This window comes from Acidimicrobiales bacterium (assembly GCA_035533595.1).
GTDB lineage: Bacteria > Actinomycetota > Acidimicrobiia > Acidimicrobiales > Bog-793 > DATLTN01.
On the sequence record DATLTN010000031.1, the window covers coordinates 56,951 to 112,883 of the forward strand.

Genomic DNA, 55,933 nt, shown 5'->3' on the forward strand with positions numbered 1-55,933 from the left:
AGCGGCTCATCGGGTGCACGAGGAGGGCGACGAGGGCGACGTCGAAGATGAGGGTGAGGTTGAGGGCGAGGCCGCCGCCGGTGAAGAGGCTCCGGAAGAGGATCACGAAGGGGAAGAGCGCCGCGGCGACCGCGACGTAGTAGCCCCAGCGCTTGGCGTTCGCGACGCCGAAGCCGCCCGCCACGTCGGCGAGGAGGGTGATCAGCGCGGCCGGCCCGAAGTGCAGGAAGAGGCCGCCGACGACGAGCAGGAAGGCGTTCCAGTACAAGAGAGCGACCGCGATCTGCAGGGTCTGCGGCTGGTGCGTCGGGAACCAGTGCCGGGAGACGATGCGCGAGGCCACCGCGACAGTCTGACAGCTGACCGCACCGTTGATGCGCGGCGGCGCGCCGCCCTACGGCGTGAGCAGCCGGCCGAGGCGGCGCGCCGCGATCGCGAGCCCCGCCAGCGAGAGCGCCACCAGCAGCGCGGCGTGCCACAGCAGGCCGGGGTCGACGATGCCGTTCGTCAGTCCCCGGCAGAGGACCACCCCCTGGTAGAGGGGGGTCAACCCGATGACCAGCGCGACCGGGTGGGGGTAGACCGAGAGCGGGTAGAAGGTCCCCGAGAACAAGAAGAAGGGCAGCACCGCGAGCGACACCGCCGAGAGGTCCTGCCAGGTGCGCATGTAGCTCGAGGCGGCGATCCCGAGCGAGGCGAAGCAGAGCGCGACGAGCATCGTCGCCGGCAGGTCGAGCACAGCCCAGGGCGAGGTGACGAGGCCGAAGGCGGCCATCACCACGAGGAAGCCCACCGAGTAGATCGAGCCGCGCACGACCGCCCACCCGACCTCACCGAAGGTGATGTCGGCGACGCCGAGCGGCGTGGCGATGACCGACTGGAAGGTCTTCGCGATCTTCAGCTTGAAGAAGAAGTTGTAGGTCGTGTCGAGGATCGAGCCGTTCATCGCCGAGGTGGCGAGCAGCCCCGGGGCGACGAAGCGGGCGTAGGAGACCGGGTGGCCGCCGAGCTCGACGCTCCCGACGAGGTGCGAGAGGCCGACGTTGATCGACAGCAGGTAGAAGAGCGGCTCGAAGAAGCCCGAGACGATGTAGATCCACTTCGTCTTGTAGACGCGCACGCTGCGCTCGACGAGCGTGAGGGCGCGCCGCGGCCGCGCGAGCAAGAGCGGCGTGAGGCGCGCCCCTGCCGGCAGCGCACGCGCGGGGGCGCCCACGGTCGCCCTCACCGCACGAGGCGGCGCTCGAAGGTGCGCCGCGCCACCAGCGCGCCGAAGAGGGCGAGGGCGAGGAGGTAGCCGGCGTGGCCAACGCTCGCCGAGGTCGCGAGGTGCCCGAGGGTCGCCGCCCTCGCCAGCGCGACCCCGTGGTAGAGCGGCGTCGCCATCGCGAGCAGCTGCAATGGGCGCGGCAGCTGGGTGATCGGGAAGAACGAGCCCGAGAACAGGAAGAGCGGGATCACGATCAGGCGGTGGATCGTGGGGAAGCCGGCGTCGGTCTCCTGGGTCGCGGTGAACGCGATGCACGGCGTCGCGAAGGCGAGGCCGACGAGCACGCCGACGGGGAGGGCGACCAGCGCCTCGGGGGAGGTGAGCGCCCCGAAGGCCCACATCATGACGACGAAGACGGCGCTCGTCATCAGCTGGCGGAGGGCGACGAAGGCGAGCTGGCCGGTGAGGATGTCCTTGGCCCTGAGCGGCGTCTGCGCCATCGCGAGGTAGGTGCGCTCCCACTTGAAGCGGCCGAGGATCGGCCAGGTCCCCTCCTGGGTCGAGATCTGCATCGCCGAGGATGCGAGGATCCCCGGGGCGATGAAGGCGAGGTAGGAGACGCCCCCGAGCGCGGCGGCGTGGCTGGCCGCGAGGTGGCGGTTGACGAGGCCGCCGAGGCCGATGCCCATCGCCGAGAGGTAGAGCACGGGGTAGATGAAGTTCATCTCCACCGAGCTCCGCCAGGTCCTCCGGTACTGGACGAGCAGCCCGAACAGGGCGCGGCTCCACAGCGGCGTGGCGCGGTCGCGGCGGGGGAGGCTGAGCGCGCTCAATCGACGAGGGTGCGCCCGGTGAGGGCGAGGAAGACGTCCTCGAGCGAGGCGCGTCGCACGAGCGGGTGCAGGTCGCGGGGATCGATCTTCGAGAGGGCGGCGACGAGCGCGTCGCCGTCGGCGACGTAGCAGCAGAGGCGGTCGGCGAGCTGCTCGGTGCGCTCGGCGAGCGGCGCGAGCTCCTCGATGAGCGAGCGGTAGTCGCCGTCCTCGACGCGGATCTCGACCACCTCGCGGCTGACGTGCGCGCGGATCAGCTCGCGCGGGCTCCCCGAGGCGACGATGCGGCCGTGGTCCATGACGACGAGGCGGTCGCAGAGCTGCTCCGCCTCGTCCATGTAGTGGGTGGTGACGATCTGGGTGACGCCCTCACGCTTCAGGCGGTGGAGGCGCTCCCAGACGAGGTGACGGGCCTGTGGGTCGAGGCCCGTCGAGGGCTCGTCCATGATCACGAGCTCCGGGCGGGAAATGAGCGCGCGGGCGATCGTCAGCCGCCGCCGCATGCCCCCCGAGAGCTGGTCGACGCGGTCGTCCCCGCGCCCCTCGAGCTGCGCGAAGGAGAGCAGCTCGGCGGCGCGGGCGCGCGCCTCGCGGCGGGGGATGTCGAAGTAGCGGGCGTAGACGCGCAGGTTGTCGAACACCGTGAGCTGGTCGTCGAGGGCGTCGTCCTGGGGGACGACGCCGAGGTGGGCGCGGATCTCGGGACCGTCGGTCGCGGGGTCGAGGCCGCGCACACGCAGCTCTCCGCTCGTCGGCGGCGACATGCAGCCGATCATCCTCATCGTCGAGCTCTTGCCGGCGCCGTTCGGGCCGAGGAAGCCGAAGACCTCGCCCGGCCAGATGTCGAAATCGATGGCGTCGACCGCGACGAAGTCGCCGAAGCGCTTGCTGAGCGCGCGGGCGCTGACGACGGGGGAGCGCGCCATGCCGAGACGGTACTGCCGGGCTGCGCGACCATTGACCTCGTCAGCAGGGTGCGGGAGAATAGAAACCGTCCGTACACTGATCGTTCTGGACCGCTGGACCGCAAGGAGAGAGCCAATGGCAGAGATCGTTCTCGGGATCGGCACCTCGCACACCCCCCTGCTCGCCCTTCCGGGCAGCCTCTGGGAGGAGTACGCGACGGTCGACCGCCGCAACCCCGAGCTCGTCTTCCCACCCGACGGGTGGTCGATGAGCTTCGACGAGGCCGTGGCGAACTACGTCCCCAAGGAGATCCAGGACAAGCCCCGCAGCGTCGACGTCTTCAACGAGCAGGCCGACCGCTGCCAGCGGGCCATCGCGGTCCTCGCGAAGACCGTCGAAGAGGTGAACCCGGACATCACGATCATCGTCTCGGACGACCAGGACGAGTGGTTCTACGAGTCGAACATGCCGATGTTCTCGATCTTCTGGGGTGACAGCGTGCCGATCCGCCCCCGCAAGGGCGGGGGCCCCTGGCCGAACGCGGAGATCTCGCGGCGCATCGCCGAGGGCTACGGCGACGTCGCGATGGACGTGCCGGTCGCCTCGGACCTCGGCCGCTACCTCATCGAGTACCTGCGCGACCACGACTTCGACATCAGCCACTTCAACTACGTCGAGGACACCTACAAGGGCAGGGTCGCCCGTCGCTACCCGACCAAGGACGGCGAGATCGACTCGGTCCGCGAGACCGCCGAGAAGGACCAGGGGCTGCCGCACGGCTACTCCTACGTGGTGAAGCGCGTCTTCAACAACCAGCCGCGGACGATCCTCCCGGTGGTGCAGAACACCTGCTACCCGCCGAACCAGGTGACCCCGCGTCGCTGCTACCAGATCGGCAAGGCGATCGGCGCGGCGGTGGCGGCCTGGCCGAGCGACCTGCGGGTGGCGGTTGTCGCCTCGGGCGGCCTCAGCCACTTCGTCACCGACGAGGAGCTCGACCGCTCGCTGATCGCGGCGCTCGAGCAGAAGGACGGCTCGGCGCTGCAGGGCCTGCCGCGGCACCGCCTCTACTCGGCCACCTCGGAGTCGATGAACTGGGTGACCGCGGGTGGCGCCCTCGAGGCGACCTCCCTCAACTTCGAGCTCGTCGACTACGTCCCCGTCTACCGCACCGAGGCGGGGACGGGCGGCGGGTGGTGCTTCGGCCGCTGGCTGTAGGTCTGTCGGAGGGGAGTGGGCGACAGCCCCGGGCTCCGGCCCGGGGCTGTGGCGTGCCGGCGGGCGATGCGCGGTCGCGAGAGCGTCTCCTCAGCGCCGGGTCGCGGTGAGCGTTTCGGCTCCGCTGCCGCGGATCGAGGCGTCGAGGACCTCGATCGTGTGTGCGCTCGCCATCTCGCTCCCCGCCCTACGCAGCGCCGCCGCGATCTGCATCGTGCAGCCCGGGTTGGCGGCGACGAGCAGCTCGGCCTCGGCGCGGGCGACGTTGGCTGCCTTGCGGTCCCCGAGCGCGCTCGCCGCCGCGGGCTGCAGCAGGTTGTAGACGCCGGCCGAGCCGCAGCAGAGCTCCGGCTCGGCGAGCTCGACCCGCCGCAGGCCGGGGATCGCGTCGAGCAGCAGACGCGGCTCGGCGACGATCTGCTGGGCGTGCGCGAGGTGACAGGCGTCGTGGTAGGCGACGGTGATCGGGAGCGGGTGGCGGGGGGCCACGGGCTCGATCCCGGCGAGGAACTCCGCGACGTCGCGCACCTTGCTCGACAGCGCCGCGGCTCGCGCCGCCCAGGGCGGTTCGTCGGCGAGCAGCTCGGCGTACTCCTTCATCGCCGAGCCGCAGCCTGCGGCGTTGACGACGATCGCGTCGAGCTCTGCTGCCTCGAAGGCGGCGATCAGCGCGCGGGCGAAGCGCTGCGCCTCGGCCTTGCGGCCGCTGTGCGAGGAGAGGGCGCCGCAGCAGCCGGCGGCGGCGGGCGCGACGACGTCGAAGCCCTCGGCGGCGAGCACCCGCACGGTGGCCGCGTTCACCGCGGGGAAGAAGGCGCCCTGCACGCAGCCGACGAGGAGCCCGACGCGGCCGCGGCGCGGCCCGCTCGCGGGGGTGAAGGCCGCGACCGGGGCCTCCCTCCGCACCACGGGCGCGACCTCGAGCATCGCCGGGAGGGGGGCGGGGAGGCGGCGGCCGACGGCGCTGATGCGCAGCGCCTCCAAGAGACGCGTCCGCCAACCCGGCGCGAGCAGCACGGCGAGCGGGGCGAGGCGGCGGCGGTAGGGGAAGAGGGAGAAGATCAGCCGCCGCTGGAGGCGCTCGCGTCGGCTCGGCCGCCCCGGCTCGATGACGGCCCGCGCCTCTTCGATCAGGCGGTCGTAGCGGACCCCGGAGGGGCACGCCGTGAGGCAGGCCATGCAGCCGAGGCAGGCGTCGAGGTGCTGGTAGAGGGCGGGGGAGGGGGGGGCACCCTCGATCCCTTCGCGCATCAGGTAGATGCGCCCCCGCGGCGAGTCGGCCTCGTCGCCCCACAGCACGTAGGTCGGACAGGTCGGCAGGCAGAAGCCGCAGTGGACGCAGTCCCCGACGAGGGCGGGGTCCGGGCCGTGCTCGGCGAAGACGCCGCCCGCCACCGGGTGCGGGCCGATGCCGTGCGGCCGCTCGGCACGCCCGGCCATCAGGCGGCCACGAAGCGGCCAGGGGCGAGGCGATCGCCTGGGTCGAACGAGGCCTTCACCGCCCGCTGCAGCGCGGGCGCGGGGAGCGGGCCGTAAAGGTCGAGACCGGCGCGTCGCCCGGCGGGCGCGCGCAGCACGATCGCCCCGCCCCCCGCCGCGGTCGCCGCCTCGCGCGCGGCGCGCAGCACGGGCGCGAGGTCGACCTCCGGCCCGGCACCGAGGAACAGGACGCCGACGCCCGCCGCGCCGCGGAGCACGAGCCCCTCGCCCGGCCCTCCGAGGCCAGCGAGGCTGCTGTCGAGGTGGTCGAGGAGCGGGCCGAGCGTGCCGGGGGCGAAGGTGAGCTTCAGCGTCGAGTCGCCCGGGAGCGAGCCGAAGCCCTCGGGAGGCACGGCGCCGGCGGCGAAGCGGGCGCCGGTCAGCGCCTCGAGCTGGTCGGCACGGGCGGCCACGCTCGCCTCGGAGCCCTCGAGGAGGACCGTGACGGCGTAGGGGCCGCGGCCGTCCCGCCCGAGCTCGACCGCCGCGGGGGCGGCCGTCGAGGTCGCCACCCGCCGCACCGTCGCCGCGGCGGACTCGGCCTCGGACCAGCTCGCGCTGAGGTAGCGGCGCGCCGCCGGGAGGGGGTGGAGGCGGAACCACGCCTCGGTGATCGCTCCGAGGGTGCCGAAGGAGCCGGTGAAGAGCTTCCCGAGGTCGTAGCCGGCGACGTTCTTCACGACGCGGCCGCCGCTCCTCGCGACCCTGCCGTCGGCGCGCACCACGGTGATCCCGAGGAGCAGGTCGCGCACCGAGCCGAAGGCGTGGCGGAGCGGGCCGGAGAGGCCGGTGGCGATCAGCCCGCCGATGCTCGTGCCGGGGACGACCTCGTCGATCGCCAGGCGCTGGCCAGCGCGGGCGAGCTCGGCGTTCAGCTCGGCGAGGCGGACCGAGGCCGAGGTGCGCACGACGAGGTCGCCGGCTGCGTGCTCGATGACCCGCTCCATCGCGGAGAGGTCGACGACGGCGTCGAGTTGGCGCGGCGGCCGCCCCCAGTCGAGCTTGCTGCGACCGGTGACGAAGACGACGGCCTCGCCCGCCGCCGCCCCCTCGGTGAGCAGGGCGGCGAGCGCCTCGGTGCTCTCGGGGCGCACGGTGCGCCGCGCGGGGACGCCGTCGACGCTGTCGTTCGCGGCCGGAGCCTCCTCGTCCATCAGAAGACCTCGACGGCGCCCGGCACCGTGAGCGGGTGCGCGCCGCGCCGCCCCGGCACCTCACCGCACAGGCGCGGGGTGGGGAAGATCTTCCCCGGGTTGGAGAGGCCCGCGGGGTCGAAGGCGCAGCGCAGCAGCTGCATCGTGTCGAGGTCGTCCTCGCCGAACATCCGCCCCATGAACTGCACCTTGTCGGCGCCGACGCCGTGCTCGCCGGTGATCGAGCCGCCGTGCGCGATGCAGAGGTCGACGATCGCCGAGGAGACCGCCTCGGCGCGCTCGGCGTCGCCCTCCACCGACTCGTCGAACAGGACGAGCGGGTGGAGGTTGCCGTCGCCGGCGTGGAACACGTTCGCCACCCGGATGCCCGCCGCGAGGGCGAGGGCGTCGATCGCCCGCAGCACCTCGGGGAGCTTGGTGCGGGGGATCACGCCGTCCTGGACGATGAAGTCCGGCGACAGCTGGCCGACCGCGGCGAAGGCGGACTTGCGCCCCTTCCACAACAGCGCCCGCTCGGCCTCCGAGGTCGCCGTGCGCAGCTCGGAGGCCCCGTTCGCGAGGCACAGCGCCTCGACGGTGGCGAGTCCCTCGGCGACGTCGATGCCCGGGCCGTCGAGCTCGACGAGCAGGACCGCGCCGCAGCCCTCGGGGTAGCCAGGGTGGACCGCCGTCTCGGCGGCGAGGATGGCGAGGGCGTCCATCATCTCGATCGCCGCGGGGAGGACCCCCGAGGCGATGATCGCCGAGACCGCGGCGCCCGCCTCGTCGGTGGTCGCGAAGCCGGCGAGCAGGGTGACGACCGCCTCGGGGCGGGGGAGGAGGCGCAGCGTCGCCTGCGTGAGGATGCCGATCGTCCCCTCGGAGCCGACGAAGGCGCCGAGCAGGTCGTAGCCGGGGGCGTCGGGGGCCTTCCCGTTGCCGAGGGTGACCTGCTCGCCCGAGGGGGTGACGAGCTCGATCCCGGTGACGTGGTGCGTGGTGAAGCCGTGCTTCAAGCAGTGCGCGCCGCCCGAGTTCTCGGCGACGTTGCCGCCGATCGAGCAGATCTGCTGGCTCGAGGGGTCGGGCGCGTAGAACAGTCCGTAGGGGGCGGCGGCGCGGCTGACGTCGAGGTTGATGAAGCCAGGCTCGACGACGGCGCGCTGGCCCTCGGCGTCGAGCTCGACGAGGCCGCGCATCTTCGCGAGCACGATCAGCACCCCCTCGGTCGAGGGGAGGGCGCCCGCCGAGAGGCCGGTCCCCGAGCCGCGCGCGACGAAGGGGACCGCCGCCTGCGCGCAGGCGGTGACGATCGTCGCCACCGCGTCGGCCGAGGTGGCGAAGGCCACGAGGCCGGGGACGGCGCGGTAGTGCGAGAGGCCGTCGCACTCGTAGGTGCGCAGTTCGGCGGGATCGTCGAGGACCGCCCCGTCGCCGAGGGCGGCCCGAAGGCGGGCCGCGAGCTCCCCGAGGGTGCTCACGCCGCCGACGTCGGTCTCAGGCGCTTTCCGTTGTCCGGCATGGCCCGAGAGCTTAGGAGCGCCCGCCGTGCCCGGCGCTCAGCCCCGCAGCCCGGCCCGTTGCCGTTCCGGGGCGATGACGAGGATCACCCGCTTGCTGCGGACCGCCCGCTCGTGGGACTTGCCCGTGTAGCGCTCCGAGAGGCCGTCGAGGTGGCGCCGCGCCTCGTCGCCGCCGCGGATCTCGGTCACCTGCCCGCGGGGCCTCGACGTAGCGGTGCAGCCGCGCGGCGTCGATGATCGCCACGGCGGCGCGCGGGTCGCGCTCCACGTTGCGGCACTTCTGGTGCGCCCGCTCGGTGTTCACGTAGAGATGCCGTTCGTCGGCGTCGATCCAGACGAGCTGGGACTGCGGGCGGCCGTCGGGGAAGAGCGTGGTGAGCACGGCGTAGTTCTGGCCGGTGGCGAGGTCGCGGATCTCCTCGTCGAGCACCGCGGCGCGCTACCGACGGCCCGGCGTGCCTGCGCCGACGACGCGGGGCGCTCGCGCTGCGCCGCTCGGCGAGGACCGCGCCGCCGAAGAGGTGCGGGCGGCTGACGTCGGCACGACACGCATTCGCCACCTCGACGCGGCGGCACCTCGGTGCCGGCCGGCCCATCAGAGCCGGTAGCCGCGTTGCCGAGAGGCTCAGGGGCGCAACGCGTAGTGGAGATGGACGACACCGCTCTCAAAGCGGTGCTCGTCGAGGAGTGCGAGCTCGACGCGCACGTCCTCGGGCAGCGCTCGCTTCCCGCCACCGAGGACGATCGGACAGAGGAACAGGTGGCACTCGTCCACTACGCCGGCCGCGATGGCGGTGCCTGCGAGCTCGGCGCCTCCGATGCTCAAGTCGTGAGGCGACGTCTCCTTGAGCCTCCTCAGCACGTGAGGCTCGAACTCGCGCTCGATGCGGGTGCGCGCGCTCGACGGCGCGTGCAGCGTCCGGGAGTAGACGACCTTCTCGGCGGCCCGCCAGATCTCCGCGAACTCCCTGTTCACCAGCGGTTCATCGCCGCCCGTCCCGATCGTTTCCCAGGCGCGCATCGTCTCGTACATCCGCCGCCCGTAGAGGTGGGTGCCGATCGGGCGCTCGAGGGCGTTGATGAAGGAGAAGAGCTCCTCGTCCGGGACGCCCCAGTCAAAGGAGCCCTCGGCGTCCTCGACGTACTCGTCGAGCGAGGTGATCGCCGAGTACGTGCACCAGGCGAGCACGCGCTGCGGCTCGGCTACCTCGCGCCCGGCGATCAGCTGCCGACGGTCCGGGACGTGGTCGCCTCGCTGGCGATCAACCCGAACACCGTGCTGAAGGCCTACCGGGAGCTGGAGAACAAGGGCCTCGCGGTCGGACGCCCCGGCCAGGGGACGTTCATCGTCGCGACGCTCGGCCAGGTGGCGTTGCCCGAGCTCACCGAGCTCCGACGCTCGCTCGCCTCCTGGGTGGCGACCGCTGACGCGGCGGGCCTCGACGAGGACGGGATCGCAGCGCTCGTCGCGAACGTGATGCGGGATTTTCGTGAGCGCCGCGGGGGTACCGCCGCGCGGCGCGGCGCTGCGCGGCACGAGGCGGAGGGCGTGGCGTGAACGTCATTGAGACGCACGCCCTCGGCAAGTCCTATGGCGCGACGAGAGCGCTGCAGGACTGCACGCTCGCGATCCCCGACGGGCACGTCGCCGCGCTCGTCGGCCCGAACGGCGCCGGCAAGTCGACCCTGCTGAACCTCGCGGTCGGGCTGGCCAGCCCGACCACCGGTGAGGTGACCGTCCTCGGCGGCCGCCCCGCCGGCTCGCCGTCCGCACTCGACGGGATCGCCTTCGTCGCCCAGGACACGCCGCTCTACCAGAACCTCTCGGCGGCCGACCTGTTGCACGTGACCCGCAACCTCAACCGCCGCTTCGACGAGCGCTACGCCGAGGAGCGCCTCGGCGAGCTCGGCATCCCGCTGCGACAGAAGGCGGGGAAGCTGTCCGGGGGCCAGCTGGCCCAGCTCGCGCTGACGCTCGCGCTCGCGCGCCGGCCAAGACTGCTCGTGCTCGACGAGCCGATGGCGATGCTCGACCCGCTCGCCCGCCACGACTTCATGGCGACGGTGATGACCGCGGTCGCCGACGACGGGGTCTCGGTCGTGCTCTCCTCGCACGTGCTCGCGGAGCTCGAGCGGGTCGCCGACTACCTCGTGCTCGTCTCGCACGGGAGCGTCCAGGTGGCAGGGGAGGTCGACGATCTCCTCGCCAGCCACCGCGTGCTCATCGGCCCCTCCTCGGAGGCCGGGCGGCGTGCCGAGGACTGGAACGTCGGGCACGCCAGCCAGGCGACTGCACAGGCCCACCTCCTTGTCCGGACGCCTGCGGACGATCCGGTCCCGCCGGGATGGGAGGCGCATCCGGTCGGCCTCGAAGAGCTCGCCCTCGCCTATCTGCGCGTGCCCTCCGCCACGGCCCTGCCGGGCCCCTCACGTACCCGCGCCGCCGAGCAGGCGGAGGCGGCGAAATGACCACGCTGAGCATGCTCGCCGCGCCGGCGAGCGACGAGGAGCAAGCGAGCGTCGCGCCACTGCCCTGGCGGCAGATGGTGTGGGTCACCTGGCGGCAGCACCGCTTGGCGTTGAGCGGCGTGGCCACGCTGCTGGGTGTGCTCGCGCTGGGCTTCTCGCTCGCCGGCGTGCACCTGCACCACGTCTATTCCGCGGCGATCGCCTGTCGACCGGCGAGCTCGTTCGCCTGCGGTGAACGGGTCAGCAGCTTCAACAACACCTTCAGCTTCCTCGCGAACGGCGTCATCCCGCAGGCGGTGCCAGTGCTGATCGGGGCCTTCCTCGGGGCGCCGGTGATCGCCCGCGAGTTCGAGACCGGCACCTACCGCTTCGCCTGGACGCAGGGCTTCGGGCGGCGGCGGTGGACGCTCGCCAAGTTGGTCCTGCTCGCCGCCACGGTGACCGCCGCCACCGCAGCGATCAGCGTGCTCGTCTCCTGGTACTACGGGCCGTACTTCGCGACGGGCAACCAGTCCCTCTCCCTCTCGGAGATGTCCCCGTTCAACCCGGGCCTGTTCGACCTGCGCGGGGTCTCCTTGGCCGCCTGGACGCTCACCGCCTTCGCGGTCGGCGCCCTGGCCGGCACGCTCGTCCGCCGGGTCGTGCCCGCGATCGCCGCCAGCCTGGCCCTCTACGCCGGGCTCGCCTTCGGCACCGGCACGTTCCTGCGCGAGCACTACCTGACGCCGCTCGTCACGAGCCGCCTGGACCTGCCCGGCTCCGCGTGGGTCATCAACCAGCAGTGGCTCACCAGGGCGGGCCGCCCGATCAGCGAGACGGCGCTCGGCCAGATCCTCCAGCAGGGGGCACCGGCGCAGTTCGCCGGAAAGGGCGGCGTCCCGAAATCCCTCGACGCGTGGCAGTACCTCGTGCGGCACGGCTACACGCAGTTGACCACCTACCAGCCGGCGAGCCGCTTCTGGCCATTCCAGTGGATCGAGGGCGGCTGGCTGCTTGCGCTGTCGGTGCTGCTGATCGCGACGACCGCGTGGCTGGTGCGCCGGCGGGCGGCCTGATGGGCGGCGGCCGCGGAGTCGATCTCTCTGCTCAGTTGAAAGGCACTGAATGACCAGGATCCACCACCGCCGGTCCCGCACCCTCGCCGTGACTGTCGCGATCGCCGCCCTCTCGCTGCTCGCCGCCGGCTGTGGCGGGGGTGGCGCTCCCGGCGTCGCGAACGTCCCCTCCACGACGGCCCCGGGCGCGGCGGGGTCGGCCACCGCCCATCCCAGCGCGATGCTGCTCGCCGGGCGGTGCCTCCGCCGGAACGGCCTCCCCAACCTCCCGGACCCGACCATCGCCACCGAAGGCCCCGCGAAGGGCCAGCCGGTCCTCGACAAGGCGGCCCTCCACGCCTTCCCGGACTCGGTGGTGAGCCACGCCACGCTCGTCTGCCACGCCGTCCTTGCGCAGGCCGGGATCGGCAACGGTGAGGACGTGAGGACCCCCCAGCAGATCCAGGACGGGCTCGCCTTCGCCCGCTGCGTGCGCAGCCACGGCATCTCGAACTTCCCCGACCCGAACGGTCAGGGCCAGTTCAACCTCGCCGGCACCGGGATCAACGAGCACGCGCTCACGCCGGCCCAGCTCGCCGCGGCGCGGGCCTGCCTCTCGGCCGGCCACGGCGCCGTGCACATCCCCACGCAGGGCGGTGCCACGGCGAGCAACGGCGGATGACCGCGGCGCGAGGCGGCCTCGGACGGCCGGGGAGCGGGCGGCGGCCCGCCGATCAGACGGCGCCCGGGCGCGCGCCCGTCCTCATCCGGCGGGGGATGCTCTGATGCGCGTGCTCGTCGTCGAGGACTCGGTCGCGCTCGCGGACGTCGTCGCCGAGGGGCTGCGCGCGCACGGCATCGCGGTCGACGTCGCCTACGACGGCGTCGGCGCGGCCTGCAAGCTCGCGCTCACGAACTACCACGTCGTCGTGCTCGACCGCACCCTCCCGGGCCTCGACGGTGACGAGCTCTGCCAGCAGATCGCGAGGAACGAGAGCCGCGCGATGGTGCTCATGCTGAGCGGCGCGGTGACGCCGGACGACCGCGTCGCGGGGCTCGAGCTCGGCGCCGACGACTACCTCGGGAAGCCCTTCCACTTCCGCGAGCTGCTCCTGCGGGTGCGGGCGCTCGCGCGCCGCCAGCCCGAGGCGCGCGGCCACGTGCTGCGCTGGAACGACGTCGAGCTCGACCCGCTGCGCCACCGCGCCGTCCGCGCCGGCCGCCCGCTCGAGCTCTCGGCGAAGGAGTTCGCGGTGCTCGAGGCGCTGCTGCGCAGCAGCGCGGTGCTGAGCGCCGAGGAGCTCCTCGCGCAGGCCTGGGACGAGCACGCCGACCCCTTCACCAACACCGTCGCCGTGACGATCGGAAGGCTCCGCCAAAAGCTCGGCGCGCCACCGGTGATCGAGACCGTGCCGCGGGTCGGCTACCGGCTGTGCGGGGCGACGCACCCCGCCACGGCCCCCCCAGCGGCCACCCCTCCCCGCAGCTCGCTCCTCCCCGGGAGGCTGGGTGCGGCCCCCGCCCCCGTGGTGCCTGCCCGCGCCGGGGCGGGAGCGAATCCTGCTGGACTCGCGCGGTGACCTCGTTCGACGGCCCCGCCTACCAGCAGCGGATCGACGCGCTCGCCGCTCAGGGCTCCGACGTCCACGGCGAAGCCGCCCTCGTGCGCTCGCTCTCTCCGCGCACGGTGCTCGACGCAGGCTGCGGCACCGGTCGCGTCGCGATCGAGCTCGCACGCCACGGGATCGGGGTCGTCGGCGTCGACATCGACGCCTCGATGCTCGGCGAGGCCCGCCGGAGGGCGCCCGCGCTCGAGTGGCTGCAGGGCGACCTCTGCACGCTCGCGCTCGGCCGCACCTTCGACGTCGTCGTGCTCGCGGGCAACGTCCCGCTGTTCTGCGAGGTGAGCGCCCGCCCGCAGCTCGTCACCGCCTGTGCCGCGCACGTGGCGAGCGGCGGCGCCCTCGTCGCCGGCTTGCAGCTCGACCGCGGCTACGACCTCGAGGAGTTCGACGGGGCGTGCCGCGCGAGCGGCCTCTTCCTCGCGGCGCGGTGGGCCACCTGGTCCGGCGAGCCCTTCGCCGTCGGCGGCGACTATGCCGTCTCGCTCTTCGGGCGCCCGGGGGCTCGCGTCTGACGGGCCCCGCGCCCCCGCCGAGGGCGCGGGGCCCGTCTTGTCAGCTGGCGGGCAGCTCGCCCGTCATGTGGGCGATGAGCTCGGCGATGAGCGGGGCCACCTCCTCGGCGCTCGCCGCGCCGAGCAGCGAGAGCGCCTGTGAGGTGCGGCTGACGACGATGCCGGCGAGGGCCGCGGTCACGAGCTCGGCGCGCAGCGCGGGCTCGGTCAGTCCGGCGCGGCGGGCGCGCTGCTCCGCCGGCTCGGTCACCCGCTGGCGGAGCACCTCGGTCGCGGCCTCCTGCAGCTCGGGGTCCTCGTGCGGGCGGAGCGCGGCGTAGAGGGTGGGCGTGAGCCCGTTGCGACGGACCCGCTCGAGGATCTCGGCCACCGCCCCGGCGTCGGTGAGGTCCGAGGGGGGGCGGTCCCCCGCGGTGCTGCCGAGGCGCAGGGACTCGAGGTAGAGCGCGGCCTTGCTCCCGAAGTAGCGGGCGATCAGCGTCGGGTCGAGTCCCGCCCGGCGGCCGATCTCGCGCACGGTCGTCTGCTCGTAGCCGTGCTCGGAGAAGAGCTCCGCCGCGGCGGCGACGAGGCGGTCGCGACTCTCGGCGCGGCTCCTCCCTCCGGGCTCGCGCGCGGGCGCGAGTGCAGCGGCCCCCGCGTGCTGGTCGGGGCTCACGGCCGTCCCCCCGAGCCGCGGGGCTCCCCGGCACGGGTCGCGTCGGCGAACTCCTCCGGCTCGTAGGCGATGAGCCCGGAGAGGGCGCCGTCCAGGCTCTCCTCGATCGACAGCTCCTGGTCGGGGTCGAGCGCGCTGGTGCGGCGCCGCTCCCGGCCCGGGAGGAGGGCGCTCACGAAGGCCGTGAGGAGGCACAGCCCGAGGGCGACCAGCGCCGCGTCGGTGTAGCCGACGTCGGCGGGGAAGACCGCGCCGCGGGCGGTGTGGGCGGTGAGGATCGTCGCCGCCAGCGCGCTCCCGATCGAGTAGCCGACTGTGCGCAGCACCTGGTTGAGGGCGAGCGCCGAGGCGGTCTCGCCGGCTGGGGTGGCGCTCACGATCATCCTCGGCATCACCGCGAACGAGCTCCCGATCCCCGCCCCGGCGATCGCCATCACCACGAAGGTCTCCCACAGCCGGCTGCGGGCGGCGGCGAAGACGACGAGGCCGACGCTGAAGAAGAGCACCCCGAGCGGCAGGAGCCTCGTCGGCGCGAGGCGACGTCCCGCGATCGTCGCCAGCTTGCTCGCGAGGAAGCTCGCCGCCGAGAGCGGCACGAGCGCGAGGCCGCCGACCACGACCGAGGCGCCGAGGCCGTAGCTCAGCGAGGTCGGCGTCTGCACGAAGCGGATGATCATCGAGAGGAGCATGTACATCCCGACGCCGGCCATCACCCCCGTGACGTTGGCGGTGAGCACGGTGCGGTTGCGCATCAGCTTCAGGTCGACGAGGGGGAGGTGCGTGCGCAGCTCGTGGGCGACCCAGGCGAGGACGACCGCGAGGGAGGCCGCGGCGACGCCGAGCAGCCGAGCCGAGCCCCATCCCCACTCCCCGCCCTCGCTGATGGCGACGAGCAGCCCGGCGAGGCCCGTCCCGAGCAGCAGCGCGCCGGCGAGGTCGAAGGGCTGGGGGTCGCGGTGCATGCTCTTCGGGACGACGAGGCCCGCGAGGCCCATCGCGACGAGGCCGAGCACGGCCGCGAGCCAGAAGCCGGCGCGGAAGTCGAAGTGCTCGGCGATCAGGCCGGTGAGCGGGTAGCCGAGGCCGACGCCCACGACGGCGGTGACCGACAGGGTGGCGAGCGTGGCGCGGGCGCGCTCGGGCTCGAGGTGGTCGCGGGCGACGCTCATCACGAGCGGGAGGAGCGAGAGACCGACCCCCTGCATCGCCCGGCCGACGAGCAGGAGCGGGAAGAGGTGCAGCGGCAGCGCGGCGAGCGCGCTCCCCACCGTGAGCACCCCGAGCGCGCCGACGAGCGTGTGCAGGCGACGGGGGCCGTCGCCGAGGCGGCCGACGACGGGGGTCGTGACGGCCCCCGTCATCAAGGTGATCGTGAGCGACCACTGCGCGGCACCGAAGGTGACGCCGTAGTCGCGGGCGATCGTCGGCACGAGGGGGGAGCCGAGACTGCTCACCACTGCGACGAGCAGCCCGACGTAGACGAGCGTCGGTACGAGCGCCCTGCCGCGGCGGGTGTCGGCCGCGACGACGAGAGGAGCGCGCTGGGTGGTCACGGCGGTCGAAGTCTACGGCTGATGTCATCAACTGTAGACATCGCGCCCCCATTCAGGGCCGCCCGCTCACCGGGTCCGGCACCGCGCGAGCCCGCGGTGAGGAGCTGTCCTTTTCGGCAGATCCCGTTCGTCGTCTGCTTGTCAGCAGCCACCACCGAGAGGAAGGGCGGAGATGAACAGGGGACACGGACGGATCATCGAGCGCGTGAAGGCGGCGCGGGCACGGGCGATCGTCAGGTACGTGCACGGAAAGCAGGTCGACGAGCGCTTGAAGGCGGCGCGCGAACAGGCGATCATCAGCTACGGCTACGGGAGGCGAGGCTGAGATGAAGTACCTCCTGTTCATCTGCGGTGGGGGCGTGCCGGCACCGGAGGACGTCGTCGTCCTGCAGCGGGAGTGCTCCCGCTGGGTCGAGGAGATGGAAGGCCGCGGCGTCAGGCTCCTCGGCAGGGAGCTCGATCTTCCGGCGACCGCTGCGACGGTGCGCGTCCGCGACGGCGAGAGGCTCGTGGCCGACGGCCCGTTCGTCGAGACCAAGGAGTTCATCGCCGGCTTCGACGTGCTCGAGTGCGCCGACCTCGACGAGGCGATCGAGGTGGCGGCCAAGCACCCTTCGTCCTGGTTCCGGTCGATCGAGATCCGGCCCTTCGCCGACGGCCTCGAGCTGGGCGAGGCCGCAGCGCGCTTCGCGACCGGCGACGACTCCGGCGGCACCCCCTACTGCTTGATGATGTGCCTGGACGGCATCGCCGCCGAGCCCGAGGTCGAGGAGGCGGTCGTTCGCGACGGGATCGCCTGGGGAGAGGACCTCCAACAACGGGGCCGCAAGGTGCTGGGACACCCTCTCCAGCACAAGGACATGGCGACCACGGTGCGCGTCCGCGACGGTGAGACGCTGCTCAGCGACGGCCCCTTCGTCGAGACCAAGGAGTTCATCGGCGGGATCTCGGTGATCAGCTGCGCGGGCCGTGAGGAGGCGATCGAGATCGCGGCCGCCCATCCGCTCGCCCGACACCACATGATCGAGGTGCGCCCGTTCGTGAGCGAGTGACCACCTCGGCCGCGGCGGGCGCAGTCGACGCGGCGTTCCGCGAGGAGTGGGGCCGAGTCGTCGCCACGGTGATCAGGCGGACGGGTGACTGGGACCTCGCCGAGGAGTGCGCGCAGGAGGCGTTCGCGGAGGCGCTCCGGCGCTGGCCGACCGATGGCGTGCCGGAGCGCCCGGGCGCCTGGCTGACGACGGTCGCCGGCAACCGCGCGATCGACCGGTTGCGCCGAGGTGCGCGCGGCGCAGCGCTCCTCGAGCAGGCCGGCCGGGAGGCGACGCCGACGCCGCCTGGCACCGACGAGGAAGCGATGCCAGCGCTGTTCCACGAGACCGACGAGATCGAGGACGACCGCCTGCGGCTGATCTTCACGTGCTGCCACCCCGCCCTCCCGCTGGAGGGGCGGGTGGCCCTCACCCTGCGGAGCCTCACCGGGCTCACCACGGCCGAGGTCGCCCGCGCCTTCCTCGTCCCCGAGGCGACGATGGCCAAGCGGCTCACCCGCACCAAGGCCAAGATCGTGGCAGCGGGGATCCCCTACCGGGTGCCGCCGGCGCACCTGCTGTCCGAGCGCACCGCAGGCGTGCTGGCGGTGCTGTACCTGCTGTTCAACGAGGGCTATTCGGCCTCGTCGGGGGCCGAGCTGATCCGCAGCGGCCTCTGCGAGGAGGCGATCCGCCTCGGCCGGGCACTGCAGCAGCTGATGCCTGACGAGCCCGAGGTGGCCGGCACGCTGGCGCTGATGCTGCTCCACCACTCGCGCCGCGAGACCCGCGTCGGGGAGGGCGGTGCCCTCGTCACCCTGGAGGAGCAGGACCGGGGCCGCTGGGACGGCGCGGAGATCGCGGAGGCGTTGGCGCTGCTCGAGGCGGCGCTGCGGCGCCGCCGAGTGGGGCCCTATCAGCTGCAGGCGGCGATCGCCGCCTGCCACGCCGGCGCGCCGAGCGCCGCCGACACCGACTGGGGTGAGATCGCCGGCCTCTACGCCCTGCTCGAGGAGCAGATGCCGTCGCCGGTCGTGCGGCTCAACCGGGCGGTGGCGGTGGCGATGGCGGGTGACCTCGGGGCCGGCCTGGCGATCGTGGATGAGCTCCGCGGCGACGTCCGCCTGGAGCGCTACTACCTGGTGGAGGCGACACGCGCGGACCTTTTGCGCCGCCGTGGTGACCGGGCCGCGGCCGCCGCCGCCTACGAGTGCGCGCTGCCCCTCGCACCGTCAGAGGTGGAGCGCCGCTATCTATCCGGGCGGTTGAGGGAAGTCACCGCCGGCGACGGCGGGGAAGCGGGCGAGGCCGCGGGCTGAGCGCACCCGCGTCCGGTCGCGGAGCGCGCGACCGCTCCGGCAAGCTGCCCGCACGCGGCGTTGATCTTCTCGCCGCGCGTCTGGCGGATCGTCACGTTTACGCCGAGCTCGCGCAGCTCATCGCGAAAGCCGCGTACCCGCGTCGGCGGTGAACCGCGAAGGCCGCGCGCTGATCCGCCGACGGTTGGGTTCATCGGGATGAGGTTCACGTGGGCGTGCAGCTCTCTGGCGATCGTCGCGAGCTCGCCGGCGTCGGCGTCGCGGTCATTCACCCCGTCGATCAACGCCCACTCGAACGAGAGACGGCGGTGCGTTGCGGCGACGTACTCGGCACACGCCGCGAGGAGCACCGCGAGCGGGTAGCGGCGGTTGAGGGGTACGAGCTCGTCGCGGAGCGCGTCGTTCGCGGCGTGCAGCGAGACGGCGAGGTTGACCTGTTCGGGGCGGGCGGCGAGGCGGCGGATGCCGGGGACGACCCCGACGGTCGAGATCGTGAGGTGGCGCTGCGCGAGGCCGAGCGGTCCGACGAGGCGCTCGACGGCGGTGAGTACCGGGCCGAGGTTGGCGAGCGGCTCCCCCATCCCCATGAAGACCACGTGGTCGAGGCGCCGACCCTCCTCGCGGGCGCGCCGTGCGGCGTGCACCACCTGCTCGACGATCTCCCCCACCCTGAGCTGGCGATCGAAGCCGTGGTCGCCGGTCGCGCAGAAGGTGCAGGCCATCGCGCAGCCCGCCTGGGAGGAGATGCAGACGGTCGAGTGGCGGGGGTAGTGCATCAGCACGGTCTCGACGGCGTGGCCGCCGTCGAGGGCGAAGAGCCACTTCGTCGTCGCGCCGTCGTCGGCGCGCTGCTCGGTGCGGAGCGAGAGTGCGGGAGCGAGGCGTTCGTCGGCGGCGAGGCGCTCGCGGAGGGTCTTCGGGAGGGTGGTGAGCTCGCCGGGGAGGGCGAGGCGGCGGTAGAGGCCCTCCTCGAGCTGGGCGACGCGGTAGGCGGGCTCGCCGGCGAGCACCTCGGCGAGCTCCTCGCGGGAGAGGTCGTAGCGGCTCATGCCGGTGCGAGGTCGGTGACGTAGGCGAGGTCGTGGTGGTCGACGCTGAAGCCGAATGAGGCGTAGAGGGCCGTCGCCGCCGCGTTGTCGGCGTCCACGTAGAGCATCGCGGTGGCCACGCCGACCCCCGCGAGGTGCACGAGCCCCGCTGCGAGGAGCGCCCTCCCGAGGCCCTCGCCCTGGTGGGAGGGGTCGACGCCGATGACGAAGATCTCCCCGAGGGCCGGCGACTCGTCGGCGTGCACCTTGGTCCAGCAGAAACCGGCGAGGTGGCCGGCGCGCTCGAGGAGGAGGAAGCCCCCGGGGTCGAACCAGGCCAGCCCCTCACGGTCGTGCAGCGTCGAGAGGTCCCAGCCCCCCTGCTCGGGGTGGCCGGCGAAGGCGCGGGCGTTCACCTCGAGCCAGGCCCGCTCGTCCTCGCCGACGCAAAAGGGGCGCGTCGCCACCGCGGCGGCGGCGAGCTCCTCCTCGATCGGGAGCGGGCGGCGGAGCTGCAGGAGCTCGCGGCCGCGGCGCAGGCCGAGCGCCGCGGCGACCCGATCGTTCGCCGCGGTCGGCTTCGGCACCCAGAGGTGGAGGTGCCCCCCGCCTCCCCGGCGCGCCTCGTCGAGCGCGGCGCGCAGCAGCTCGCCCGCGATCCGTTCACCCTCGGCCCCCTCGCCGCCGTCGCGGCGCGCCGGGTGCACGACGTACTCGACCGCCCAGGAATCCTCGCCGCGGCTGAGCTGGGCGTAACCGACGAGCGCCTGGTGGCCCGGCTCGCGGGCGACGAAGCCGGCGAAGCCGGCGCGGCCCCCCTGCACGAGGTCGAGCCACTTGTGCTCGCCGAGGGGGGCGTGGCCGTCCGCGGCGCGCGCCGCCGCGAGCAGGGCGGCGACCTCGGCGAGGTCCTCCTCCCCGAGGCGGCGCTTGGTCTCGATCTGCGGCACGGGAACGACGGTACCGGGCCGCGGCGGCGGCTCTCGCTTAGCATTCCGTGATGGCCGGGCCGCGCACGCCGACGGGGCGGGCGCTCGAGACCCTGCGGCGCCTCGGCGAGCGCTTCCCCGGCAGCGCCACCGAGCTCTGCGCGCTGCGCCACGAGAACCCCTTTCAGCTGCTCGTGGCGACGATCCTCTCCGCGCAGTGCACCGACGAGCGGGTGAACGCCGTCGTCCCGGCGGTCTTTGCCGCCTATCCGACCCCCGCCGCCCTCGCCGGTGCCGAGCGCGCCGAGCTCGAGGCGCTGATCCGGCCGACCGGCTTCTTCCGCGCGAAGACCCGCAGCCTGCTCGGGATGGGCGCGGCGGTGACCGAGCGCTTCGACGGCGAGATCCCGAGCGCCCTCGCTGACCTCACCACCCTCCCCGGCGTCGGCCGCAAGACCGCGAACGTGATCCGCTCGGTCGCCTTCGGGCTCCCCGGTCTCCCCGTCGACACCCACGTCGGCCGCCTCGCCCGCCGCCTCGGCCTCACCACCGAGACCGACCCGGTGAAGGTGGAGCGCGACCTCTGCAGCTACCTGCCGGCGCGCGAGTGGGGGGCGATGAGCCTGCGCCTCATCCTGCACGGACGGGCGACGTGCCTCGCGCGCCGGCCGCGTTGCGAGGAGTGCCTGCTCGCCGACTTCTGCCCCTCGGCGGTCCTCCCGGCGGCGGCGAAGCGGCCGAGAAAGAGCGCCTGAGAGATGGCGGACGACGGGGCGGCCGGGGCGCTCGCGACCTTCGCCGCGACCTGCGCCGCCGGCGAGCTCCCCGCCGAGGCGCGCCGCGTCCACAAGGCGCTGATCATCGACGCCGTCGCCTGCGCGGCGGCGGCCTGGGTGACCGCCGTCCCGGCACGCGAGCTCCTCGTCGCGGCGGCGCACCTCGCGCCCGGCCTCACGCCCGGGCCGGGCTTCCTCGTCTCGGGGCGCGGGGCGCCCGCCGTCGCCGCCTCGGTGAACGGCGCGCTCATCCACACCCTCGTCTGGGACGCGGCGGGCGCCCCGGGGGCGCACCTCGGGATGGTCGGCTTCGCGCCCGCCCTCGCCGCCGCCGAGGCGCTCGGCCGCCCCGTCTCGGGGGCGACCCTCCTCGCCGCGACCGCAGCCGCCTGCGAGGTGCACGCCCGCCTCGTGCGCGTCGCCCGCCGCGGCTCGCGCTCGGGCGAGGACGGCTGGCTCGACGGCCAGCTGCTCGGCTGCTTCGGCGCCTGCGCCGGGGCGGGGAGAGTCCTCGGCCTCACCCCGGTGGAGATGGAGTCGGCCTTCGGCCTCTCGCTGATGCAGGCCTCCGGCTCGCGCGAGGTGATCCGCGGCGGCGAGCCCCCGGTGAAGGCCCTCTACGGCGGCCCCGGCAATCTCGCCGGCGTCCTCGCCGCCTATCTGGCGGCCTCGGGGGTGGACGGCCGTTGCGACGCGCTGCACGGCCCCGCCGGGATGCTGCGCGGCTGGTTCGGCTGCGAGGAGACGGCGGCGCTCGACGCCGAGCTCGGCAGCGACTTCCAGGGCGCCGACGTGCACTTCAAGGAGTGGCCCTCGAGCGGCGCTGTGCAGCCCTACATCCACGTCGCCCGTCGGCTGCGGGCGATGGCCGGCTACGACGCGGCGGCGATCAGCGCCGTGCGGCTGGTCGCGCCGCGCGAGGAGCACCGCTGGGTGCTCCCCCTCGAGGAGCGGCTGGCGCCGCGCGACGCGGCGGTCGCCTGCAACAGCATCCCCTTCGGCCTCGCCTGCGCCCTCCTCACAGGTGAGGTCACCCTCGGCAACCTCTCCGCCGAGGGGCTGCGCCGGGCCGACGTCGCGGCGCTGCTCGGGCGCTTCGAGGTCTCCTTCGTGGAGGAGCGGCTGACGGCGCGCGTCGAGGTCGAGACCGACGCCGGCGCGCTGCTCTCGACGCCGGTGTTCACCGCGGAGACGGACAACTTCGGGACGCTCCCCCCCGAGCAGGTCGCCGAGAAGCTCGCGAGCTGCAACGCCGCGCACCCGCGGCCGATGCCCGACGCCGCGGTGGCGCGGATCTGCGAGCTCGTTTGGCGCCTCGAGGAGCTCGACGACGTCGCCGAGCTCGTCGCCCTGCTGGTCGGGAGCTGAGGTGCCCGTCGCCGACGCCGCGGTCGCGGCGATCGCCTCCTTCGCCGCCCGCTGCACCGTCGACGGCCTCCCCGCCGAGCTGCTCGCCGCACACCGCCGCGCCCTTCGCGCCGCTGTCGAGGCGCTCACCGCGGGCGACCAGGACGAGCCCGCCCTCGAGGCGGCGATCGCCGGCGCCGGCCGCGCGCTCGGCGTCGCCGGGCGGCCGAGCGGCGTCCTCGACGCCTTCTCGCTCGGCTGCCGCCTCGCCGCCAGCGGGCGCTCGCCGGTCGGGCCGGAGGAGGTGCCGGTCGGCCTGCTCGGCCTCGGCGCAGGGCTCGGCGCGGCGCGCAGCGCGCCGCGCGCGACGGCCGACGACCTGCTCGCGGCGGTGGTCGCCGGCACCGAGGTGCAGGCTCGCCTGGCGCGCATCGCGGCGCGGGCGGGTGAGCGTGGGAAGCGCTGGCGCCTCGACCAGCTGCTCAGCTACTTCGGCGCCGCGGTCACCGCGGCGCGGGTACTCGGCCTCGACGAGGCGGCGACCGAGTCGGCGGTCGGCCTCGCGCTCACCGTCGCGAGCGGCTCGGTGCAGGGCCTCGCCACGACGACGCCCCTCGGTTGGCTGGGCGGCGGCTTCGCCTGCGCCGGCGGGGTGTGGGCGGCGCTGCAGGCCGAGGCGGGGATCGGTGCCCGCTACGGCGCGCTCTTCGCGCCCTTCGGACTGTTCCCCCTCTACTTCGGTGTCGAGGAGGACGGTGGCGAGCTCGCAGGGCTGGGGAGCGCCTTCAGCGCCTTCGGCGAGCCCGGCGGCGGAGACGAGGGGGGCCCTCCGATCGCCGCGCCGGCGGCGCTGCGCGCCGCGTTGCTCGGCGGCTGACCCCTCGATCCGACGGGGCGCCGCGCCCCCGTCGCCCGTGCGAGGCCGCGCCACAGGCGCCGCACCGGTGGCGTGCGCACGGTCGCCCGCGAGGGTGCCGCCGGCGCCCGAGTCCCGGTGCCCGTCCCTCGTCGAGCTCCCCGCCGACAGCACTACCTTGGCGCTCGGCGGGGGGTGAGCGGTGTCCGATCTGAGGGGAAGGGTGGCGATTCTCTGGCGCGGGGATCCCGCGCGGCGCGGCCAGCCGATGCCCGAGGAGAGCCGCCTCTACCCGGTCCTGCAGGCGCTGTCGGCCCTCGGCATGGACGTCGAACCCGCCCTCTACGCCGACGCGGTCGCCGACGAGGTGCGCGAGCAGCTGCTCGGCCTCGACGCGGTGCTCGTGTGGGCGGACCCGCGCCGCGGCGACGCCGACCGCGTCCTGCTCGACCGGCTGCTGCGCGAGGTCGCGGCGCACGGCGTCCTCGTGAGCGCGCACCCCGACACGATCCTCAAGATGGGGACCAAGGAGGTCCTCTACCGGAGCCGTGACCTCGGCTGGGGGAGCGACACTCACCTCTACGCGACACTCGCCGAGCTCGAGGCGCAGTTCCCCGCCCGCCTCGCTGAGGGTCGGCCGCGCGTCCTCAAGCAGCACCGCGGCAACGACGGGGTCGGCGTGTGGAAGGTCGAGCTCCTCGCCGGCGCACCGCCGGGCGAGGAGCTCGTGCGCGTCCAGCACGCGGCGACGAGGGACGACGCCGCAGAGGAGCTCGCGCTCTCGCAGTTCCTCGGCCGTTGCGCGGGCTACTTCGGCGCTGCGGGCCCGATCATCGACCAGGCCTTCGCCGGGCGGCTGGCCGAGGGGATGATCCGCGCCTACCTGGTGGGGGAGGAGGTCGTCGGCTTCGCCCGCCAGACCATGGCGGACCCCTCCCTCGACCCGGCGGCGCCCGCGCCCGAGAGGGCGTTCGGCATCCCCTCGAAGAAGACCATGTACGGCCCCTCCGAGCCCGAGTTCCAAGCGCTCCGCGAGCGCCTCGAGGGCGACTGGGTCCCCGGCCTGGAACGCCTCGTCGACGTCGACCGAGAGGGCCTGCCGCTGCTGTGGGACTGCGACTTCCTCTACGGGCCGAAGACGGGCTCCGGCGAGGACACCCACATGCTCTGCGAGATCAACGTCAGCTCTGTGTCGCCCTTCCCCGATACGGTTCCCGCGAAGCTCGCCACCGCGCTGCGGTCGCGGCTCGCCCACGAGCCGCGCCGGCGGTCGGCGACGGGGCCGTCGGGCTAGAGGAGACAGCACATGGAAGGAACCTCCCGAGAGGGTGCGGCGCGGATCGGGCTCCTCTGGCAGAACGAGCCCGGCTCGTCGGACAACGCATCGCGTTCCCCGGAGCGCTTCGCTGCCCTCGACGAGGCCTTTTGCGCACGCGACGTCGTACCGGAGCACGTGCTGTACTCCGCCGACACGGTCGAGGCGGTGCGCGAGCAGCTGCTCGCCCTCGACGGCGTGATCGTCTGGGTGAACCCCGTCGAGGGGGGCGCGAACCGGGCACCGCTCGATCAACTCCTGCGGGAGGTTTCCTCCGAGGGCGTGTGGGTCTCCACCCATCCCGACGTGATCTTGAAGATGGGCACAAAGGAGGTGCTCTACGAGACGAGGACGCTCGGTTGGGGCACCGACACCGACCTCTACCGGAGCGTCGCGGAGCTCCGCGAGCGCTTCGCGCGCCGCCTCGGCGCCGAGGGCGTGCGCGTCCTCAAGCAGGGCCGGGGCAACGGCGGGCACGGGGTCTTCCGCGTCGAGCTGCTCGAGGGCGCGTACGGCGGGGAAGGGAGCCCCGGGACCCAGTCGAGGGTGCGGGTGCAGCACGCCTCCCGAGAGGCGCGCGTCGAGGAGCTCGCCCTCACGGACTTCGTGGAGCGCTGCGCGGAGTACTTCGACTGGGCGGGGTTCATGGTGGACCAGCCCTACCAGGAGCGCCTCGGCGAAGGAATGGTCCGCTGCTACCTCGTGCAGGACCAGGTGGCGGGGTTCTGTCAGCAGTGGCCGGCGGGGCTGCTCCCCCCGTCCGCCGCCGGCGCCCGCGAGCGGCGGCGCTCGGAGATGGAGGGCGCGGAGGCCCCCGCCTACCAGGCGATCAGAGCGCTGATGGAGTCGGAGTGGCTGCCGCGGCTGCAGCAGGTGCTCGACCTCGATGCGGAGTCGCTGCCGGTCATCTGGGACGCCGACTTCCTCTACGGGCCGAAGCGCGCGTCGGGGGAGGACAGCTACGTGCTCTGCGAGATCAACGTCAGCGCCGTCTGGCCCTTCCCGCCGCAGGCGATCGAGCGACTCACGACCGCGGCGACGGCCCGTCTCCGCTCCGCGAGGGGGCGCCGCTGAGGCGGCGCGCCCTCACCGCGCCAGCGCCAGGAGCGCCCGGGGCCGTTCTCTAGCTGGGTACATCACCTCGTCTGGGTGCTGCCGCTGATCCTCTGGCTGGCGCTCGCCGCGGATCGCCCGCGCCACGGCGAGTGGTGGGCCGGCGTGGTCGCCGTCTTCTTCTGGATCGCGCCCATCTGGTGGGTGCCGCACTCGTGGTGGCCGTCGGCGCACCCCGTCGAGCTCACCGAGCGCGGCTGGCAGCTCGGCGCCGGCAACTCGTTCTGCGTGGCGATGGCGGTGCTGCTCGCCACCACCTCGGTGATGCTGTGGCGGCGTCGGTCGGCGCGCGGCCCGCGCCTCGACACCGCGGTGGCACCGTCGGTTCGCTGCTGACGGCCGCCCGCGAGGCCTCGCCGGCCGGTCAGCGGCTCGGCCCGAGCAGGCGGTTGATCCGTCGCCCGGCGCCCACGAGCGCGCGCTCGACCGCGAAGAGCTCGCTCGCGAGGCCGTCCTCCTTCACCACCTGGGCCTGCTCTCCCATCGCGGAGATGCGCGTCGTGAGCTGCTCGAGGAGGGTGGCGATCGAGGACAGCTCGGAGCGGTCTGCGGGCACGGGGGCCATCCTCCCAGGGGAAAGGGACGTGATTCGGCTTGGCTACGGTAGGCCGGATGCTCCGCACCCTGGACCTCCGTGGTCGCGACCGCACCGCGCCCCTCGACCTCCCCCGTCCCGACCTCGGTGCCGAAGGGCCTGTCGAGCAGGTCCGTCAGATCCTCGCCGAGGTGCGCGCCCGCGGCGACGAGGCAATCCGCGAGTACGCGCTGAGCTTCGACCACGTCGAGCTCGACGAGCTGCGCGTCGAGGAGGCCGCCCTCGACAAGGCGCTCGCCTCGATCAGCCCCGAGCTGCGCGCCGCCCTCGAGGAGGCCCGCGACGCGATCGCCGCCTTCCACCGCCACCGCGCCCCGCTCCCCGAGCGCTACGAGCGGGGCGGCATCGCGGTCACCCACTACGAGCTCCCCGTCGAGCGCGCCGGGGTCTACGCGCCGGGCGGGCGGGCGAAGTACCCCTCGAGCGTGCTCATGACCGCGGTGCCGGCGATCGTCGCCGGCGTCGGCGAGGTGGCCTGCTGCGCGCCCCCCGGCCCCGACGGTGACCCGCCGACAGAGCTGCTCGCGGCGTGCGCGCTCGCCGGGGTGCACGAGGTGTACCGCATCGGCGGCGCGCAGGCGATAGCGGCGATGGCCTACGGCACCGAGTCGGTGAGAAAGGTCGACGTGATCGTCGGGCCTGGGAGCAAGTGGGTCTCGATCGCGCAGCGCGAGGTGCGCGGCGTGGTCGGCGTGCCGGCCGCCTTCGCCGGCCCCTCCGAGGTCGTCGTGATCGCCGACCAGGCGACTCCCGCGGAGTGGGCGGCGATCGACATCATCGTCCAGGCCGAGCACGGCCCGGACGGCCTCGCCTGGCTGATCACCTGGTCCGAGGAGGTCGCGGCGCAGGTCACCGAGGCCGTCGCCCGACTCGTCGCCGCCTCGCCGCGACGCGCCGAGACCGAGTCGACCCTCGCCGCGGGGGGCTACGCGGTGATCGTCGACGGCCCCGAGGAGGCGATGGCGGTCGCCAACGAGATCGCTCCCGAGCACCTCGAGCTGCTGGTCGCCGACCCCGCGCCGCTGCTCGAGCGGGTGCGCCACGCGGGCGTGGTCTTCGTCGGCCCGCTCGCCCCTGCCGCGGTCGGTGACTACCTCGCCGGGCCGAGCCACGTGCTGCCGACCTTCGCCACGGCGCGCTTCGCCTCGGTGCTCGGCGTCGAGGACTTCCTCCGCCGCGTGCACGCCGTCGAGGTGACGCCCGAGGGCATCGCCCGCGTTGCCGGCCACGTGGCGGCGATCGCCAACGCCGAGGGCCTCCCCGCGCACGCCGAGGCGGCGCTGCTGCGCGTCGACCGCGCCACCTGGAGCGCCCCGTGAACGGCGCGGCTCCCGAGCCGGCGCCCCGCCGCCGTGGCGTCGCGCCCCGCGACGACGTGGCGCTGATGGAGGGCTACTACTCCCCCCAGATCGACGTCGACGTGCGGCTGAACACCAACGAGGCGCCCGAGTCGCCTCCGGCGGCCTTCCTCGAGGAGCTGAGCGGGGGGATCGCCGGGATTGCCTTCAACCGCTACCCCGACCGCGAGGCCGTGGCGCTGCGCAGCGCCGTCGCCGAGCTGCACGGGGTGGGGGTCGAGTCCGTCTACTGCGCGAACGGCTCGAACGAGGTGCTGCAGTCCCTCCTCCTCGCCTACGGGGGGCCGGGGCGGGCGGTCGCCCTCTTCGAGCCGACCTACGCGCTGCACTCGCACATCGCGCGCGTCACCGGCACCGACGTCCTCGCCGGCCGGCGCGACACGGACTACCTGATCGAGGAGGGCGAGCTCGAGCGCGTCATCGCCGAGGGGGAGCGCACCCACGGCGGCGCGAACCCGGTGCTCACCTTCATCTGCTCGCCGAACAACCCGACCGGGCGGGTCGAGCCGACCGCGCTCATCGAACGGGCCCTGCGGCGCGCCCCCGGCCTCGTCGTCGTCGATGAGGCCTACGGCCAGTTCGCCCCCTCCTCGGCGCTCGAGCTCGGGGCGGTCGACAACCTCGTCGTGGTGCGCACCTTCTCCAAGACCTGGTCGCTCGCCGCGCTCCGCCTCGGCTATGCGATCGCCGCCCCCGAGGTCGTCGAGGCGCTCTTCGCCGTCACCCTGCCGTACCATCTCGACGCGCTGAAGCAGCTCGCCGGCCGCCTCGCCCTCTCCTATGGCGACGACATGGCGGGGCGCGTCGAGCGCCTCGTCGCCGAGCGCCGCCGCCTCGTCGCCGCCCTCGGAGGGCTCGCCGTCGAGGTCTGCCCCTCGGACGCGAACTTCGTCCTGTTCCGTCCGACGGCGAAGGACGCGAAACAGGTGTGGGGGGAGCTCGTCGACCGCTCGATCCTCGTCCGCGACATCTCGACCGTCCCGCACCTCGAGGGCTTCCTCAGGGTGACGATCGGCGCCGCGGCCGAGAACGACGCCTTCCTCGCCGCGCTCAGGGCGAGCCTCGCCTGAAGGCTGCGGCCGACGTGGCAGGCTGGAGCATGGCCAGCGACACCAAAGTGAGCCCCCGCAGCGCCTCGGTCCGACGCACCACCCGGGAGAGCGACATCGCCGTCGACCTCCGCCTCGACGGCGAGGGCCACACCGAGGTGGAGACGGGGATCCCCTTCTTCGACCACATGCTCTCCCAGCTCGGCCGTCACGGGGGCTTCGACCTCACCGTCGCCGCCAGGGGCGACCTCGAGGTCGACACCCACCACACCGTCGAGGACACCGGCCTCTCCCTCGGCCAGGCGCTGCGTGAGGCGCTCGGCGACAAGGCGGGCATCCGACGCTTCGCCTCCATCGCCCTGCCCCTCGACGAGACGCTCGTCGAGGTCGCCCTCGACCTCTCGGGGCGGCCTTTCCTCGTCTACGCGGTCGACTTCGGCGCGGAGCCGACGCCGCTCGGCCAGCCGGGCTTCGACCCGCAGCTCGCCGAGGAGTTCCTCCGCGCCTTCGCCGTCGAGGCGGCGCTCACCCTGCACGTCTCCTCCCGCTACGGCCGCAACACCCACCACCTCCTCGAGGCGACCTTCAAGGGCGTGGCGCGTGCGCTGCGCGACGCGGTGCGGGTCGAAGGGGGCCAGATCCCCTCGACCAAGGGGGTGCTGTAGGGGTGATCGCCGTTCTCGACTACGGGATCGGCAACCTCCGCTCGGCAGAGAAGGCCCTCGTGCACCTCGGCGGCGCGGCCGAGCTCGTGAGCGACCCCGAGCGGGCGGCCACCGCGGACGCGGTCGTGCTGCCGGGCGTCGGCGCCTTCGGGGCCTGCGCCGCGGCGTTGCGCGCCTCCGGCCTCGACGAGCCCTGCCGTCTCGCCGTCGCCCGCGGCCTTCCCTTCCTCGGCATCTGCGTCGGCTTCCAGCTGCTCTTCGAGGCCTCCGAGGAGGACCCCGGGGCGGCCGGCCTCGGCCTCCTCCCGGGGGTCGTCCGCCGCATCCCCGGCCGAGTGAAGCTCCCGCAGATGCAGTGGAACCGCCTCGACCGCCCCGCGGGGCGCCCCTCGGCGATGCTCGAGGGCCTCGGCGAGCGGCCGTGGTTCTACTTCGTGCACTCCTACGCCCCCGAGCAGGTGGCCGCGAACGAGGCCGCGGTCGTCGGCACCTGCGACTACGGCGGCCCCGTCGTCGCCGCGGTCGAGGAGGGCTCGTTGTGGGGAGTGCAGTTCCACCCGGAGAAGTCGGGGCGCTCGGGCCTCTCGCTGCTCGAGCGCTTCCTCGCCGCCGCCGGCGCGGCCGCGGCCAAGTGATGCAGTGCCTGCCGGCGATCGACCTGCGCGGCGGTCGCTGCGTGCGCCTGCTGCGGGGCGACTTCGCCGAGGAGACCGTCTACGGCGACCCCCTCGAGCAGGCGGCCGCCTTCGTCGCCGGCGGGGCGCGCGCGCTGCACGTCGTCGACCTCGACGCGGCGCGCGGCGCGAGCCCCGACAACGCCGCGGTCGTGGCCGGGATCATCGCCGCCGCCGGCGTCCCCGTCGAGGTCGGCGGCGGGGTGCGCGACGAGGCGCGCGCCGAGGCGCTCCTCGGGCTCGGGGCGGCGCGCGTCGTCCTCGGCACCCTCGCGGCCGAGGCCCCGGAGCGCGTGCGCGCCCTCGCCGCCGCGCACCCCGGCGCGATCGCGGTTGGCCTTGACCACCGCGACGGCGAGGTGGCGCTGCGCGGCTGGCTGGAGGGCGGCGGCGTGAAGCTCGCCGAGCTCCTCGCCGCCTACGAAGGCGCGCCGCTCGGCGCGGTGATCGTCACCCCGATCGACCGCGACGGGACCCTCGCCGGCCCCGACCTCGAGGGCTACGCGACGCTCCTCGAGCAGAGCGCGCTGCCGATCGTCGCCTCGGGGGGAGTGGCGAGCCTCTCTGACCTCGAGGCGCTGCGCGAGCTCGAGGTCGACGGCCGCCGCCTGGCGGGGGTCGTCGTCGGCAAGGCCCTCCTCTCGGGGGCGATGACGGTCGCGGAGGCGGTGGACGCGTGCGGGCCGTGAGGGTCGTCCCCTGCCTCGACGTCGACGCCGGGCGGGTGGTGAAGGGGGTGAACTTCGTCGGGCTGCGCGACGCGGGCGACCCCGTAGAGCTCGCCGTGCGCTACGACGCGGAGGGTGCCGACGAGCTCGTCTTCCTCGACATCACCGCCTCCTCCGACGACCGCGACACGATCGTCGAGGTGGTCGCGCGCGCCGCCGACCAGCTCTTCATCCCGCTCACCGTCGGTGGGGGGGTGCGCAGCGTGGAGGACGCCCGCGTGCTGCTGCGGGCCGGGGCGGACAAGGTCGCGGTGAACTCGGCGGCGATCGCCCGCCCGGCGCTCGTCGCCGAGCTCGCCCAGACCTTCGGAGCCCAGTGCGTCGTCGTCGCGATCGACGTGCGCGTCGTCGGGGGCCGCTTCGAGGTCTTCACCCACGGCGGGCGGAGGCCCACCGGCCTCGACGCCCTCACCTGGGCCGTGCTCGCGGAGCGCCTCGGCGCCGGCGAGCTGCTCGTCACCTCGATGGACCGTGACGGCACCGAGGCCGGCTACGACCTCGACCTGTTGCGGGCCCTCGACGAGGTGATCAGCGTCCCCCTCGTCGCCTCGGGAGGGGTCGGCAGCCTCGAGCACCTCGCCGAGGGCGCGGCGGCCGGTGCCGACGCCGTCCTCGCGGCCTCGATCTTCCACTACGGCACCTTCACGATCGCCGAGGCCAAGGAGCACCTCGCGGCGGCGGGCGTCCCGGTGCGCCCGGTCGGCGCGTAGCCAGCGGCAGACCTCGCGGGCAGGGCCGTGCCGCGCGCGCGGTGGTAATGGCGCCGAGAATGTAAATTGTGCGACGGGCCGGACGGACGGCCCGATGGGGGGCCTGCAATGCACAGACGACGGCTGGCGGCGCTCGCCGGGGGACTCTCGCTCACACTCTCCTTTGGTGGCCTCGCGCTCACCGGTGGCGCCTCGGCGGCAGTGCACGCCCCCACGGCGACGCACTGCGTTCTCGCCCAGGAGCGGGTCGACCTCGTCGCCGCCGTGCAGCGGGCCGTCGCCGCCCGTCAGGTGCTCCTGCAGCATGCGCTCACGCTCGCGACCGCCAACGACAACGGCACCCGCGTGCAGAAGATCGACGCTCGTCTGGGTGCGCTCTCCGCGCGTCAGGCCAAGCTCAGCTCGCGCCTCGCCGCGCTCGAGCAGCGTTGTTCGGTGGCGCCTGGCTGACCTGCGCAGCCGATTGAGCGCTCCTCGGCTATCGCTCCCGGCGCGGCGTCAGCGCCGACCTCCTGGCGTCCTCGACGCGAGCGCCCGCCAATACTCGTTTTCGCGTGTCGCAAGCACAGCTGCATGGTGCTCGCGTCGCTGACCGGCCGGACCCTCGCACACCGGTCGTGATCTTCGACGGTGATGACACCTTGTGGCTCACCGAGCAGATCTATCACCACGCACGCTCCGCGGCGGCGGAGATCGCAGCAAGCGACGGCGTGGACAGAGCGACGTTCGAGGGGCGTCAGCGGGAAGTTGACGTCGTCAACGTGAAGCGGCTCGGCCTGTCGCGGCAGCGCTTCCCTACCTCAAGCCGGGAAGCGTACGAGGCACTCTGTCGGGAGAATCACCGCACACCTTCGCCCGAAATTGGCGACGCGATCTGTCGGGCTTCGAGTCAGGTCTTCAGCCATCCGGCCGCGGTCGTTCCGGAAGCGGAGGTGGTTCTTGCCGATCTCCAGGGCGAATTCGGGCTCGCCCTGTTGACGAAGGGCGATCCCGACGTTCAGCGCCAGCGGGTGGTCGAGAGCGGCCTCGCCTCGTACTTCTCGGTGATCGAGATCGTCGCGGACAAAGATGAGCGGAGCTTCCGAGAGCTCCTCAAGCGAATGAACGGGCATCCGGCCGAGGCCTGGTCGGTGGGCAACAGCCTTCCCTCCGACATCCAGCCAGCCCTCGCCATCGGGATGCGTGGGGTGTGGATCGATGTCGACGTGTGGTTGCACGAGCGTCGCCCGACAGAGATCGCGGACAGTCAGGATCTCTTTCGGGCGACCGACCTCGCTGCCGCACGCGAGTTGCTTCGCGGCGGTCGCCCGAGGTGAGACCCGATCTCGGCGTCAGTCGGACGGAAGTGGATCGATATCGGCTTGCCCTGGTCGTGTTGGTCGCAGGATCCGGTGTGGGCGACGCGGGTCCCAGTCGATCACGACCTGAGCGCGGCCGGGCTCCTCGATCTCCACACCGAGCGCGCCCGAAGGACCTGAGCGACCCATGGCCGGACGAAGAATCGGCAGAGTCGGTGGGGATGCTGGCAGCACGACGCGTTACGCGACCGAAAAGTGCAGCTCACACAGCTCTAACCGACTCGCCACAGTCGGCATGCAAATTGGCGGCGATAGTCCCTAACCAATGACGGCCAGCCGAGCCCTGCTCGCCCACCTCTACCGACGCGCCGGCTTCGGCGCCTCGCTCGCGGAGCTCGATCGCGCCGAGCAGGTCGGCTGGGACGCGACCGTCGCCCACCTGCTGAAGGGGCTGCACGAGGTCGACGACGGCCCGCTGCAGGTGCAGCCGCCGCAGTTCTCCTCCTTCTCCACCGAGGCCCTCCCCACCTCCTCCGCCCTCCGCCAGGCGGAGTTCCTCGCGCTGCAGAACTGGTGGATCGACCTCATGGCCTCCACGCCCACGCCGCTCAAGGAGAAGCTCGTCCTCCTCTTGCACGAGCAGTTCCCGACCGCCTTCTCCAAGGTCAACCACCCGAGCCTGCTCTACCGGCAGAACACGATCTTCCGTGCCCTCGGCGCGGGCAGCTTCGACGTGCTCACGACGGCGCTCTCCAAGGACCCGGCGATGCTCATCTGGCTCGACACCGTCACCGACCTCGCCGCCCACCCGAACGAGAACTTCGCCCGCGAGCTCCTCGAGCGCTTCACGATGGGGGTCGGCCACTACACCGAGGAGGACGTGAAGCAGCTCGCCCGGTGCTTCACCGGCTGGGGCGTGAACTACCAGAGCGGCGCCTTCGTCTTCAACACCGCGGTGCACGACTTCGGGGTGAAGACGATCTTCGGCCGCTCGGGCGCCTACAGCGGCGAGGACGCGATCACCCTCGTCACCAAGCGGGCCGTCTCGACGCGCTGGGTCACGGCGCGGATGTGGAGCTGGCTCGCCTACCCCGTCGGGCCGCACGACCCCGTCGTCGAGGAGCTCGCCCCCGTCTACGGCGAGCACCTCCACCTCGGCACCCTGCTCGCGGCGATCCTCGCGCACCCCTCCTTCGTCTCGGTGACCTCGACCACCGGCCTCGTGAAGCAACCCGTCGAGTGGGTCGTCGGGACGATGCGCGCGCTCCACCTCAACACCTCCTCGTTCGCGCCGGGCTACGTGGCGAACACCCTCACCAAACTCGGACAGCAGCTCTTCAACCCCCCGACGGTCGGCGGCTGGGGGAACAACGGCTTCTGGCTGTCGACCTCCTCCAGCCTCACCCAGCTGAACTTCGCGCAGACCGCGGCGGGCCTCGCGGATCTCTCCGCGGTCGCCGACGAGCCGGTGCGGGGGCGGTTCGACCTGCTCGCCCGCCTGCTCGGCGTCGGGCGGTGGACCAAGGAGACGACGACGGTGCTGCACCAGGCGGGGTACGAGCCGGCGACGCTGATGGCGCTCGCCCTTGTCGCCCCCGAGACGATGACGAACTGAGGACGCGATGGCCGGCCCAACCATCGAGCGGCGGAAGTTCCTCGCCGGCGCGCTCGGCGTCGGGGCGATCGGGGCGCTGCACCGCCCCCTCCGCCTGGCCGCCCGGCGCGCCCCGGTGCCGGCCGCGCCCGCCCCCTACCCGGGCGGCAGCAACCGCATCCTCGTGCTCCTCACCCTCTACGGCGGCCACGACGCGCTGACGAGCGTCGTCCCCTACGGCGACCCGGCCTACGTCGCGACGCGCGGCGCGCTCGCCGTCCCGCAGTCGACACTCCTCCCGATCGGCCAGGGCTTCGGCCTGCACCCGGCCCTCGGCGGGATGAAGGCGCTGTGGGACGCGGGGCAGATGGCGGTCGTGCGCGGCGTCGGCTACCCGGACCCGAACTACAGCCATTTCGAGTCGATGGACATCTGGCAGAGCGGGGACCCCTCCGGTGACCTCTCGAGCGGCTGGATCGGCCGCTACCTCGACCGCACCCCCTCCGATGCGATGAAGTCGCTGTGGCTCGGGAGCAACGTCCCGCTCGCCTTCGTCGGCAAGGAGAAGAAGGCGAGCTCGATCCTCGCCAACTCCTCGCCCACAGCCCAGGTGCCCGCCGTCGGCGCCGAGCTGCGCGGCCTGTACGGCCTGTTGGAGCGGGCGCACCGCTTCGACACCAAGCTGCAGCGCGCCGTCGCCTACTCGGCGACGGACATGCTCGCGGTCAGCCGGTCGGTCGCCGCGACCCTGCAGCACGCGCCGGGGGTGAGCCAGAACTTCCCCGCCGCGGCGGGCAGCTTCGGCACCGAGATGGGCGTCGTCGCGCAGCTGATCGCCGCCGGGCTGCCGACCCAGGTCTACGGCGTGAGCCTCAACGGCTTCGACTCCCATGCCGGCGAGGTGGCCTCCTACGCGGCGCTCCTGAAGCAGCTCGACGCCGGCATCAGCGGCTTCTTCAAGTCGCTGCAGGGCTCGCCGCAGGCCGCCGAGACGGTGCTGCTCGTCTACACCGAGTTCGGCCGGCGCGTCGCCCCGAACGCGAGCGGCGGGACCGACCACGGCTCGGGCAACAGCGCCTTCGTGCTCGGCCCTTCGGTGAAGGGCGGCTTGTACGGCGAGCAGCCGAGCCTCACCCAGCTCGACAGCAACGCCAGCCTGGTGGTCACCACCGACTACCGCAGCCTCTACGCGACGGTGCTCGAGCAGGTGCTCGACACCGACCCGACGGCGATCCTCGGCGCCTCCTACCCGACGATCGCCTTCCTCTGATCGGCCGCCCGCCCCGGACGGGAGGGGGGCGGGGAGGCAGTAGCTTCGGGGGATGGCGAGCGACGGCGCGAATGCGGAGACGGCGGTCCAGAAGCAGCCGATCACGATGCTCGCCGACCGCCTCCTCGTGCAGGTCCCTCCGGCCGAGGGGGAGCGCCGCAGCCGCTCGGGGATCCTCATCCCCGCGACGGCGCAGGTTTCCAAGCGCCTGATGTGGTCCGAGGTCGCGGCCGTCGGCCCGCACGTGCGCACGATCCGCGCCGGTGACAGCGTGCTCTACAACCCCGACGAGAGCTTCGAGGTCGAGGTCTCCGGCGAGGAGTACCTGATCCTGCGCGAGCGCGACGTGCACGCCGTCGCCTCCGAGCGCCTCGACAACGGGACCGGCCTGTACATATGAGCGAGGGTTGATGAGCGAGACCACCGAGACGATCTCCCCGGCGCGCCCCGGCACGCCGATCACCGCGAGCGAGGAGCAGCTCGCGACGGTGAAGTACGACGCGGCGGGCCTCGTCTGCGCGGTCGTGCAGGAGGCGACGACGCGCGAGGTGCTGATGGTCGCCTACATGGACGCCGAGGCACTGCGCCGCACCCTCGAGTCGGGGCGCACCTGGTTCTACAGCCGCAGCCGCCAGGAGTACTGGCAGAAGGGGGAGACCTCCGGCGACCGCCAGTACGTGCGCGCCCTCTCTTACGACTGCGACGGCGACGCCCTCCTCGTCGAGGTCGACCAGGAGGGCAAGGGCGCCTGTCACACCGGCGAGCGCAGCTGCTTCTACCGCGCCTTCGGCGACTCCTAGCGGTGCCCGAGGCGGGCTTCGAGCGCTTCGCGACGCTCGCGGCCGAGCACAGCGTCGTCCCCGTCTCTGAGGAGCTGCTCGCCGACTCGCTCACCCCCGTCGGCGCCTTCCGCAACATCGTCGGCGACGACGACGGCTTCCTCTTCGAGTCGGTCGAGCACGGGGAGCGCTTCAGCCGCTGGTCCTTCGTCGGCCGCCGCCCCCGCGCCACGCTCGTCGCCGACGGCCTGCGCATCGAGGTGCGCGCGGGCGAGCTCCCCGACGGCACGCCGCTCGACCGCGGCGTCCTCGCCTGCCTCGAGCACCTGCTCGGCTGCTACTCCTCGCCGAAGCTCCCCGACCTGCCACCGATGCACGGCGGCCTCGTCGGCTACCTCGGCTACGACGTCGTGCGCGAGGTGGAGCACCTCGGCCCGGCCCCCGCTGACGACCGCGGGATCCCCGACGCCGTCGTCTCGGTGATCGGCGAGCTCGTCGCCTTCGACCACTGGAAGAGCCGCGCCGTCCTCGTCGACAACGTCGTGCTCGACGCGCCGGCACCGCCCGTCGCCGAGCTCGAGCGGGCGCACGCGCACGCCCGCGCCCGGCTGGCGGCGCTGCGCGCCGACCTCGGGCGCCCCGGCGCCTCGCGCCTCGCGCGCGTCCCCGAGCGCGGCGAGCCCCTCGACGCCGCCTCGGTGCACCGCGTCATCTCCTCGGAGGGCTACATCGCCGCGGTGAAGGCCGCGAAGGAGTACATCGCGGCCGGCGACGCCTTCCAGATCGTGCTCTCCCAGCGCTTCGACCTCGACCTCGGCGTGGAGCCCTTCGAGGTCTACCGGGCGCTCCGCCAGGTGAACCCCTCGCCGTACATGTTCTTCCTCCGCCAGGGCGGCGTCTCGGTCGTCGGCGCCTCCCCCGAGCCCCTCGTCACCGTGCAGGAGGGGCGGGTGATCTCCCGGCCGATCGCCGGCACCCGCCCCCGCGGCCGCAGCGAGGAGGAGGACCGCCGCCTCGGCGCCGAGCTCGTCGAGCACCCGAAGGAGCGGGCGGAGCACATCATGCTCGTCGACCTCGCGCGCAACGACGTCGGCAGGGTGGTGCGCTTCGGCACCGAGCACGTCGACGAGCTGATGACCCTCGAGCACTACAGCCACGTGATGCACCTCACGAGCCAGGTCTCGGGCGAGCTCGTCCCCGGCAAGGGGCCGATCGACGTGCTGCGCGCCACGCTGCCGGCGGGGACGGTCTCGGGGGCGCCGAAGGTGCGGGCGATGGAGATCATCGACGAGCTCGAGCCGACGCGCCGCGGCCCCTACGCGGGGGTCGTCGGCTACCTCGACTTCTCCGGCAACCTCGACACCGCGATCGCGATCCGCACCCTCGTCGTCGGCCCCGACGGCCGTGCCTCGGTGCAGGCCGGAGCGGGCATCGTCGCCGACTCGGACCCGGTCGCCGAGGACGAGGAGTGCCAGGCCAAGGCGCAGGCGATCCTCTCCGCGGTCGCCGCGGCGCGCCGCATCGCGCGCGACGACGGCGACGGTGCCGATGCGAACCGGACAGACGGGGCCGACGGTGCGGCGGCGGCCGCCCCGGTGGCGCGCACCCCCGAGACGGTCTGATGACCCTCGACCCCGCCGCCACCTACGCCGCGATCCGCAGCGGCGTGACCGCGCGCCGCTCGTCGCGCGACGTCGTCTCGGTGACCGGCCCCGACGCCCGCAGCTACCTGCAGGGGCAGTGCAGCCAGGACCTCGACGCGCTCGTCGCCGGGGAGAGCGCCGAGAGCCTCGTCCTCTCCCCGCAGGGCAAGCTCGACGCCTTCGTGAGCGTGCTCGCGCAGGGCGACGAGTCCTTCCTCCTCGTCGTCGCCGGGGGCTTCGGCGAGGCGCTCTTGGAGCGGCTGGCGCGCTTCAAGCTGCGCGTGAAGGCCGAGCTCTCCCTCGAGACGGTGCCCGTCGTCGAGCTGCGCGGGCCGCAGGCGGCGCCCCTCGCGGGCGCGCCGGCGCTGCGCGTCGAGTGGCCGGGTTACGCGGGATGGGACCTGCTCGGCACGGCCGAGCTCCCCGAGGGCGTCAACGAGGGTGCGCCCGAGGCCTTCGAGGCGGCGCGCATCGAGGCGGGCCTCCCGGAGATGGGCAGTGAGCTCGACGAGGCGACGATCCCCCCCGAGGCGGGGATCGTCGCCCGCTCGGTGAGCTTCACCAAGGGCTGCTTCACCGGCCAGGAGCTCGTCGCCCGCCTCGACGCGCGCGGCAACCGCACCCCCCGCAACCTGCGCGCCCTGCTGCTCCCGGCCGGGGCGTCGGCCCCGCCGGGGACCGAGCTCTTCGCCGGCGACAAGGTGGTCGGCCGGCTGACGAGCGTCGCGGCGCGCCCCGACGGCGCCCTCGTCGCCCTCGGCTACCTGCGGCGCGAGGTCGTGCCCCCCGCCGAGGTGGCCGTCGGTGCACCGGGCGCGGCGCTCACCGCCGAGGTGCGCGAGCTGCCGCTCGCCGGGTGACGTCGTCGCCGCGGGGTCCTTGACCGGCCGCCGCGGGGACACCTGATTGCACAGCTAAGCAACAACCAGGGAGACCGGGGGATCGCCGTGGCAAGACCCAGCAGGCACCTGCGTGGCCGGGCGGCGTTGGGCGGGCTCGCACTGCTCACCGGCAGCACCTCGCTCGCGCTCGTCGCCGGCGGGGGAGCGGGAGCCGCCGCGGCCGGGCCGCACGCCCGCCTCGGCGCCGTGAAGCCGGACATCTCCTACTTCGCCGGCAAGACGATCACCTTCGAGGTCGGCTCCAAGCCGGGTGGGAGCGGCGACGACTACGTGCGGCCGATCGGGCCGCTCATCGCCTCCTACCTGCACTGCTCGGTGAACATCGTCGACAACTCGAGCGGCGCCGACCTCGCCGCCCAGAACGCCGTCGCCACCTCGACGCCGGACGGGCTCACGATCGGTGAGCTGAACATCGGCTCGAACTACGACAACGACGTCTCGAACATCCCCGGCCTCGCCTTCACGATGAACAAGATCGACATCATCGCCGGGGCGGCCGTCGGCGGCTCGCCGACGATCGTCGCCTCGCCCCGCTCGGCGATCAAGAACGTGAACGAGTTCGTCGACTCCAGGGCGACCTCGAAGATCCTCGACGTCACGCCGGGCGGCGTCGACCTCGACCTGCGGGTCTTCCTCGGTGCCTACCGGGTGAACTCCCAGCTGGTGCTCGGCTACACGAGCGGCTCGGTGCTCGCCGCCGGCTTCCAGCGGGGCGACGCGCCCTTCGCCGCGCAGGGCGTCCCCGCCCTCGGCACCCTCATCGGCGCGGGGTTGGCGAACCCGCTCGTGCTCTTCTCGACCGTCCCCTACCCGAAGGGCCTCGCCGAGTACGCGCAGATGAAGAGCGTGCCGACGCTGAAGCGCTACGCGGCGAGCCACCCGCCGACGACGCGCGCCGGGCGGGTCGCGCTCGACGAGCGGCTGTCGGTGCTCGCGACGCCGGCCTACGGCTTCTTCGCCCCGCAGAACACGCCGCCGAAGATCCTCGCCGCGCTCACCGCGGCCTTCCACTCGGCGCTCCTGCAGGCCTCGACCAAGGCCGCCTACGAGGCCTTCGCCCTCAGCCCGGGCTACACCCCCCCGACGTCGTGGTTAAGGACATCCGCGCCAACGCGACCCACCTCACGGTGCTCGCGCAGTTCGTCGCGCAGTCGAGCTTCACCAAGTAGCCCGCCCAGCGCGGCGCGCGGCGACGCAGCAGACTTCGACAGGGCAGGGACTTCGACAGGGCAGCAGTTTTCGACAGGACAGCAAGGGAGGGACGATGACGACGGTTCTGCACGTAGGCACCGACGAAGGGGTGCGCACGCTCCGTAGCGAGGACGGGAGCACCTGGGAGGAGCACAAGGCGCAGATGCCGACGCTCTCGGTCGAGGAGGTCGTGGTCGTCCCCTCCCGCCCGCACATCGTGCTCGCGGGGACCCGCGGCGACGGCGTCTGGCGCAGTGAGGATGGCGGCGCCACCTTCTCCAAGCCCTCGCGGGGGCGACGCGGCCCGGGCAAGGTCCGTTGCCTCACCCTCGACCCGGTGAACGACAGCCGCGTCTACGCGGGGACCGAGCCGATCGACCTCTACGTGAGCGACGACCTCGGGGAGCACTGGGAGGTCCTCGAGAGCCTCTGGGAGCACCCCTGGACCGCGCAGGTCGACTACCCGGTCGCGAACGTCGAGCCGCACGTGCGTGACATCGCCATCGACCCGAGCAACCCCGACGTCCTCTACCTGGCGCTGCAGGTTGGCTACATCTTGAAGTCGGTCGACGGGGCGAAGAGCTGGACGCTGCTCAACGAGGGCTTCGACGCCGACGTGCACACCTTCGCGATCAACCCCGCGGCGCCGAACGAGCTCTCGATCGCGACCGGGGGCGAGAGCTCCCGGCGGGGGGTCTCCGGCGGCAAGGCCCTCTTCAAGAGCGCGGACGCGGGGGAGAGCTGGCAGGCGCTCGCCACCGAGTACAGCCAGACCTACTCGATCCCCTACCTGCTGAAGCCGGGCCAGCCGGAGACCGCCTACGTGGCGCTCGCCAACGGGAACCCCGGTCGTTGGCGGGCGCGCGAGTCCGGCGCCGAGTCGGTGCTCGTGCGCACTCGCGACGGCGGGACGAGCTGGGAGGAGGTCCCCCTCCCCTTCTCCTTCGCAGGGCGGGGGATGATCGTCGCGATGACCCCCGACGCGACCGACGCCGAGCGCCTCTTCGCCGTGTTCAACACCGGTGAGCTCATCGCGAGCGCCGACGGCGGGGAGTCCTGGAGCGACCTCGGCCTGCGTTTCGAGGGACCGAACGACCTGAAGTCCGTCGCCGCCTGAGCCCTCCGGGGGCCGCGCCGCCGCGGGCGCGCGGCGCGGGCTGAGCTCGGCCGCGGTCAGCCGCCGCCGTCGGCCTCGACCGAGTCGAGGTGGAAGACGATGCGCATCTCGGTGCCGCCGTCCGGGCCGAGGGGGGAGTGGGCGGTGACGGTCGCGTCCATCGCCGCCGCGAGCTCGGCGACGATCGCGAGGCCGAGGCCCGAGCCCGAGGTGCGGCCGGGGTGGCGGTCGGACTTGAAGAGGCGCTCGAAGATGTGCGGGAGGTCTTCGGAGTCGATGCCGCGGCCGTCGTCGCGCACCGCGACGAGGACGTGCTCGTTGTCGCGCTCGACGAGGATGCTGACGCGGGTGCGCGCGAAGCGCTGCGCGTTCTCGAGGAGGTTGGCGACGACCTGTGCGAGGCGGTGGTAGTCGGCGCGCACCATCAGCCGCTCGTCGGGCACCTCGACGGCGAGCTCCAGTCCCTCGGCGGTGAAGGCGAAGCGCATCGCCGCCGCGCCCTGGCTGGCGACGGCCACGACGTCGATCTCGCCGATGTCGAGGGCGAACTGGCGGGCGCGCAGCCGCGCCAGATCGAGGAGGTCGCCGATCAGGTGCTCGAGGCGGTCGGCCTCGGCGACGACGACGCTGGCGGCGCGGGTTGTGTCCTCGACGGCGCCCTCGCTGATCGCCTCCGCGTAGCCGCGAATCGAGGTGAGCGGGGTGCGGAACTCGTGGCTGATGGCGAGGAGGAAGTCCCGCTCGGCCTGCTGGGCGCGCTCCAGGTTGGCGGCCATCGTGTTGATCGAGGCGTCGAGCTCGCGCAGCTCGGGATAGGTGCGGTCGCCGAGGGGGCGGACGCGCGTCGCGAGGTCCCCGGCGGCGATGTTGCGCGCCGCGACCGCGACCGCGCCGACGCGCCGCGAGATGCGCTGGCTGATGACCGCCGCCACCGCGGCGGCGACGAGCAACGCCACTCCGCCGGCGGTGAGGAAGTACCAGCCGTTGTCGGTGGCGAAGTTGAGGCGCGACTCGAGGTAGAGGGCGACGGTGATGCGCGCCCTGCCCGTCGAGATGGTGGTCAGGCGGGCAGCGGCGAAGGCGAGGTGGTTGCGCGAGGTCTTGATCGACTGGCCGGCGAAGAGGGCCCGGCCCTGCGCCCGGTCGATCGGCACGCCGGGCGGCGCGGGGAGGAGCACGCCGTCGCGGTCGACGGTCACCGAGTCGACGAGGATCTTCCCCCCCGAGGCGAGGCCGAGGAGCTTGGTGAGCGTCGGCAGCGTGCTCTTTGAGACGAGGGTCGGGTTGGCGGCGAGGGTGAGCGCCTCGTTCTCGAGGGCGGTCTGCGCGCTCGCGCTCTGCGCGTGGCGGACGAGCAGCAGGCTGACGCTGCCCGCGAGGAACAGCGCCGCCGCGACGAGCGCGAAGAGCGTGAGGGTGATGCGGGCGCGCACCGCTCAGCGGCGGTTCTGCCGCCCGCTCAGTCGCACCGGTAGCCGATGCCCCACACGGTGGTGAGCGGGAAGGCGTCGCCGAGCTTGCGGCGCAGCTGGCGGACGTGCACGTCGACGGTGCGCTCGTCGCCGATCCAGCCGTCGCCCCAGACGGCGTCGAGGAGCTGGCGGCGGCTGAAGACGATGCCGGTGTTCTCGGCGAAGTGCAGCAGGAGGTCGAACTCGCGGGCGGTGAACACAACCTGCTCGCCGTCGGCGGTGACCTCGCGGCGCAACGGGTCGACGGTCACGGTGCCGACGCTCACCGGCGCGTCGCCGTCGCGGCCCGGCCCGTCGGTGCGGCGCAGCACGGCGCGCACGCGCGCCACGAGCTCGCGCGGCGAGAAGGGCTTGGTGACGTAGTCGTCGGCGCCGAGCTCGAGGCCGAGCACGCGGTCGACCTCGTCGTCGCGGGCGGTGACGATGATGATCGGGATGTTGCCCCGGCGGCGGAGCTCGCGGCAGACCTCGAGGCCGTCGAGGCCGCCGGGGAGACCGAGGTCCAACAGCACGAGGACCGGCCGCTCGTTGCCGACGATCTCGAGGCCGCGCACGCCGTCGGGGGCCTGCAGCACGCGGAAGCCCGCGTTGCGGAGGTAGAGGTCGAGCAGGTCGGCGATGTTGCGGTCGTCCTCGATGACGAGGACGGTCCCGTGACTCGGGGTCGGGGGGTGGCGCTCTTCGGGCATCCGACTAGCGTCGCGCGTCGACCACGCTCGCGTCGGGACCGCTCCCGGGGACGGCCGTGCCCTTCACTAGGCTCGGGCCGTGGCCACGATCCTCGACGAGATCCTCGCCGCGCACCGCGCCGCCTGGGCGGCGGCGCCGGCGGACCTCGGCGCGCTGCGCGAGGCGGCCGCCGGCGCGCCCGCGGCGCGCGACTTCGCCGGGGCGCTCGCGCGCGCCGGGCGGGCGGGCGGCGGCATCGGTGTCATCGCCGAGGTGAAGCGGCGCTCGCCCTCCAAGGGCGACCTCGCGCCCGGCCTCGATGCGGCGGCCCTCGCCGCGGCCTACGCGGCGGGCGGGGCGAGCTGCCTCTCGGTGCTCACCGACGCCGACTACTTCGGGGGGAGCGAGGCGGACCTCGTCGCGGCGCGCGCCGCGGTGGCGCTCCCGGTGCTGCGTAAGGACTTCACCGTGAGCGAGGCCGACCTGCTCGTCGCGCGGGCGATGGGCGCCGACGCGGTGCTGCTCATCGTCGCCGCCCTCTCCGACGGCGAGCTCGCCCGCTTCCTCGCCGCCGCCGCGGCGCTCGGCCTCTCGGCGCTCGTCGAGGTCCACGACGGAGCCGAGGCGGCGCGCGCCCTCGACGCCGGGGCCACGCTCGTCGGCGTCAACCAGCGCGACCTGCGCACCTTCGAGGTCGACGGCGCGCGCGCGCTCGCCGTCCTCGGCGCGCTCCCCGACGGGGTGGTGCGCGTCGCCGAGTCGGGGATCCGCGACGCCGCCGACGTGGCTCGCCTGCGCGACGCGGGCTTCGACGCGGTGCTCGTCGGCGAGGCCCTCGTCACCGCGGCCGACCCCGCAGCCCGGCTCGCCGCCCTCGGCGCCGGCGTGCTGACCGGCGCCTGAGGCCCCCGTGTTCGTCAAGGTCTGCGGCGTCACCAACGAGGAGGACGCTCTGCTCGCCGTCGCGATGGGGGCCGACGCCGTCGGCTTCGTCTTCTCGCCCTCGCCGCGCCAGGTCGCGCCCGCCCTCGTCGAGGGGATCGTCCGCCGCCTGCCGCCGGAGATCCTCACCGTCGGGGTCTTCCGCGACGACCTCCCCGAGCGGGTCACCGAGATCGTCTCCCGCACGGGCCTGCGCGCCGCCCAGCTGCACGGCCACGAGCGGCCCGACGACGTCGCCAAGGTCGCGCAGGTGGTGCGCTTCGTGATCAAGGGCTTCAGCGCGAGCTCGCGTCTCGTCGAGGAGGCCGCCGAGTTCCAGGCGGCGCACGCGCTGCTCGTCGACGGCGCCGCACCGGGCTCGGGGGAGCTCTTCGACTGGCGCCTCGCCGAGGCGCTGCCGAGCACCCGGCGGGTGATCGTCGCCGGCGGGCTGAACGGCGACAACGTCGCTGCCGCCATCGCCCAGGTCCACCCCTGGGGGGTCGACGCCTCGACCGGCCTCGAGTCCTCGCCGGGGCACAAGGACCCGCGCAAGGTGCGGGCCTTCATCCAGACGGCGCGGCGCGCCGAGCCCGAGCCCTACGAGCCCGCGCTCGAGGGCCCCTACGACTGGCAGGAGGAGCGCTGAGCGCGAGCGACCGGCCGGCGATGGGGCCGCCGGCCGAGGCGGGGCGCTTCGGCGAGTTCGGCGGCCGCTTCGTCCCCGAGAGCCTGGTCCCGGCCTGCGCCGAGCTCGAGGAGGCCTTCGCCGGCGCGATGGCCGACCCCTCCTTCACCGGGGAGCTGCAGACGCTGCTGCGCGACTACGCCGGGCGGCCGACGCCGGTGACCCGCTGCGCGCGCCTCTCCGAGCGCCTCGGCGTCGAGGTGCTCCTGAAGCGCGAGGACCTCGCGCACACCGGCTCGCACAAGATCAACAACGTCCTCGGCCAGGCGCTGCTCACCAAGCGGATGGGCAAGCGCCGCCTCCTCGCCGAGACGGGGGCGGGCCAGCACGGCGTCGCGAGCGCGACCGCGGCGGCGCTCCTCGGCCTCGAGTGCGTCGTCTACATGGGCGAGGTCGACGTCGTCCGCCAGGAGCTGAACGTCTTCCGCATGCGCCTGCTCGGCGCCGAGGTCCGCCCCGTCTCGTCGGGCTCGAAGACCCTGAAGGACGCGATCAACGAGGCGCTCAGGGACTGGGTCGCGACCGTCGAGAGCACCCACTACTGCATCGGCTCGGTGGTCGGCCCTCACCCCTTCCCCTACATGGTGCGCGAGTTCCAACGGGTCGTCGGCGACGAGGCGGCGGGGCAGTGCCGCGAGCTGCTCGGGCGCGACCCCGACGTCGTGGTCGCCTGCGTCGGCGGCGGCTCGAACGCGGCGGGGACCTTCGCCGGCTTCGCCGACACCGCCGCCGAGCTCGTCGGCGTCGAGGCCGCGGGCGGCGCGGCGATCGGCCACGGCCTGCCGGGGATCGTGCACGGGATGCGCTCCCGCTTCCTCCAGGACGAGGAGGGCCAGATCCTCGAGGCGCACTCGATCTCCGCGGGGCTCGACTACCCCGGCGTCGGCCCCGAGCACGCCCACCTCGCCTCGACGGGGCGGGCGCACTACGAGTCGGTTGACGACGAGGAGGTCGTCGCCGCCTTCCGGCTGCTCGCCGAGACCGAGGGGATCCTCCCCGCCCTCGAGCCGGCGCACGCGCTCGCCTGGCTGGTGCGCGCCGCCGCCTCGGGTGAGGTCGCCCGTGGGGCGACGGTGCTCGTCACCTTGTCGGGGCGCGGCGACAAGGACGTCGCGCAGCTGATGGAGCGCCTCGGTTGAGCTTCGCCGAGCGCCTCGTGACCCCCGTCGCGGCCGCGCCGGGGCGCCTCGAACAGACCTTGCGGGGCGCGCGCGACGCGGGGCGCAAGCTCCTCGTCCCCTACGTCACCGGCGGCCTCGGCGGGGACTGGTTGGACGTCGTGCGCGCCCTCGCGGCGGCCGGCGCCGACGCCGTCGAGGTGGGGATCCCCTTCTCGGACCCGGTGATGGACGGCCCGGTGATCCAGGAGGCCTCCGAGCGCGCCCTCGCCGCCGGCACGACGCCGGCCGGCATCCTCGGCGAGCTCGCCCACCTCGACGCCGACGTGCCGGTCGCGGTGATGACCTACGTGAACATCGTCGCCCGCGCCGGCTACCGGCGGATGGCCCGCGAGATCGCCGCCGCGGGCGTCGCCGGCGCGATCCTCCCCGACCTCCCCCTCGACGAGGCGGGGGAGTGGCGCACCGAGGCCGCCGCGGCGGGGGTCGACGCCGTCCTCCTCGCCGCCCCCACCACCCCCGACGACCGCCTGGCGGCGATCTGCGCGGCGAGCCGCGGCTTCGTCTACGCCGTCGGGCTGATGGGCGTGACCGGGGTGCGCGCCAGCCTCGCCGCCTCGGCGCTCACCATCGCCGGTCGTTGCCGGTCGCTCACCGACACCCCGGTGCTGGTCGGCGTGGGTGTCTCGAGCCCCGAGCAGGCCGCCGAGGCCTGCACCGTCGCCGACGGCGTGGTCGTCGGCTCGGCGCTCGTGCGCCGCCTCCTCGACGGCGAAGGCCCGGAGGGCGCGGCCGCGTTCGTCGCCACGCTGCGCGCCGCCCTCGACGCCGGCTGATCGCGCTACGGGCGGGTCGGGCCGCTCCTTGTGCCCGTGTCGAGGATCGCCTCCTCGACGTGCCAAGGGGCGCTCGCCCGCCGCCCGGCTGCGCCGCGTGGCGGGGGAGTAGGTTCGGAGCAGGCCTGACCCCTCGGAGGCAACCATGGCGATCCCCACCCGTACCCTCGGCCGCACCGGCCTCGACGTCACCGTCCTCGGCTTCGGCGCGATGGAACTGCGCGGCGACGACGGCCGCCGCGGCCGCCCGATCACCCCGGAGGAGTCCGAGCGGGTCCTCAACGCGGTCCTCGACTCCGGCATCAACTACATCGACACCTCGATCGACTACGGCGAGAGCGAGGAGAGCATCGGCAAGTTCATCTCGCACCGCCGCGACGAGTACTTCCTCGCCTCCAAGTGCGGCTGCCTCGTCGGGGCGGCCGAGCCGCAGCCGGGGGAGCGCCGCCCGCACGTCTTCACGAGGGAGAACATCCTCGCCGGGGTGGACCAGAGCCTGCGCCGCATGAAGACCGACCACCTCGACCTCGTGCAGCTGCACGCGAGCCCCTCCAAGGAGGTGCTCGAGCAGGAGGGCGTCATCGACACCCTGCTCTCCCTGCAAAAGGACGGCAAGGTCCGCTACATCGGCTCCTCCTCGACGCTGCCGAACCTCCCCGACCTCGTCGACCTCGGCGTCTTTGACGTCTTCCAGATCCCCTACTCGGCGCTCCAGCGCGAGCACGAGAAGCCGATCTCCGAGGCGGCCGACGCCGGTGCCGGCACGGTGATCCGCGGCGGCGTCGCGAAGGGCCAGCCCGGTGACGGTCACGGCGCGGAGGAGTCCTGGAACGCCTACGAGGCCGCGAAGCTCGCCGAGATCGCCGACGGCGCGCCGGCGACGGAGTTCATGCTCCGCTTCACGATCACCCACCCGGCGCTGTCGACGACGATCGTCGGGACGCGCAACCCCGACCACCTCGCCGCCAACGTCGCCGCCGTGGAGAAGGGCCCGCTCGCTCCCGAGATCTATGCCGAGGCCAAGCGCCGCCTCGACGAGGTGGGCGTCACCGCCTGACCGGGGGGCCGCCGCCGACGGTGCCGTCGCGGTGCCGAGCGGGGGCCCCGCCTCCCGCTGGTGCGGTGCGGAGGGACTGTCTGCATAGCCATCCGATTTATCGTATGCTTATGCCATGAAGGCGGCGGTGGTCGGCGGGTCGGGCTATCTCGGTGCGGAGCTGCTGCGGCTGCTCGCGGGCCATCCGGAGCTCGAGGTGGCGCTCGCGCAGGCGGCGTCGAGCGCCGGCAGCACGGTGGCCTCCATCTATCCCGGCCTCGAGGTGCCCTACGGCGACCTCGTGCTCGGGCCGACCGACCTCGACGCCGCGCTCGGCTGTGACGTCGTCTTCGTCGCGGTGCCGTCGGGGCGCTCCCAGGAGGTCGTGGGAGCGCTCGTCGACAAGGTGGGCCTCGTCGTCGACCTCGGGGCGGACTTCCGGCTGAAGGACCCTGCGCTCTACGAGCGCTGGTACCGCTTCACCCACAGCCGCCCCGACCTGCTCGCCCGCGCCGTCTACGGCCTCCCCGAGCTGACGCGCGCCGAGCTCCCCGGGGCGCGGCTCATCGCCTCGCCGGGCTGCTACGTGACCGCCGCCTCGCTCGCCCTCGCGCCGCTCGTGAAGGGCGGCGTGATCGAGCCGAGCGGCATCATCGTCGACGCCGCGAGCGGGACCTCCGGGGCGGGGCGCGAGCTCCGGGAATCGACGCACCATGCGACGGTGAACGAGAGCTTCACCGCCTACGGGCTGCTCGACCACCGCCACACGCCCGAGATCGAACAGACGATCGGCGCCCAGGTGCTGTTCACGCCGCACCTCGCGCCGATGACGAGGGGGATCCTCGCCACCTGTTACGCACGGCCGACCAGTCCCTGCTCGACCGCGTCGCTCCTCGAGACGCTCGCCGCCGCCTACGAGGGCGAGCCCTTCGTGCAGGTGGGCGGGGAGGTGCCCGCCACCCGCCACACCTACGGCGCGAACACCGTGCGCATCACCGCCCGCTTCGACGAGCGGACCGGCACCGTGCTCGTGCTCTCGGCGCTCGACAACCTCACCAAGGGCGGCTCCGGCCAGGCCCTGCAGGCGGCGAACGTCGCCCTCGGCCTCGAGGAGACGCTCGGCCTGCCGCGCGTCGCTGTGATGCCGTGAGCGTCACCGCGCCCGCGGGCTTCCTCGCGAACGGCGTCGCGGCGGGCATCAAGGCCTCCGGCGACCTCGACCTCGCGGTCGTCGCCGCCGCGGGCGGCGCGGTCGCCGCGGCCGCGGTCTTCACGACCAACGGCGCCGCCGCGGCGCCCGTGCTCGTGAGTCGCGCCCACCTCGCGACGAGCGGCGGGCGGGTGCGCGCCGTGGTGCTGAACAGCGGCTGCGCGAACGCGGCCACCGGCGCTGCCGGGGTGCAGGCCGCCGAGGCGACCTGCGCGACGCTCGCCACCGAGCTCGGCTGCCGCCCCGCGGAGATCCTCGTCTGCTCGACGGGGCTGATCGGCATCCCCCTCGCGATCGACCGGCTGCTCGGCGCGCTCCCCGCCGCCGTCGCGGGGCTCGGCGGGGGAGCCGAGGAGGGCGGGCGGGCCGCCACGGCGATCCTCACCACCGACACCCACGCGAAGACGGTGCTCGTCGAGCGCGAGGGCTTCTCCGTCGGCGGGATGGTGAAGGGGGCGGGGATGATCGCCCCACACATGGCGACGATGCTCTGCGTCCTTACGACGGACGCCGCGGCCACGCCCGAGGCCCTCGACGCGGCGCTGCGGCTCGGCGTGCGCGACTCGTTCAACGAGCTCGTCGTCGACGGCTGCACCTCGACCAACGACACCGTGATCGTGCTCGCGAGCGGTGCTGGCCGCGCCGTCACCGACAAGGAGCTCGCCGGTGCGCTCGCCGAGGCCTGCGCCGACCTCGCCGGCCAGCTCGCCGAGGACGCCGAGGGGACGACGAAGGTGGCGGCGATCGAGGTGCGCGGCGCGGCGAGCGACGCCGACGCGCGCGCCGCAGGGCGCAGGGTCGCCCTCAGCCTGCTCGTGAAGACCTCGCTCTACGGCGCCGACCCCTACTGGGGGCGCGTCGTCTCTGAGCTCGGCGCCTCGGGGTCGGCCTTCGATCTCGACCGCGTCTCGGTCTCCTACGGCGGCATCGAGGTCTGCTCGGGCGGCGTCGGGATCGAGCACGACCGCCAGGCGGTCGCTGCGCACATGGCCGGCGGGCGTATCGAGCTCCGCTGTGACCTGCACCTCGGGGACTTCTCCGCGACGGTGCTCACCACCGACCTCGGCCACGGCTACATCGACGAGAACATGCGCACCTCGTGATGGCCGTCCCCCACGAGCTCTCCGCCGCGGTGCTCACCGAGGCGATCCCCTACATGCGCCGCTTTTCCGGCAAGGTCGTCGTCGTGAAGTACGGCGGCAACGCGCTCGCCGGCACCGAGGGCGGCGAGGCGGCGCTCGCGAGCTTCGCCGAGGACGTCGTGCTGATGCGCTCGGTCGGCATGCTCCCCGTCGTCGTGCACGGCGGCGGGCCGCAGATCGGCGAGCTGATGGGGCGACTCGGGATGACGCCGCGCTTCGTCGACGGGCTGCGGGTCACCGACGCCGAGACCCTCGAGATCGTCCGCATGGTGCTCGTCGGCAAGGTGAACCGCGACATCGTCGGGGCGATCAACGTCCACGGGCCGCTCGCCGTCGGCCTCACCGGTGAGGACGCCGGCTTCATCACCGCCGAGGCGCACGACGCGGCCCTCGGCTTCGTCGGCGACGTCGTCGCGGTGGACCCCGCCTTCCCGCTGCGCCTGCTCGCGGACGGGCTCGTGCCGGTGATCGCCACGATCGGGAGCGATGCCTCTGGCCAGGCCTACAACATCAACGCCGACACCGTCGCGGGCGCGGTCGCCGAGGCGCTCGGCTCGGAGAAGCTCGTCTTTCTCACCGACGTCACCGGGATCCGGCGCGATCGTGGCGACGCCGCGAGCGTGATCGGCCGCCTCGGCGCGGCCGAGCTCGCCGGGCTGATCGCCGACGGCTCGGTGAACGAGGGGATGATCCCGAAGGCCGCGGCCTGCGCGCAGGCGGTGCGCAACGGGGTCGCGAGCGCGCACATCCTCGACGGCCGGGTCGCGCACGCGCTGTTGGTCGAGCTGTTCACCGAGGAAGGGGTGGGGACAATGGTGGTGGCGAGATGACGAGCATGCTGATGCCGACCTACCGCCCCGCCCCCGTGCGCTTCGTCTCGGGCGCGGGCTGTCGTCTCACCGACGACCGGGGGAGGGTCTTCCTCGACTTCCTCTCCGGGATCGCCGTGACCTCGCTCGGCCACTCCCACCCCGCGGTGCGCGACGCGATCGCCGCCCAGGCGGGGACGCTGCTGCACGTCTCCAACCTGTTCGAGACCGGCCTCAACGAGGAGGTCGCGACGCTCCTCGACGAGCTGATCGGCGACGGCAGCCCCGCCGGCGGCCAGGTCTTCTTCTGCAACTCGGGCGCCGAGGCCAACGAGTGCGCGATCAAGCTCTCGCGGCGCTTCGGCGGCCGTGGCCGCCACCAGGTCGTCTCCGCCTACGGCTCCTTCCACGGGCGGACCCTGGCGACGCTGCACGCGACCGGCCAGCCCGCCAAGCACGAGCCCTTCGCGCCCCTCCCCGAGGGCTTCCGCCACGTCGCCTTTGGCGACCTCGAGGCGCTGCGCTCGGCGGCCGACCCGGGCGTGGTCGGCGGCATCCTCCTCGAGGCGATCGAGGGTGAGGGCGGGGTGATCCCCGCGCCGAAGGGCTACCTCACCGCGGCCCGCGAGCTCTGCGACGAGCTCGGCATCCTCCTCATCCTCGACGAGATCCAGACCGGCCTTGGCCGCACGGGGCGCTGGTTCGCCTTCCAGGAGGAGGGGATCCTCCCCGACATCGTGACGATGGCCAAGGCCCTCGGCAACGGGATGCCGGTCGGCGCCTGCTGGGCGCGTGCGGAGGTCGCCGCCGCCTTCGCCCCCGGCGACCACGGCACCACCTTCGGCGGCCAACCGCTCGCGATGTCGGCGGCGCGCGCCACCCTGCAGACGATGCAGGCCCTCGACGTCCCCGCCCTCGCCCGCGAGCGGGGCGCGCAGCTGGAGGCGGCCTTCAACGGCGCGCCCGGCGTGGCGGGGGTGCGGGGCGCGGGACTGCTTCTCGGCGTCGTGCTCACCGAGGGCCTCGACGCCGGGGCGATCGTCGCCGACTGCCTCGAGCACGGCCTCGTCGTGAACGCGCCGGCGCCCGGCGTGGTGCGCCTCGCGCCGCCGCTCGTCGTGAGCGCTGCGGAGTGCGATGAGGCGGCGGCGTTGCTCGGCGCGGCGATCGGCCGGGCGCTCGGGGCCGTGCAGTGACCCGCCACCTGCTCTCGATGGCCGACCTCGACGGCGCCGAGGTGCGCGAGATCCTCGCGCTCTCCTCGCGCCCGGAGCTGCCCCAGTCCCTCACCGGCAAGGGCGCGGCCCTCCTCTTCGAGCACCCCTCGGCGCGAACCCGAAACGCCTCGGAGATGGCCGTCGTGCAGCTCGGCGGCCACCCGGTGACGATTCGCGGCGAGGAGGTGGGCTTCGACGTCCGCGAGTCGGTCGAGGACATCGCCCTCGTGCTCGCGCGCTTCTACGCGGTGATCGGCGCGCGCGTCGCGAAGCACCGCACGCTCGAGCGGATGGTGGCGGCCCTCGGGGCGGAGCACTCCCCGGTCCCGGTCGTGAACCTCCTCTCGGACCGCGAGCACCCCACCCAGGCGCTCGCCGACCTGCTCACGATCGAGCAGTGCCTCGGCGAGCTCCCGGGCCGCGTCGTCGCCTACATCGGCGACGCGAACAACGTCTGCCGCTCCCTCGCCTTCGCCCTCGCGCGCGTCGGCGCGACGCTGAAGGTCGCCTCGCCCGCCGGCTACGCGCCCGAGCCGGAGGACCTCACGACGACGGCCGCTCTCGGCGGCGAGCTCGTCGTCTGCGACAGTCCCGAGCAGGCGGCGCGCGACGCCGACGTCCTCTACACCGACGTCTGGGTCTCGATGGGGGAGGAGGCCGAGGCCGCGGCCAAACGGCGGGCCTTCTCCGGCTACACGATCTCCGAGGCGCTCCTCTCGCTCGCCTCCCCCGAGGCGATCGTCCTGCACTGCCTGCCGGCGCACCGCGGCGAGGAGATCGCCGCCGAGGTCATCGACGGCCCGCGCAGCCGGGTCTTCCTGCAGGCCGAGAACCGCATGCACTCGATCCGCGGCCTGCTCGCCTTCCTCACCGGGACGGGGCGGTGAGCCGTGTCCCGAAGAACCGGCGGCAGCACCTCCTCGCGCAGCTGCTCGCGGAGCACGCGGTGACGAGCCAGCCGCAGCTCGTCGAGCTGCTCGCCGAGGCGGGAGTACCGGCGACGCAGGCGACGGTCTCGCGCGACCTCGAGGAGCTCGGCGCGGTGAAGGTGCGCATGCCCGGTGTCGAACGCCAGGTCTATGCGATCGCCGAGCTGCCGAAGGACCAGGTCGCGCCGCTCGATCACCTCCGCCGCGTGCTCGGTGAATGGGTCGTCGACCTCGCGGTGTCGGCGAACCTGGTGGTGCTGCGCACGCCGCCCGGTTCCGCGCACGTCGTCGCTTCGGCGCTCGACCGCACGCCGCTCGACGGGATGCTCGGTACGGTCGCGGGTGACGACACGATCCTCGCCGTCGCGAGCGAGGAGGTCGGTGGCGCCGCCCTCGCCGAGCGCATCGGGGAGCTTGCCGGGCGCTAGCCGAAGTCGCAGGTCCGGAAACCGCACGCACAGATCGAACGACAGAAACGGAGGAACGGTGGCAGAACGGGTGGTGCTCGCGTACTCAGGGGGACTCGACACCTCGGTGGCGGTGCACTGGCTGCGCGCCGAGCGGGACTACGAGGTCATCGCGGTCGCCGTCGACGTCGGCCAGGGGGAGGCCGACTTCGAGCAGATCCGCTCGCGCGCCCTCGCCGCCGGCGCCATCGAGGCGGTGGTGATCGACGCGAAGGACGAGCTGGCGAGTGACTTCGTCCTCCCCTCGCTGCAGGCGAACGCCCTCTACGAGGGGCGCTACCCGCTCGTCTCCTCCCTCTCTCGCCCGGTGATCGTCCGCCACCTCGTGGCCGAGGCGCGCCGCCACGGCGCGACCGCGGTGGCGCACGGCTGCACCGGCAAGGGCAACGACCAGGTGCGCTTCGAGGTCGGCACGCGCTCGCTCGCTCCCGATCTCGGCATCGTGGCCCCGGTGCGGGAGTGGGGGATGACCCGCGAGGAGACGATCGACTACGCGGCGCGCGAGGGCGTCCCGATCACCGCGACCAAGGAGCGGATCTACTCGATCGACGAGAACCTCTGGGGCCGGGCGATCGAGTGCGGGGTGATCGAGGACCCCTGGAACCCGCCGCCCAGTGACGTCTTCGCGCTCACCGTCGAGAAGGCCTCTGAGCCGGTCGAGGTGACGATCGGCTTCGAGGCCGGCGTCCCGGTGAGTCTCGACGGCAAGCAGCTCGGCCTCGTCGCGCTGATCGACGAGCTCGGCGCGACCGTCGGTGCCCGCGGCTACGGCCGGATCGACATCGTCGAGAACCGCCGGGTCGGGATCAAGAGCCGTGAGGTCTACGAGGCGCCCGCCGCGCTCGCACTCATCCTCGCCCACCAGGACCTCGAGGGGCTCACCCTCGAGCGGGACGTCGCGCACGAGAAGTTCTGCCTCGAGCCGCGCTTCGCCGAGCTCGTCTACGACGGTCTCTGGTTCTCGCCGCTTCGCGAGGCGCTCTCCGCCTTCGTCGCGAGCACCCAGCGCCACGTCAGCGGAGAGGTGCGGATCCGCTTCACCCCTGGTGGCGGTCACGAGGTCACCGGCCGCCGCAGCCCGGTGGGCCTCTACGACTACGGCCTCGCCACCTACGACGCGGCAGACACCTTCCGCCACGCCGACGCGGAGGGCTTCACCCGGATCTTCGGCCTCGGCCTCGCGACCTGGGCGCGGCGCCAGGGGGTCGACGGTGAGGGAGCGGGCGGACCGACGCGATGACGCTCTGGGCGGGTCGCATGCGCGACGCGCCGGCCGAGCCGATGATGGCCTATACGGCGAGCCTCGGCTTCGACCGCCGGCTCGCACGTCACGACGTGCGCGGCTCGCTCGCGCACGTGCGCGGTCTCGGCCGTGCCGGGGTGCTCAGCGAGGAGGAGGTCGAGGCGCTCTCCGCGGGCCTCGACGCGATCGACGGTGAGCTCGCGCGCGGCGAGTTCGCCTTCCAGGAGCAGGACGAAGACGTCCACAGCGCCCTCGAGCGGCGCCTCGGTGAGCTCTGCGGCCCGACGGGGGCCAAGGTGCACACCGGGAGGAGCCGCAACGACCAGGTGGCCACGGCGACCCGCCTCTACGTGCGCGGCGCCCTCGCGGAGGTGGCCGAGGGCGTCGTCGCGCTCGAGCGGGCACTGCTGGCGCGCGCCGAGGAGGCGGGCACGACCTACCTCCCCGGCTACACCCACCTTCAGCGCGCCCAGCCCGTCCTCCTCGCCCACCAGTTGCTCGCGCACGGCTGGGCGCTGAGCCGCGACCTCGACCGCCTCGTCGACTCGCACCGGCGGCTCGGGACCTCGCCGCTCGGCGCCGGTGCGCTCGCGGGTTCGACCTTCCCGCTCGACCCCGCAGGTGTTGCCGCCGAGCTCGGCTTCACGGGCCCCTTCGAGAACTCCCTCGACGCCGTGTCGGACCGCGACTTCGCCGCCGAGGCGCTCTTTGACCTCGCGCTCCTCGGCGTGCACCT

General features: G+C 73.7%; 61 protein-coding genes (2 of these 61 cut by a window edge). 45 read left to right on the top strand and 16 right to left on the bottom strand.

Annotated elements, in window-relative coordinates; all coding sequences use genetic code 11:
• The 4 genes in view from VNF07_06190 to VNF07_06205 are tightly spaced (at most 51 nt apart) and all read right to left on the bottom strand, a layout consistent with a single transcriptional unit that may run on beyond the window.
• Window positions 1-343, bottom strand: partial view of a hypothetical protein gene (locus VNF07_06190; protein HVB05817.1) — the 5' portion only. The gene continues 26 nt to the left of window position 1, outside the view; the window shows 343 of its 369 coding nt (coding positions 1-343); the start codon lies at window positions 341-343; its stop codon lies off the left edge, out of view.
• 51 nt (window positions 344-394) lie between these two features.
• Window positions 395-1,228 carry an ABC transporter permease gene (locus tag VNF07_06195; GenBank protein ID HVB05818.1) on the bottom strand — a complete coding sequence of 278 codons (834 nt, stop codon included), beginning with the start codon at window positions 1,226-1,228 and terminating at the stop codon, window positions 395-397.
• Window positions 1,225-2,043 (bottom strand): ABC transporter permease, encoded by an 819-nt coding sequence (locus VNF07_06200; GenBank protein HVB05819.1) that lies wholly within the window; start codon window positions 2,041-2,043, stop codon window positions 1,225-1,227. The genes VNF07_06195 and VNF07_06200 overlap by 4 nt, the downstream gene beginning before the upstream one ends.
• Window positions 2,040-2,969 (bottom strand): ABC transporter ATP-binding protein, encoded by a 930-nt coding sequence (locus VNF07_06205; GenBank protein HVB05820.1) that lies wholly within the window; start codon window positions 2,967-2,969, stop codon window positions 2,040-2,042. Before VNF07_06205 ends, VNF07_06200 begins: the two co-directional genes overlap by 4 nt.
• 115 nt (window positions 2,970-3,084) lie before the next feature.
• Between VNF07_06205 and VNF07_06210 the strand changes: the two genes are divergently transcribed.
• Window positions 3,085-4,167, top strand: a complete 1,083-nt coding sequence (locus VNF07_06210; protein HVB05821.1) for a hypothetical protein — start codon at window positions 3,085-3,087, stop codon at window positions 4,165-4,167.
• Between the two features lie 90 nt (window positions 4,168-4,257).
• On the opposite strand, the gene VNF07_06215 is transcribed toward VNF07_06210, so the two are convergent.
• From VNF07_06215 to VNF07_06235, 5 genes are all read right to left on the bottom strand, one after another.
• The gene (locus VNF07_06215; GenBank protein HVB05822.1) at window positions 4,258-5,607 is read right to left on the bottom strand and encodes a heterodisulfide reductase-related iron-sulfur binding cluster; all 1,350 of its coding nucleotides are present in this window, start codon (window positions 5,605-5,607) and stop codon (window positions 4,258-4,260) included.
• A complete protein-coding gene (locus VNF07_06220) occupies window positions 5,607-6,800 on the bottom strand; it encodes an FAD-binding oxidoreductase (protein ID HVB05823.1) in 1,194 nt (397 codons plus the stop codon). Before VNF07_06220 ends, VNF07_06215 begins: the two co-directional genes overlap by 1 nt.
• Window positions 6,800-8,260: an FAD-linked oxidase C-terminal domain-containing protein gene (locus tag VNF07_06225; GenBank protein ID HVB05824.1), complete on the bottom strand. Its 1,461-nt coding sequence runs from the start codon at window positions 8,258-8,260 to the stop codon at window positions 6,800-6,802. The genes VNF07_06220 and VNF07_06225 overlap by 1 nt, the downstream gene beginning before the upstream one ends.
• A gap of 78 nt (window positions 8,261-8,338) precedes the next feature.
• The gene (locus tag VNF07_06230) at window positions 8,339-8,491 is read right to left on the bottom strand and encodes a hypothetical protein (GenBank protein ID HVB05825.1); all 153 of its coding nucleotides are present in this window, start codon (window positions 8,489-8,491) and stop codon (window positions 8,339-8,341) included.
• Window positions 8,492-8,927: 436 nt separating this feature from the next.
• Window positions 8,928-9,491, bottom strand: coding sequence for a dihydrofolate reductase family protein (locus VNF07_06235; GenBank protein HVB05826.1), 564 nt, complete (start codon window positions 9,489-9,491; stop codon window positions 8,928-8,930).
• A gap of 54 nt (window positions 9,492-9,545) precedes the next feature.
• On the opposite strand from VNF07_06235, the gene VNF07_06240 reads away from it, so the two are divergent.
• The 6 genes from VNF07_06240 (at window position 9,546) to VNF07_06265 (ending at window position 13,942) form a co-directional block, all read left to right on the top strand.
• Window positions 9,546-9,860, top strand: coding sequence for a hypothetical protein (locus tag VNF07_06240; GenBank protein HVB05827.1), 315 nt, complete (start codon window positions 9,546-9,548; stop codon window positions 9,858-9,860).
• Window positions 9,857-10,771: an ABC transporter ATP-binding protein gene (locus VNF07_06245; protein HVB05828.1), complete on the top strand. Its 915-nt coding sequence runs from the start codon at window positions 9,857-9,859 to the stop codon at window positions 10,769-10,771. Before VNF07_06240 ends, VNF07_06245 begins: the two co-directional genes overlap by 4 nt.
• Entirely contained in the window at window positions 10,768-11,826 is a 1,059-nt protein-coding gene (locus VNF07_06250; protein HVB05829.1) for a hypothetical protein, read from the top strand. The genes VNF07_06245 and VNF07_06250 overlap by 4 nt, the downstream gene beginning before the upstream one ends.
• A 49-nt stretch (window positions 11,827-11,875) precedes the next feature.
• Entirely contained in the window at window positions 11,876-12,487 is a 612-nt protein-coding gene (locus tag VNF07_06255) for a hypothetical protein (protein HVB05830.1), read from the top strand.
• A 103-nt stretch (window positions 12,488-12,590) separates the two neighbouring features.
• On the top strand, window positions 12,591-13,385 hold the full coding sequence (locus tag VNF07_06260) for a response regulator transcription factor (protein ID HVB05831.1): 795 nt from the start codon (window positions 12,591-12,593) through the stop codon (window positions 13,383-13,385).
• Window positions 13,382-13,942: a class I SAM-dependent methyltransferase gene (locus VNF07_06265; protein ID HVB05832.1), complete on the top strand. Its 561-nt coding sequence runs from the start codon at window positions 13,382-13,384 to the stop codon at window positions 13,940-13,942. Before VNF07_06260 ends, VNF07_06265 begins: the two co-directional genes overlap by 4 nt.
• A gap of 40 nt (window positions 13,943-13,982) precedes the next feature.
• Here the strand turns inward: VNF07_06265 and VNF07_06270 are convergent, their stop codons facing one another.
• The gene (locus VNF07_06270; GenBank protein ID HVB05833.1) at window positions 13,983-14,600 is read right to left on the bottom strand and encodes a helix-turn-helix domain-containing protein; all 618 of its coding nucleotides are present in this window, start codon (window positions 14,598-14,600) and stop codon (window positions 13,983-13,985) included.
• Window positions 14,597-16,153 (bottom strand): MFS transporter, encoded by a 1,557-nt coding sequence (locus tag VNF07_06275; protein ID HVB05834.1) that lies wholly within the window; start codon window positions 16,151-16,153, stop codon window positions 14,597-14,599. The genes VNF07_06270 and VNF07_06275 overlap by 4 nt, the downstream gene beginning before the upstream one ends.
• Before the next feature lie 172 nt (window positions 16,154-16,325).
• Here VNF07_06275 and VNF07_06280 point away from each other — a divergent pair, with 172 nt between their 5' ends.
• The 3 genes from VNF07_06280 to VNF07_06290 are packed head-to-tail and all read left to right on the top strand — an operon-like array spanning window position 16,326 to window position 18,503.
• A complete protein-coding gene (locus VNF07_06280; GenBank protein HVB05835.1) occupies window positions 16,326-16,478 on the top strand; it encodes a hypothetical protein in 153 nt (50 codons plus the stop codon).
• 1 nt (window position 16,479) lies between these two features.
• The gene (locus tag VNF07_06285; protein HVB05836.1) at window positions 16,480-17,205 is read left to right on the top strand and encodes a YciI family protein; all 726 of its coding nucleotides are present in this window, start codon (window positions 16,480-16,482) and stop codon (window positions 17,203-17,205) included.
• Window positions 17,202-18,503 (top strand): sigma-70 family RNA polymerase sigma factor, encoded by a 1,302-nt coding sequence (locus tag VNF07_06290; GenBank protein HVB05837.1) that lies wholly within the window; start codon window positions 17,202-17,204, stop codon window positions 18,501-18,503. Before VNF07_06285 ends, VNF07_06290 begins: the two co-directional genes overlap by 4 nt.
• Here VNF07_06290 and rlmN read toward each other — a convergent pair.
• Both rlmN and mshD read right to left on the bottom strand, forming a co-directional pair.
• Entirely contained in the window at window positions 18,434-19,552 is a 1,119-nt protein-coding gene (gene rlmN, locus VNF07_06295) for a 23S rRNA (adenine(2503)-C(2))-methyltransferase RlmN (protein HVB05838.1), read from the bottom strand. The genes VNF07_06290 and rlmN overlap by 70 nt on opposite strands.
• Window positions 19,549-20,481 carry a mycothiol synthase gene (gene mshD, locus VNF07_06300; protein ID HVB05839.1) on the bottom strand — a complete coding sequence of 311 codons (933 nt, stop codon included), beginning with the start codon at window positions 20,479-20,481 and terminating at the stop codon, window positions 19,549-19,551. Before mshD ends, rlmN begins: the two co-directional genes overlap by 4 nt.
• Before the next feature lie 50 nt (window positions 20,482-20,531).
• Between mshD and nth the strand changes: the two genes are divergently transcribed.
• The 6 genes from nth (at window position 20,532) to VNF07_06330 (ending at window position 26,203) form a co-directional block, all read left to right on the top strand.
• Complete coding sequence (gene nth, locus VNF07_06305; GenBank protein ID HVB05840.1) at window positions 20,532-21,215, top strand: endonuclease III; 684 nt, start codon at window positions 20,532-20,534, stop codon at window positions 21,213-21,215.
• Between the two features lie 3 nt (window positions 21,216-21,218).
• Window positions 21,219-22,604, top strand: coding sequence for an MmgE/PrpD family protein (locus VNF07_06310; protein HVB05841.1), 1,386 nt, complete (start codon window positions 21,219-21,221; stop codon window positions 22,602-22,604).
• A 1-nt stretch (window position 22,605) separates the two neighbouring features.
• Window positions 22,606-23,460, top strand: coding sequence for an MmgE/PrpD family protein (locus tag VNF07_06315; protein HVB05842.1), 855 nt, complete (start codon window positions 22,606-22,608; stop codon window positions 23,458-23,460).
• Between the two features lie 202 nt (window positions 23,461-23,662).
• Window positions 23,663-24,733 carry a Cj0069 family protein gene (locus VNF07_06320; GenBank protein HVB05843.1) on the top strand — a complete coding sequence of 357 codons (1,071 nt, stop codon included), beginning with the start codon at window positions 23,663-23,665 and terminating at the stop codon, window positions 24,731-24,733.
• Between the two features lie 12 nt (window positions 24,734-24,745).
• Entirely contained in the window at window positions 24,746-25,828 is a 1,083-nt protein-coding gene (locus tag VNF07_06325) for a Cj0069 family protein (GenBank protein ID HVB05844.1), read from the top strand.
• Between the two features lie 75 nt (window positions 25,829-25,903).
• On the top strand, window positions 25,904-26,203 hold the full coding sequence (locus tag VNF07_06330; protein HVB05845.1) for a hypothetical protein: 300 nt from the start codon (window positions 25,904-25,906) through the stop codon (window positions 26,201-26,203).
• Between the two features lie 28 nt (window positions 26,204-26,231).
• Here the strand turns inward: VNF07_06330 and VNF07_06335 are convergent, their stop codons facing one another.
• Window positions 26,232-26,432 carry a hypothetical protein gene (locus tag VNF07_06335; protein ID HVB05846.1) on the bottom strand — a complete coding sequence of 67 codons (201 nt, stop codon included), beginning with the start codon at window positions 26,430-26,432 and terminating at the stop codon, window positions 26,232-26,234.
• 47 nt (window positions 26,433-26,479) lie between these two features.
• Between VNF07_06335 and hisD the strand changes: the two genes are divergently transcribed.
• The 16 genes from hisD (at window position 26,480) to VNF07_06415 (ending at window position 41,440) form a co-directional block, all read left to right on the top strand.
• Entirely contained in the window at window positions 26,480-27,781 is a 1,302-nt protein-coding gene (hisD, locus tag VNF07_06340) for a histidinol dehydrogenase (protein HVB05847.1), read from the top strand.
• Window positions 27,778-28,890: a histidinol-phosphate transaminase gene (hisC, locus tag VNF07_06345; protein HVB05848.1), complete on the top strand. Its 1,113-nt coding sequence runs from the start codon at window positions 27,778-27,780 to the stop codon at window positions 28,888-28,890. The genes hisD and hisC overlap by 4 nt, the downstream gene beginning before the upstream one ends.
• 29 nt (window positions 28,891-28,919) lie before the next feature.
• Window positions 28,920-29,534 (top strand): imidazoleglycerol-phosphate dehydratase HisB, encoded by a 615-nt coding sequence (gene hisB / locus VNF07_06350; GenBank protein HVB05849.1) that lies wholly within the window; start codon window positions 28,920-28,922, stop codon window positions 29,532-29,534.
• Window positions 29,535-29,536: 2 nt separating this feature from the next.
• Complete coding sequence (gene hisH / locus VNF07_06355; GenBank protein HVB05850.1) at window positions 29,537-30,169, top strand: imidazole glycerol phosphate synthase subunit HisH; 633 nt, start codon at window positions 29,537-29,539, stop codon at window positions 30,167-30,169.
• On the top strand, window positions 30,169-30,897 hold the full coding sequence (locus tag VNF07_06360; GenBank protein ID HVB05851.1) for a HisA/HisF-related TIM barrel protein: 729 nt from the start codon (window positions 30,169-30,171) through the stop codon (window positions 30,895-30,897). The genes hisH and VNF07_06360 overlap by 1 nt, the downstream gene beginning before the upstream one ends.
• Window positions 30,885-31,646: an imidazole glycerol phosphate synthase subunit HisF gene (hisF, locus tag VNF07_06365; GenBank protein HVB05852.1), complete on the top strand. Its 762-nt coding sequence runs from the start codon at window positions 30,885-30,887 to the stop codon at window positions 31,644-31,646. The genes VNF07_06360 and hisF overlap by 13 nt, the downstream gene beginning before the upstream one ends.
• 108 nt (window positions 31,647-31,754) lie before the next feature.
• On the top strand, window positions 31,755-32,096 hold the full coding sequence (locus VNF07_06370; protein ID HVB05853.1) for a hypothetical protein: 342 nt from the start codon (window positions 31,755-31,757) through the stop codon (window positions 32,094-32,096).
• A gap of 167 nt (window positions 32,097-32,263) precedes the next feature.
• On the top strand, window positions 32,264-32,962 hold the full coding sequence (locus VNF07_06375; protein HVB05854.1) for an HAD family hydrolase: 699 nt from the start codon (window positions 32,264-32,266) through the stop codon (window positions 32,960-32,962).
• Between the two features lie 307 nt (window positions 32,963-33,269).
• Window positions 33,270-34,559 carry a DUF1800 domain-containing protein gene (locus VNF07_06380; protein HVB05855.1) on the top strand — a complete coding sequence of 430 codons (1,290 nt, stop codon included), beginning with the start codon at window positions 33,270-33,272 and terminating at the stop codon, window positions 34,557-34,559.
• A 7-nt stretch (window positions 34,560-34,566) separates the two neighbouring features.
• The gene (locus VNF07_06385) at window positions 34,567-35,808 is read left to right on the top strand and encodes a DUF1501 domain-containing protein (protein HVB05856.1); all 1,242 of its coding nucleotides are present in this window, start codon (window positions 34,567-34,569) and stop codon (window positions 35,806-35,808) included.
• Window positions 35,809-35,860: 52 nt separating this feature from the next.
• Window positions 35,861-36,208, top strand: a complete 348-nt coding sequence (locus VNF07_06390) for a co-chaperone GroES (GenBank protein ID HVB05857.1) — start codon at window positions 35,861-35,863, stop codon at window positions 36,206-36,208.
• A 10-nt stretch (window positions 36,209-36,218) separates the two neighbouring features.
• Window positions 36,219-36,608 carry a phosphoribosyl-AMP cyclohydrolase gene (gene hisI / locus VNF07_06395; protein HVB05858.1) on the top strand — a complete coding sequence of 130 codons (390 nt, stop codon included), beginning with the start codon at window positions 36,219-36,221 and terminating at the stop codon, window positions 36,606-36,608.
• 2 nt (window positions 36,609-36,610) lie between these two features.
• Entirely contained in the window at window positions 36,611-38,209 is a 1,599-nt protein-coding gene (locus VNF07_06400) for a chorismate-binding protein (GenBank protein HVB05859.1), read from the top strand.
• Window positions 38,209-39,090 carry a hypothetical protein gene (locus VNF07_06405; GenBank protein ID HVB05860.1) on the top strand — a complete coding sequence of 294 codons (882 nt, stop codon included), beginning with the start codon at window positions 38,209-38,211 and terminating at the stop codon, window positions 39,088-39,090. The genes VNF07_06400 and VNF07_06405 overlap by 1 nt, the downstream gene beginning before the upstream one ends.
• Window positions 39,091-39,216: 126 nt before the next feature.
• Window positions 39,217-40,449 carry a hypothetical protein gene (locus tag VNF07_06410; protein HVB05861.1) on the top strand — a complete coding sequence of 411 codons (1,233 nt, stop codon included), beginning with the start codon at window positions 39,217-39,219 and terminating at the stop codon, window positions 40,447-40,449.
• Window positions 40,397-41,440, top strand: coding sequence for a hypothetical protein (locus VNF07_06415; protein HVB05862.1), 1,044 nt, complete (start codon window positions 40,397-40,399; stop codon window positions 41,438-41,440). Before VNF07_06410 ends, VNF07_06415 begins: the two co-directional genes overlap by 53 nt.
• 56 nt (window positions 41,441-41,496) lie before the next feature.
• Here VNF07_06415 and VNF07_06420 read toward each other — a convergent pair whose 3' ends face one another.
• On the bottom strand, window positions 41,497-42,873 hold the full coding sequence (locus tag VNF07_06420) for a HAMP domain-containing sensor histidine kinase (GenBank protein ID HVB05863.1): 1,377 nt from the start codon (window positions 42,871-42,873) through the stop codon (window positions 41,497-41,499).
• A gap of 26 nt (window positions 42,874-42,899) precedes the next feature.
• Window positions 42,900-43,601, bottom strand: a complete 702-nt coding sequence (locus VNF07_06425) for a response regulator transcription factor (protein HVB05864.1) — start codon at window positions 43,599-43,601, stop codon at window positions 42,900-42,902.
• Window positions 43,602-43,680: 79 nt separating this feature from the next.
• On the opposite strand from VNF07_06425, the gene VNF07_06430 reads away from it, so the two are divergent.
• The 13 genes from VNF07_06430 to argH all read left to right on the top strand — a co-directional run.
• The gene (locus VNF07_06430) at window positions 43,681-44,484 is read left to right on the top strand and encodes an indole-3-glycerol phosphate synthase TrpC (GenBank protein HVB05865.1); all 804 of its coding nucleotides are present in this window, start codon (window positions 43,681-43,683) and stop codon (window positions 44,482-44,484) included.
• Between the two features lie 7 nt (window positions 44,485-44,491).
• Window positions 44,492-45,151: a phosphoribosylanthranilate isomerase gene (locus VNF07_06435; GenBank protein HVB05866.1), complete on the top strand. Its 660-nt coding sequence runs from the start codon at window positions 44,492-44,494 to the stop codon at window positions 45,149-45,151.
• Between the two features lie 20 nt (window positions 45,152-45,171).
• On the top strand, window positions 45,172-46,329 hold the full coding sequence (trpB, locus tag VNF07_06440; GenBank protein ID HVB05867.1) for a tryptophan synthase subunit beta: 1,158 nt from the start codon (window positions 45,172-45,174) through the stop codon (window positions 46,327-46,329).
• Window positions 46,326-47,144, top strand: a complete 819-nt coding sequence (gene trpA / locus VNF07_06445) for a tryptophan synthase subunit alpha (GenBank protein ID HVB05868.1) — start codon at window positions 46,326-46,328, stop codon at window positions 47,142-47,144. The genes trpB and trpA overlap by 4 nt, the downstream gene beginning before the upstream one ends.
• A 145-nt stretch (window positions 47,145-47,289) precedes the next feature.
• Window positions 47,290-48,201, top strand: coding sequence for an aldo/keto reductase (locus VNF07_06450; GenBank protein HVB05869.1), 912 nt, complete (start codon window positions 47,290-47,292; stop codon window positions 48,199-48,201).
• Between the two features lie 115 nt (window positions 48,202-48,316).
• The gene (argC, locus tag VNF07_06455; GenBank protein HVB05870.1) at window positions 48,317-49,330 is read left to right on the top strand and encodes an N-acetyl-gamma-glutamyl-phosphate reductase; all 1,014 of its coding nucleotides are present in this window, start codon (window positions 48,317-48,319) and stop codon (window positions 49,328-49,330) included.
• Window positions 49,327-50,493 carry a bifunctional glutamate N-acetyltransferase/amino-acid acetyltransferase ArgJ gene (argJ, locus tag VNF07_06460; protein ID HVB05871.1) on the top strand — a complete coding sequence of 389 codons (1,167 nt, stop codon included), beginning with the start codon at window positions 49,327-49,329 and terminating at the stop codon, window positions 50,491-50,493. Before argC ends, argJ begins: the two co-directional genes overlap by 4 nt.
• Window positions 50,493-51,362 (top strand): acetylglutamate kinase, encoded by an 870-nt coding sequence (gene argB / locus VNF07_06465; GenBank protein HVB05872.1) that lies wholly within the window; start codon window positions 50,493-50,495, stop codon window positions 51,360-51,362. Before argJ ends, argB begins: the two co-directional genes overlap by 1 nt.
• Window positions 51,359-52,537 carry an acetylornithine transaminase gene (locus VNF07_06470; GenBank protein HVB05873.1) on the top strand — a complete coding sequence of 393 codons (1,179 nt, stop codon included), beginning with the start codon at window positions 51,359-51,361 and terminating at the stop codon, window positions 52,535-52,537. The genes argB and VNF07_06470 overlap by 4 nt, the downstream gene beginning before the upstream one ends.
• Window positions 52,534-53,445 (top strand): ornithine carbamoyltransferase, encoded by a 912-nt coding sequence (gene argF, locus VNF07_06475; GenBank protein ID HVB05874.1) that lies wholly within the window; start codon window positions 52,534-52,536, stop codon window positions 53,443-53,445. Before VNF07_06470 ends, argF begins: the two co-directional genes overlap by 4 nt.
• A complete protein-coding gene (gene argR / locus VNF07_06480; protein ID HVB05875.1) occupies window positions 53,442-53,915 on the top strand; it encodes an arginine repressor in 474 nt (157 codons plus the stop codon). The genes argF and argR overlap by 4 nt, the downstream gene beginning before the upstream one ends.
• A 58-nt stretch (window positions 53,916-53,973) precedes the next feature.
• The gene (locus VNF07_06485; protein ID HVB05876.1) at window positions 53,974-55,194 is read left to right on the top strand and encodes an argininosuccinate synthase; all 1,221 of its coding nucleotides are present in this window, start codon (window positions 53,974-53,976) and stop codon (window positions 55,192-55,194) included.
• Window positions 55,191-55,933 carry the 5' portion of an argininosuccinate lyase gene (gene argH, locus VNF07_06490; protein ID HVB05877.1) on the top strand. The gene runs 646 nt beyond the window's last position, so only the first 743 of its 1,389 coding nucleotides appear in the window; the start codon lies at window positions 55,191-55,193; its stop codon lies beyond the right edge, outside the window. Before VNF07_06485 ends, argH begins: the two co-directional genes overlap by 4 nt.

Coding starts and splice junctions, on each gene's coding strand:
- VNF07_06205 (HVB05820.1), bottom strand. CDS start 2,969: ATGGCGCGCTCCCCCGTCGTCAGCGCCCGCGCGCTCAGCAAGCGCTTC.
- VNF07_06210 (HVB05821.1), top strand. CDS start 3,085: ATGGCAGAGATCGTTCTCGGGATCGGCACCTCGCACACCCCCCTGCTC.
- VNF07_06215 (HVB05822.1), bottom strand. CDS start 5,607: ATGGCCGGGCGTGCCGAGCGGCCGCACGGCATCGGCCCGCACCCGGTG.
- VNF07_06220 (HVB05823.1), bottom strand. CDS start 6,800: ATGGACGAGGAGGCTCCGGCCGCGAACGACAGCGTCGACGGCGTCCCC.
- VNF07_06250 (HVB05829.1), top strand. CDS start 10,768: ATGACCACGCTGAGCATGCTCGCCGCGCCGGCGAGCGACGAGGAGCAA.
- VNF07_06255 (HVB05830.1), top strand. CDS start 11,876: ATGACCAGGATCCACCACCGCCGGTCCCGCACCCTCGCCGTGACTGTC.
- VNF07_06260 (HVB05831.1), top strand. CDS start 12,591: ATGCGCGTGCTCGTCGTCGAGGACTCGGTCGCGCTCGCGGACGTCGTC.
- VNF07_06280 (HVB05835.1), top strand. CDS start 16,326: ATGAACAGGGGACACGGACGGATCATCGAGCGCGTGAAGGCGGCGCGG.
- VNF07_06285 (HVB05836.1), top strand. CDS start 16,480: ATGAAGTACCTCCTGTTCATCTGCGGTGGGGGCGTGCCGGCACCGGAG.
- rlmN (HVB05838.1), bottom strand. CDS start 19,552: ATGAGCCGCTACGACCTCTCCCGCGAGGAGCTCGCCGAGGTGCTCGCC.
- nth (HVB05840.1), top strand. CDS start 20,532: ATGGCCGGGCCGCGCACGCCGACGGGGCGGGCGCTCGAGACCCTGCGG.
- VNF07_06310 (HVB05841.1), top strand. CDS start 21,219: ATGGCGGACGACGGGGCGGCCGGGGCGCTCGCGACCTTCGCCGCGACC.
- VNF07_06325 (HVB05844.1), top strand. CDS start 24,746: ATGGAAGGAACCTCCCGAGAGGGTGCGGCGCGGATCGGGCTCCTCTGG.
- VNF07_06335 (HVB05846.1), bottom strand. CDS start 26,432: ATGGCCCCCGTGCCCGCAGACCGCTCCGAGCTGTCCTCGATCGCCACC.
- hisD (HVB05847.1), top strand. CDS start 26,480: ATGCTCCGCACCCTGGACCTCCGTGGTCGCGACCGCACCGCGCCCCTC.
- hisB (HVB05849.1), top strand. CDS start 28,920: ATGGCCAGCGACACCAAAGTGAGCCCCCGCAGCGCCTCGGTCCGACGC.
- VNF07_06360 (HVB05851.1), top strand. CDS start 30,169: ATGCAGTGCCTGCCGGCGATCGACCTGCGCGGCGGTCGCTGCGTGCGC.
- VNF07_06370 (HVB05853.1), top strand. CDS start 31,755: ATGCACAGACGACGGCTGGCGGCGCTCGCCGGGGGACTCTCGCTCACA.
- VNF07_06380 (HVB05855.1), top strand. CDS start 33,270: ATGACGGCCAGCCGAGCCCTGCTCGCCCACCTCTACCGACGCGCCGGC.
- VNF07_06385 (HVB05856.1), top strand. CDS start 34,567: ATGGCCGGCCCAACCATCGAGCGGCGGAAGTTCCTCGCCGGCGCGCTC.
- VNF07_06390 (HVB05857.1), top strand. CDS start 35,861: ATGGCGAGCGACGGCGCGAATGCGGAGACGGCGGTCCAGAAGCAGCCG.
- hisI (HVB05858.1), top strand. CDS start 36,219: ATGAGCGAGACCACCGAGACGATCTCCCCGGCGCGCCCCGGCACGCCG.
- VNF07_06405 (HVB05860.1), top strand. CDS start 38,209: ATGACCCTCGACCCCGCCGCCACCTACGCCGCGATCCGCAGCGGCGTG.
- VNF07_06415 (HVB05862.1), top strand. CDS start 40,397: ATGACGACGGTTCTGCACGTAGGCACCGACGAAGGGGTGCGCACGCTC.
- VNF07_06425 (HVB05864.1), bottom strand. CDS start 43,601: ATGCCCGAAGAGCGCCACCCCCCGACCCCGAGTCACGGGACCGTCCTC.
- trpB (HVB05867.1), top strand. CDS start 45,172: ATGGGGCCGCCGGCCGAGGCGGGGCGCTTCGGCGAGTTCGGCGGCCGC.
- VNF07_06450 (HVB05869.1), top strand. CDS start 47,290: ATGGCGATCCCCACCCGTACCCTCGGCCGCACCGGCCTCGACGTCACC.
- argC (HVB05870.1), top strand. CDS start 48,317: ATGAAGGCGGCGGTGGTCGGCGGGTCGGGCTATCTCGGTGCGGAGCTG.
- argB (HVB05872.1), top strand. CDS start 50,493: ATGGCCGTCCCCCACGAGCTCTCCGCCGCGGTGCTCACCGAGGCGATC.
- VNF07_06470 (HVB05873.1), top strand. CDS start 51,359: ATGACGAGCATGCTGATGCCGACCTACCGCCCCGCCCCCGTGCGCTTC.